At 74.0% G+C, this 56,781-nt stretch carries 53 protein-coding genes, 1 pseudogene and 1 riboswitch (2 of these 55 running past the window's edge); of the genes and pseudogenes, 34 read left to right on the plus strand and 20 right to left on the minus strand.

From position 1 onward, the window contains the following. The 7 genes from ACWIYF_RS09720 to ACWIYF_RS09750 form a co-directional block, all read left to right on the plus strand. Positions 1 to 557, plus strand: partial view of an APC family permease gene (locus tag ACWIYF_RS09720; protein ID WP_448627917.1) — the final stretch only. 1,489 nt of this gene lie to the left of the window's left edge; the window shows 557 of its 2,046 coding nt (coding positions 1,490-2,046); its start codon lies beyond the left edge, outside the window; it ends in the stop codon at positions 555 to 557. Positions 558 to 660: 103 nt separating this feature from the next. Continuing rightward, on the plus strand, positions 661 to 1,914 hold the full coding sequence (locus tag ACWIYF_RS09725) for a class I SAM-dependent RNA methyltransferase (protein ID WP_448627918.1): 1,254 nt from the start codon (positions 661 to 663) through the stop codon (positions 1,912 to 1,914). A gap of 69 nt (positions 1,915 to 1,983) precedes the next feature. Beyond that, complete coding sequence (locus ACWIYF_RS09730; protein WP_448627919.1) at positions 1,984 to 2,685, plus strand: SGNH/GDSL hydrolase family protein; 702 nt, start codon at positions 1,984 to 1,986, stop codon at positions 2,683 to 2,685. Between the two features lie 23 nt (positions 2,686 to 2,708). Beyond that, positions 2,709 to 2,939, plus strand: a complete 231-nt coding sequence (locus tag ACWIYF_RS09735; RefSeq protein ID WP_448627920.1) for a DUF4177 domain-containing protein — start codon at positions 2,709 to 2,711, stop codon at positions 2,937 to 2,939. Between the two features lie 40 nt (positions 2,940 to 2,979). Then, positions 2,980 to 3,348 (plus strand): hypothetical protein, encoded by a 369-nt coding sequence (locus ACWIYF_RS09740; RefSeq protein WP_448627921.1) that lies wholly within the window; start codon positions 2,980 to 2,982, stop codon positions 3,346 to 3,348. 121 nt (positions 3,349 to 3,469) lie between these two features. Beyond that, entirely contained in the window at positions 3,470 to 5,398 is a 1,929-nt protein-coding gene (gene dxs, locus ACWIYF_RS09745) for a 1-deoxy-D-xylulose-5-phosphate synthase (RefSeq protein ID WP_448627922.1), read from the plus strand. Beyond that, positions 5,395 to 5,697 (plus strand): thiamine-binding protein, encoded by a 303-nt coding sequence (locus tag ACWIYF_RS09750; protein WP_448627923.1) that lies wholly within the window; start codon positions 5,395 to 5,397, stop codon positions 5,695 to 5,697. The genes dxs and ACWIYF_RS09750 overlap by 4 nt, the downstream gene beginning before the upstream one ends. On the opposite strand, the gene ACWIYF_RS09755 is transcribed toward ACWIYF_RS09750, so the two are convergent. Further along, positions 5,678 to 6,151: a pyridoxamine 5'-phosphate oxidase family protein gene (locus ACWIYF_RS09755; RefSeq protein ID WP_448627924.1), complete on the minus strand. Its 474-nt coding sequence runs from the start codon at positions 6,149 to 6,151 to the stop codon at positions 5,678 to 5,680. The genes ACWIYF_RS09750 and ACWIYF_RS09755 overlap by 20 nt on opposite strands. A 63-nt stretch (positions 6,152 to 6,214) precedes the next feature. Between ACWIYF_RS09755 and ACWIYF_RS09760 the strand changes: the two genes are divergently transcribed. From ACWIYF_RS09760 to ACWIYF_RS09775, 4 genes are all read left to right on the plus strand, one after another. Next, on the plus strand, positions 6,215 to 6,544 hold the full coding sequence (locus ACWIYF_RS09760; protein ID WP_448627925.1) for an ArsR/SmtB family transcription factor: 330 nt from the start codon (positions 6,215 to 6,217) through the stop codon (positions 6,542 to 6,544). After that, entirely contained in the window at positions 6,531 to 7,082 is a 552-nt protein-coding gene (locus ACWIYF_RS09765; protein ID WP_448627926.1) for an SRPBCC domain-containing protein, read from the plus strand. Before ACWIYF_RS09760 ends, ACWIYF_RS09765 begins: the two co-directional genes overlap by 14 nt. 681 nt (positions 7,083 to 7,763) lie before the next feature. Then, on the plus strand, positions 7,764 to 11,969 hold the full coding sequence (locus tag ACWIYF_RS09770; RefSeq protein WP_448627927.1) for a fibronectin type III domain-containing protein: 4,206 nt from the start codon (positions 7,764 to 7,766) through the stop codon (positions 11,967 to 11,969). Positions 11,970 to 12,224: 255 nt separating this feature from the next. After that, positions 12,225 to 12,431 (plus strand): hypothetical protein, encoded by a 207-nt coding sequence (locus tag ACWIYF_RS09775; protein WP_448627928.1) that lies wholly within the window; start codon positions 12,225 to 12,227, stop codon positions 12,429 to 12,431. 384 nt (positions 12,432 to 12,815) lie between these two features. Here the strand turns inward: ACWIYF_RS09775 and ACWIYF_RS09780 are convergent, their stop codons facing one another. From ACWIYF_RS09780 to ACWIYF_RS09795, 4 genes are all read right to left on the minus strand, one after another. After that, positions 12,816 to 14,180: a sensor histidine kinase gene (locus tag ACWIYF_RS09780; RefSeq protein ID WP_448627929.1), complete on the minus strand. Its 1,365-nt coding sequence runs from the start codon at positions 14,178 to 14,180 to the stop codon at positions 12,816 to 12,818. Between the two features lie 178 nt (positions 14,181 to 14,358). Next, entirely contained in the window at positions 14,359 to 14,769 is a 411-nt protein-coding gene (locus ACWIYF_RS09785; protein WP_448627930.1) for a response regulator, read from the minus strand. A 189-nt stretch (positions 14,770 to 14,958) separates the two neighbouring features. Continuing rightward, positions 14,959 to 16,119 carry an HRDC domain-containing protein gene (locus ACWIYF_RS09790; protein ID WP_448627931.1) on the minus strand — a complete coding sequence of 387 codons (1,161 nt, stop codon included), beginning with the start codon at positions 16,117 to 16,119 and terminating at the stop codon, positions 14,959 to 14,961. A 212-nt stretch (positions 16,120 to 16,331) separates the two neighbouring features. After that, positions 16,332 to 16,955: a DUF3000 domain-containing protein gene (locus ACWIYF_RS09795; RefSeq protein ID WP_448627932.1), complete on the minus strand. Its 624-nt coding sequence runs from the start codon at positions 16,953 to 16,955 to the stop codon at positions 16,332 to 16,334. Between the two features lie 98 nt (positions 16,956 to 17,053). On the opposite strand from ACWIYF_RS09795, the gene hemE reads away from it, so the two are divergent. Both hemE and hemG read left to right on the plus strand, forming a co-directional pair. Continuing rightward, entirely contained in the window at positions 17,054 to 18,133 is a 1,080-nt protein-coding gene (gene hemE / locus ACWIYF_RS09800) for a uroporphyrinogen decarboxylase (RefSeq protein WP_448627933.1), read from the plus strand. Beyond that, positions 18,130 to 19,491, plus strand: a complete 1,362-nt coding sequence (gene hemG / locus ACWIYF_RS09805) for a protoporphyrinogen oxidase (protein WP_448627934.1) — start codon at positions 18,130 to 18,132, stop codon at positions 19,489 to 19,491. The genes hemE and hemG overlap by 4 nt, the downstream gene beginning before the upstream one ends. Before the next feature lie 66 nt (positions 19,492 to 19,557). Here hemG and ACWIYF_RS09810 read toward each other — a convergent pair whose 3' ends face one another. Continuing rightward, a complete protein-coding gene (locus ACWIYF_RS09810; protein WP_448627935.1) occupies positions 19,558 to 22,350 on the minus strand; it encodes an ATP-binding protein in 2,793 nt (930 codons plus the stop codon). A gap of 151 nt (positions 22,351 to 22,501) precedes the next feature. Between ACWIYF_RS09810 and ACWIYF_RS09815 the strand changes: the two genes are divergently transcribed. The 3 genes from ACWIYF_RS09815 to hemQ all read left to right on the plus strand — a co-directional run bounded on the left by ACWIYF_RS09815 (position 22,502) and on the right by hemQ (position 24,335). Next, on the plus strand, positions 22,502 to 23,011 hold the full coding sequence (locus ACWIYF_RS09815; RefSeq protein ID WP_448627936.1) for a hypothetical protein: 510 nt from the start codon (positions 22,502 to 22,504) through the stop codon (positions 23,009 to 23,011). Continuing rightward, positions 23,008 to 23,541, plus strand: a complete 534-nt coding sequence (locus tag ACWIYF_RS09820) for a YceI family protein (RefSeq protein ID WP_448627937.1) — start codon at positions 23,008 to 23,010, stop codon at positions 23,539 to 23,541. The genes ACWIYF_RS09815 and ACWIYF_RS09820 overlap by 4 nt, the downstream gene beginning before the upstream one ends. A gap of 62 nt (positions 23,542 to 23,603) precedes the next feature. Next, positions 23,604 to 24,335, plus strand: coding sequence for a hydrogen peroxide-dependent heme synthase (gene hemQ / locus ACWIYF_RS09825; protein ID WP_448627938.1), 732 nt, complete (start codon positions 23,604 to 23,606; stop codon positions 24,333 to 24,335). A 44-nt stretch (positions 24,336 to 24,379) separates the two neighbouring features. Here the strand turns inward: hemQ and msrB are convergent. Continuing rightward, positions 24,380 to 24,798 (minus strand): annotated as a pseudogene (gene msrB / locus ACWIYF_RS09830) (peptide-methionine (R)-S-oxide reductase MsrB). 69 nt (positions 24,799 to 24,867) lie between these two features. On the opposite strand from msrB, the gene ACWIYF_RS09835 reads away from it, so the two are divergent. Further along, complete coding sequence (locus ACWIYF_RS09835; RefSeq protein ID WP_448627939.1) at positions 24,868 to 25,326, plus strand: hypothetical protein; 459 nt, start codon at positions 24,868 to 24,870, stop codon at positions 25,324 to 25,326. A gap of 65 nt (positions 25,327 to 25,391) precedes the next feature. On the opposite strand, the gene ACWIYF_RS09840 is transcribed toward ACWIYF_RS09835, so the two are convergent. The 3 genes from ACWIYF_RS09840 to ACWIYF_RS09850 form a co-directional block, all read right to left on the minus strand. Then, entirely contained in the window at positions 25,392 to 25,595 is a 204-nt protein-coding gene (locus tag ACWIYF_RS09840; RefSeq protein ID WP_448627940.1) for a cold-shock protein, read from the minus strand. 150 nt (positions 25,596 to 25,745) lie between these two features. Further along, positions 25,746 to 26,024 (minus strand): YciI family protein, encoded by a 279-nt coding sequence (locus ACWIYF_RS09845; RefSeq protein ID WP_448627941.1) that lies wholly within the window; start codon positions 26,022 to 26,024, stop codon positions 25,746 to 25,748. Positions 26,025 to 26,077: 53 nt separating this feature from the next. Further along, a complete protein-coding gene (locus tag ACWIYF_RS09850; protein ID WP_448627942.1) occupies positions 26,078 to 26,494 on the minus strand; it encodes a hypothetical protein in 417 nt (138 codons plus the stop codon). A 221-nt stretch (positions 26,495 to 26,715) separates the two neighbouring features. Between ACWIYF_RS09850 and ACWIYF_RS09855 the strand changes: the two genes are divergently transcribed. Both ACWIYF_RS09855 and ACWIYF_RS09860 read left to right on the plus strand, forming a co-directional pair. Continuing rightward, positions 26,716 to 26,913, plus strand: coding sequence for a hypothetical protein (locus tag ACWIYF_RS09855; RefSeq protein WP_448627943.1), 198 nt, complete (start codon positions 26,716 to 26,718; stop codon positions 26,911 to 26,913). A gap of 52 nt (positions 26,914 to 26,965) precedes the next feature. After that, positions 26,966 to 27,262 (plus strand): hypothetical protein, encoded by a 297-nt coding sequence (locus ACWIYF_RS09860; protein WP_448627944.1) that lies wholly within the window; start codon positions 26,966 to 26,968, stop codon positions 27,260 to 27,262. Positions 27,263 to 27,287: 25 nt separating this feature from the next. Here the strand turns inward: ACWIYF_RS09860 and ACWIYF_RS09865 are convergent, their stop codons facing one another. Beyond that, positions 27,288 to 27,704 carry a VOC family protein gene (locus ACWIYF_RS09865; protein WP_448627945.1) on the minus strand — a complete coding sequence of 139 codons (417 nt, stop codon included), beginning with the start codon at positions 27,702 to 27,704 and terminating at the stop codon, positions 27,288 to 27,290. A 194-nt stretch (positions 27,705 to 27,898) separates the two neighbouring features. On the opposite strand from ACWIYF_RS09865, the gene ACWIYF_RS09870 reads away from it, so the two are divergent. The 14 genes from ACWIYF_RS09870 to ACWIYF_RS09935 all read left to right on the plus strand — a co-directional run bounded on the left by ACWIYF_RS09870 (position 27,899) and on the right by ACWIYF_RS09935 (position 45,098). Next, a complete protein-coding gene (locus ACWIYF_RS09870) occupies positions 27,899 to 28,066 on the plus strand; it encodes a hypothetical protein (protein WP_448627946.1) in 168 nt (55 codons plus the stop codon). A gap of 41 nt (positions 28,067 to 28,107) precedes the next feature. Beyond that, complete coding sequence (locus ACWIYF_RS09875) at positions 28,108 to 28,734, plus strand: LysE family translocator (RefSeq protein ID WP_448627947.1); 627 nt, start codon at positions 28,108 to 28,110, stop codon at positions 28,732 to 28,734. An 87-nt stretch (positions 28,735 to 28,821) separates the two neighbouring features. Next, positions 28,822 to 29,832: an SDR family oxidoreductase gene (locus tag ACWIYF_RS09880; protein WP_448627948.1), complete on the plus strand. Its 1,011-nt coding sequence runs from the start codon at positions 28,822 to 28,824 to the stop codon at positions 29,830 to 29,832. Positions 29,833 to 29,835: 3 nt separating this feature from the next. Beyond that, positions 29,836 to 32,097: a glycogen debranching N-terminal domain-containing protein gene (locus ACWIYF_RS09885; RefSeq protein WP_448627949.1), complete on the plus strand. Its 2,262-nt coding sequence runs from the start codon at positions 29,836 to 29,838 to the stop codon at positions 32,095 to 32,097. 76 nt (positions 32,098 to 32,173) lie between these two features. After that, on the plus strand, positions 32,174 to 32,860 hold the full coding sequence (locus tag ACWIYF_RS09890; protein WP_448627950.1) for a helix-turn-helix transcriptional regulator: 687 nt from the start codon (positions 32,174 to 32,176) through the stop codon (positions 32,858 to 32,860). 202 nt (positions 32,861 to 33,062) lie between these two features. Further along, complete coding sequence (locus ACWIYF_RS09895; protein ID WP_448627951.1) at positions 33,063 to 34,823, plus strand: ABC transporter family substrate-binding protein; 1,761 nt, start codon at positions 33,063 to 33,065, stop codon at positions 34,821 to 34,823. A gap of 228 nt (positions 34,824 to 35,051) precedes the next feature. Then, positions 35,052 to 35,813 (plus strand): class I SAM-dependent methyltransferase, encoded by a 762-nt coding sequence (locus ACWIYF_RS09900; RefSeq protein WP_448627952.1) that lies wholly within the window; start codon positions 35,052 to 35,054, stop codon positions 35,811 to 35,813. Beyond that, a complete protein-coding gene (locus tag ACWIYF_RS09905; protein WP_448627953.1) occupies positions 35,810 to 36,733 on the plus strand; it encodes a hypothetical protein in 924 nt (307 codons plus the stop codon). Before ACWIYF_RS09900 ends, ACWIYF_RS09905 begins: the two co-directional genes overlap by 4 nt. Before the next feature lie 13 nt (positions 36,734 to 36,746). Further along, on the plus strand, positions 36,747 to 39,116 hold the full coding sequence (locus tag ACWIYF_RS09910; RefSeq protein ID WP_448627954.1) for a CDP-alcohol phosphatidyltransferase family protein: 2,370 nt from the start codon (positions 36,747 to 36,749) through the stop codon (positions 39,114 to 39,116). A 13-nt stretch (positions 39,117 to 39,129) separates the two neighbouring features. After that, on the plus strand, positions 39,130 to 40,311 hold the full coding sequence (locus tag ACWIYF_RS09915) for a glycosyltransferase family 4 protein (protein ID WP_448627955.1): 1,182 nt from the start codon (positions 39,130 to 39,132) through the stop codon (positions 40,309 to 40,311). 26 nt (positions 40,312 to 40,337) lie between these two features. After that, entirely contained in the window at positions 40,338 to 41,339 is a 1,002-nt protein-coding gene (locus ACWIYF_RS09920; RefSeq protein WP_448627956.1) for a lysylphosphatidylglycerol synthase transmembrane domain-containing protein, read from the plus strand. A gap of 653 nt (positions 41,340 to 41,992) precedes the next feature. Then, entirely contained in the window at positions 41,993 to 43,240 is a 1,248-nt protein-coding gene (locus tag ACWIYF_RS09925) for an acyl-CoA dehydrogenase family protein (RefSeq protein WP_448627957.1), read from the plus strand. 89 nt (positions 43,241 to 43,329) lie between these two features. Then, positions 43,330 to 44,046 carry an SDR family NAD(P)-dependent oxidoreductase gene (locus ACWIYF_RS09930; protein ID WP_448627958.1) on the plus strand — a complete coding sequence of 239 codons (717 nt, stop codon included), beginning with the start codon at positions 43,330 to 43,332 and terminating at the stop codon, positions 44,044 to 44,046. Between the two features lie 56 nt (positions 44,047 to 44,102). Then, positions 44,103 to 45,098 carry an AraC-like ligand-binding domain-containing protein gene (locus ACWIYF_RS09935; protein WP_448627959.1) on the plus strand — a complete coding sequence of 332 codons (996 nt, stop codon included), beginning with the start codon at positions 44,103 to 44,105 and terminating at the stop codon, positions 45,096 to 45,098. Between the two features lie 249 nt (positions 45,099 to 45,347). Here the strand turns inward: ACWIYF_RS09935 and ACWIYF_RS09940 are convergent, their stop codons facing one another. From ACWIYF_RS09940 to ACWIYF_RS09975, 8 genes are all read right to left on the minus strand, one after another. Beyond that, positions 45,348 to 46,415 carry a DNA polymerase domain-containing protein gene (locus tag ACWIYF_RS09940; RefSeq protein ID WP_448627960.1) on the minus strand — a complete coding sequence of 356 codons (1,068 nt, stop codon included), beginning with the start codon at positions 46,413 to 46,415 and terminating at the stop codon, positions 45,348 to 45,350. Positions 46,416 to 46,463: 48 nt separating this feature from the next. Then, on the minus strand, positions 46,464 to 48,026 hold the full coding sequence (locus ACWIYF_RS09945; RefSeq protein ID WP_448627961.1) for an alpha/beta hydrolase: 1,563 nt from the start codon (positions 48,024 to 48,026) through the stop codon (positions 46,464 to 46,466). 62 nt (positions 48,027 to 48,088) lie between these two features. Further along, positions 48,089 to 49,195 (minus strand): ATP-dependent DNA ligase, encoded by a 1,107-nt coding sequence (locus tag ACWIYF_RS09950; protein WP_448627962.1) that lies wholly within the window; start codon positions 49,193 to 49,195, stop codon positions 48,089 to 48,091. A gap of 9 nt (positions 49,196 to 49,204) precedes the next feature. Continuing rightward, the gene (locus ACWIYF_RS09955; RefSeq protein WP_448627963.1) at positions 49,205 to 49,546 is read right to left on the minus strand and encodes a methyltransferase family protein; all 342 of its coding nucleotides are present in this window, start codon (positions 49,544 to 49,546) and stop codon (positions 49,205 to 49,207) included. Between the two features lie 467 nt (positions 49,547 to 50,013). After that, positions 50,014 to 51,033, minus strand: a complete 1,020-nt coding sequence (locus ACWIYF_RS09960; protein ID WP_448627964.1) for an alpha/beta fold hydrolase — start codon at positions 51,031 to 51,033, stop codon at positions 50,014 to 50,016. Positions 51,034 to 51,066: 33 nt separating this feature from the next. Further along, positions 51,067 to 51,801 carry a dihydrofolate reductase family protein gene (locus tag ACWIYF_RS09965; RefSeq protein WP_448627965.1) on the minus strand — a complete coding sequence of 245 codons (735 nt, stop codon included), beginning with the start codon at positions 51,799 to 51,801 and terminating at the stop codon, positions 51,067 to 51,069. A gap of 1 nt (position 51,802) precedes the next feature. Continuing rightward, positions 51,803 to 53,557, minus strand: a complete 1,755-nt coding sequence (gene treZ, locus ACWIYF_RS09970) for a malto-oligosyltrehalose trehalohydrolase (protein WP_448627966.1) — start codon at positions 53,555 to 53,557, stop codon at positions 51,803 to 51,805. A 166-nt stretch (positions 53,558 to 53,723) separates the two neighbouring features. Beyond that, on the minus strand, positions 53,724 to 54,296 hold the full coding sequence (locus tag ACWIYF_RS09975; protein WP_448627967.1) for a LysM peptidoglycan-binding domain-containing protein: 573 nt from the start codon (positions 54,294 to 54,296) through the stop codon (positions 53,724 to 53,726). Continuing rightward, a riboswitch (cyclic di-AMP (ydaO/yuaA leader) is annotated at positions 54,297 to 54,457 on the minus strand. A gap of 325 nt (positions 54,458 to 54,782) precedes the next feature. Here ACWIYF_RS09975 and ACWIYF_RS09980 point away from each other — a divergent pair. After that, positions 54,783 to 55,181, plus strand: coding sequence for an ABC transporter permease (locus ACWIYF_RS09980; protein ID WP_448627968.1), 399 nt, complete (start codon positions 54,783 to 54,785; stop codon positions 55,179 to 55,181). Here the strand turns inward: ACWIYF_RS09980 and treY are convergent. Continuing rightward, a protein-coding gene (gene treY, locus ACWIYF_RS09985) for a malto-oligosyltrehalose synthase (RefSeq protein ID WP_448627969.1) crosses the window boundary here: on the minus strand, positions 55,178 to 56,781 show its 3' portion. It continues 727 nt past the right edge of the window; only the last 1,604 of its 2,331 coding nucleotides appear in the window; its start codon lies off the right edge, out of view; the stop codon is at positions 55,178 to 55,180. The two genes, ACWIYF_RS09980 and treY, sit on opposite strands and share 4 nt — an antisense overlap.

Below are 56,781 nucleotides of genomic sequence, written 5' to 3' on the forward strand. Positions count from 1 at the left end.
ACGTCTCCGAGCAGCTCGTGCCCGACAGCGACGCGCGGCTGCTGCCCAGCAAGGTGCACGCCATCGTGCTGGTGTCCAAGGTGCACAAGCCGACGCTGCGTGCGCTGGCCTTTGCCCGGGCCACCCGCCCCGACGCGCTCACCGCCCTGACCGTGAACGTCGACGACAACGAGACGCGTGCGCTGCAGGCCGAGTGGGAGCGCTACGACATCCCGGTGCCCCTCACCGTGCTCGAGTCGCCCTACCGGGAGATCACCCGTCCGGTGCTCGACTACGTGCGGGCGATCCGCCGCGACAGCCCCCGCGAGCTGGTCGTCGTCTTCGTGCCGCAGTACGTGGTCGGGCACTGGTGGGAGAACGTGCTGCACAACCAGAGCGCGCTGCGGCTGCGCGCCCGGCTGCAGTTCATGCCCGGCGTCATGATCACCACGGTGCCGTGGCAGCTGGAGAGCTCGGTCGGCCGGGAGGCCAGCGGCTCCCGAGGGGAGGGCCCGATGCCCGGTGACCTGCGCCGCGGGATCGCCGAGGACGAGGTCCCGGCCACCCCGTATGGATGAGGACCCTGCTGGAGAAGGACCCCCTGCCCCCCACGGCTCGCAGGCTCGCCGCGGGGCCCTGCAGGGGGCCGATCCGGGGCGCGGCCATGGGTGGACCGGTCGCGTGCTCGAGGTCGAGGTGGGGCCGGTCGCGCACGGCGGGCACTGCGTGGCCCGGTCCGAGGGCCGGGTGGTGTTCGTCCGGCACGCGCTGCCGGGGGAGCGGGTCGTCGTCCGCGTGACCGAGGACCGGCATCCCGGCTACTGCCGCGCCGACGCGATCGAGGTCCTGCGGGCGCACCCGTCGCGCGTCGAGCGCCCCTGCCCGTACAGCGGCCCGGGGAAGTGCGGCGGGTGCGACTGGCAGCACGTGGCGCCGGAGGAGCAGCGCCGGCTCAAGGCCGACGTCGTCCGGGAGCAGCTGGCCCGCCTCGCCCGCCTCGAGGACGTCGACGTCGTGGTCGACGAGCTGCCCGGCGGGCCGCTGCGCTGGCGCTCGCGCACGCGGTTCGCCGTCGACCGCACCGGCACGCCCGGCCTGCGGCGGCACCGCTCGCACGACGTCGTCCCGCTCGGGGACTGCCCGATCACCGTCGAGCCCGCGGCGCGCGCCGTCCTCGACCGGCGCTGGCCGGGCGCCGGGGCGGTGGACGTGTCGATCGACGCGGCCGGCGTCGTCACCACCACCCGGCTGGACCGCCGGGGCAAGCCGCAGTCCACCCGCGTCCTGCGGCCGGGGTCGGACGTGCCCGAGCAGCCGTCCGGACGGGCGGAGCGGCACGCCGGCGGCCGCGACTGGGAGGTCGAGGGCACCGGCTTCTGGCAGGTCCACCCCGCCGCTGCCGACGCGCTGGTCGACGCGGTGGCCGGCTTCGCCCGGGTGCGGGAGGGCGAGACGGTCCTCGACCTCTACGCCGGCGCCGGGCTGTTCGGCGGCGCGCTCGCCCCGGCCGTGGGGCTCGGCGGCCGCGTGGTGTGCGTCGAGGCCGACCCCGGCGCCTGCGCGGCCGCCGACGCCAACCTCGCCGGCCTGCCGCAGGCCGAGATCTGGCAGGGCGAGGTGGACGCCGAGGGGCTGCGCGAGCTGCTCGTCGAGCTGGGCGGGGCGCCGGACGTCGTCGTCCTGGACCCGCCGCGGGCCGGCGCCGGGCCGGCGGTGAGCCGGCTGCTCGCCGGCACGGGGGCGCGCGCGGTCGTGTACGTGGCGTGCGACCCGGCGTCGCTGGCCCGGGACGTCGCCGCGTTCGCGGACGCGGGCTACCGCCTGGCGGCGGTCCGCGGGTTCGACGCCTTCCCGATGACCGCGCACGTGGAGTGCGTCGCTCTCCTGGAACCAGCGTTGCCGGAACCCACCAGTGGGGCGGGTGATCACTCGTGAGGAGGACCTCGAGCCCCATCGGGTGAGAACGGGGGTGCTGCGCGGGAATCGCCCCTTACCTTCCCGGTCGTGCCAGGTCAGCGCCGTACCGCCGGGACGCTCGTCGTCCTCCTGGCGCTCGCCGGGGTGCTGGCCGTCCTGCTGCCGCGGCTGGCCGGCGCGGGCCTCCCCGGCCCGGTGGCGCTCGACCTGCCGCCGGTCGCCGACGACGTCCCGACGGTGGTCTTCCTCGGCGACTCGTGGACGGTGGGGCGCGGGGCGACCGACCTGCAGGGCTACGCCGTCCGCACCGCCGCGGAGCTCGGCTGGCACGCGCGGGTGCTCGGCGTCGGCGGCAGCGGGTACAGCGTGCCGGGGCCGCACGGGAACGTCTTCGCCGAGCGGCTCGGGGCGGCGGTCGACCCCGCGCCCGCCGTGATCGTCGTCCAGGGCAGCCTCAACGAGCGGCACAGCACCCCGGAGGCGCTCACCGCGGCGGCCACGGCCACCCTCACCGCGCTCCGGGACTCGGCCGACCCGGCGACCCGGATCGTCGTGGTGGGCGCGGCCGACAACCCCGGGACGCCCGACGCCACGATCGACTGGATCAACCGCGCCATCGGGGCGGCCGCGGCGGAGGCCGGCCTGACCTTCGTCGACCCCGCGGCCGAGGGCTGGCTCGACCGGGACGACCCCTGGCTCTGGGCCGACACGATCCACCCGAGCGACCTGGGCCACCTGCTGTTCGCCGAGCGGCTGGCCCCGCAGGTCCGGGGGCCGAGGGGGGCCTGAGGCCCACCGGCTACCGTGCGGGGGTGACCACCTGGGAATACGCCTCGGTCATCACCGCCAACGATGCCGAGAGCCAGCGCGCGGGGGTGAGCGTGAAGCTCCCCGGCGGAGCGCTGGAGCGGCAGCAGGGCGACACCAGCTCGGTGCTCAACCGGCTCGGCGAGCAGGGCTGGGAGCTCGTGAGCTACCACTCCAGCGGCGCCGGCACGTGGGGCTTCGAGCAGTTCTGGCTCAAGCGGCCCACGTCGTCCTGAGCGCGCCCGCCCGTCGGTGGGCGGGTGCATGGTGAGCTCCGTGGACGCGACGGTGCCCCCCGGCTGGCCCGAGGAGGTCCGGCCGCCCGGCGCTCCCGACTGGGAGCGGACGGCGGTCGCCTGGCTGTTCGACCTGGTGCCGCCGGACTACCGCGCTCACGAGGTGCTGCGCCGCTACCCGGTGCTGCTCGCCCGCTTCGCCGGCGACCACGTCGCCGCGGGGCTCGAGGCGGCCCGCAAGGGCTGGCGGACGGTGCGCGTGGAGCTCGCCGACCAGCTGCCCGCCGACGCCATGGAGGCGGCCATGACCGCCTACGAGCGCGAGGGCACCCGGCTGGCCGCCGCCGCCCGGGGGATCGAGGTGGTCGCGAGCGCGCTGCGGGGGGAGCGCTGGGTCCCGCGGCTGTGAGCGGGCCGCCGGGGGGACCGCGCTCACCCTGAGGGCCCCGGCGGGCGCGGCTACAGTGGGTCGGCGGCCGTCTTCTGCGAGCCGTGCTCAGCCGCCGACGGAGAGAGGACACCGCCGAGCCGTGCCGCTCCTGCGATCGCTCCGGGGTCCCGCCGACCTCCGGGCGCTGCCCGCCGACCAGCTCCCCCTCCTCGCGGCCGAGATCCGCGACGCGCTGGTGACCAGCGTGGCCAAGACCGGCGGCCACCTCGGCCCCAACCTGGGCGCGGTCGAGCTGACCATCGCCCTGCACCGCGTGTTCGACTCCCCGCGCGAGCCGATCGTCTTCGACACCGGCCACCAGGCCTACGTGCACAAGATGCTCACCGGCCGGGTCGACGCCTTCGACCGGCTGCGCCAGCGCGACGGGCTGTCGGGCTACCCCAGCCGCGCCGAGAGCGAGCACGACTGGGTGGAGAACAGCCACGCCTCGACGGCGCTGTCCTACGCCGACGGCCTGGCCAAGGCCTTCGCCATCCGCGGCGACCAGCGGCCGGTCGTGGCGGTCGTCGGCGACGGCGCGCTGACCGGCGGCATGTCCTGGGAGGCGCTGAACAACATCGCCGCCGCCCAGGAGCGCCCGGTCGTCATCGTCGTCAACGACAACGGTCGCTCCTACTCGCCGACGATCGGCGGCGTCGCCGACGCGCTGGCCACCCTGCGGCTGCGCCCCGGCTACGAGCAGGCGCTGCTCGCCGTCCGCCAGGCGCTGCACAAGGCCCCGGTGGTCGGCCCGGCGCTCTACGACGCGCTGCACGCGATCAAGAAGGGCCTCAAGGACGTCCTGTCGCCGCAGGGCATGTTCGAGGACCTCGGGATGAAGTACGTCGGTCCGGTCGACGGGCACGACATCGAGGCCATGGAGTCGGCGCTGCGCCGGGCCCGCTCCTTCGGCGGGCCGGTGATCGTGCACGCCGTCACCACGAAGGGCTTCGGCTACCCGCCGGCCGAGACCGACCAGATCGACGCCTGGCACGCCACCGGCGTCTTCGACCCCGACAGCGGCACCAGCGCCCGCAAGGCGGGGCTCGCCTGGACCGACGCCTTCGCCGACGAGCTGGTCCGCATCGGTGCCGAGCGGCCGGACGTCGTCGCGATCACCGCGGCGATGCTGCACCCGACCGGGCTCGCGCCGTTCGCCGAGCGGTTCCCCGAGCGCGCCTTCGACGTCGGCATCGCCGAGCAGCACGCGCTGACCTCGGCCGCGGGGCTGGCGATGGGCGGGCTGCACCCGGTCGTCGCCGTGTACTCGACGTTCCTGAACCGGGCGTTCGACCAGTTGCTCATGGACGTCGCGCTGCACCGGCAGCCGGTCACCGTCGTCCTCGACCGGGCCGGGGTCACCGGGGACGACGGCGCCTCGCACAACGGCATGTGGGACATGTCGATCCTCTCCGTCGTCCCGGGGCTGCGGTTGGCCGCGCCGCGCGACGAGGCGACCCTGCGCGAGGAGCTGCGCGAGGCGGTCGAGGTGACCGACGGCCCCACCGTCGTCCGCTTCCCGAAGGGCTCGCTGCCGCCGGACATCCCGGCGCTGGAGCGGCGCGGTCCGGTCGACGTCCTCCGCCGGGGCGCGCGCAACGACGTCCTGCTGGTCGCCGTCGGCTCGATGGCGCCGGTCTGCCTGGCCGCCGCCGAGCGGGCCGCCGACCACGGCATCGAGGTCACCGTCGTCGACCCGCGCTGGGTGCTGCCGGTGTCGCCGAAGCTGGTCGACCAGGCCGCCGGCTACCGGCTCGTGGTCACCGTCGAGGACGGCGGCCGCGCCGGCGGGGTCGGGACGACGCTGAGCCAGGCGCTGCAGGACCGGCAGATCGACGTCCCGGTGCGGGCCCTCGGCCTGCCGCAGCGGTTCTTCACGCACGGCAGCCGGGGCCAGGTGCTCGCCGACGCCGGGCTCACCGAGCAGGACGTCGCCCGGCGCATCGCCGAGTGGACGGCGGTGCTCACCGAGCGGGCCGAGGGCGCGCCGCGCGCCGTCCAGGGCGAGCCGGTGGAGGGTCAGCAGTGAGCGACACGTCGGGGGAGTGGGTGATCGCGGAGATCCAGGTGGCGCCCTCGCCGCCGGGGACACGGGACAACCCGCACGCCCACGTGGAGGCCGCGATCGAGGTGATCGCGGGCTCCGGGCTGCGCTACGAGGTCGGGGCGCTCGGCACGACGCTCGAGGGCGAGGCCGACGCGGTGTGGGACACCCTGCGCGCCGCCCACGAGGCGATGCTGCTGGCCGGCGCCAACGGCGGGCTGTCGCACGTCAAGATCGCGTCCGTCCAGCGCACGATGAGCCAGCTCACGCAGAAGTTCCGCTGAACCGCGCCCGCTCGATCGCCAGGTGCCGCTCGCGCCAGCGTTCGGCGATGACCTCCTCGGGCGTCCCGTCGTCGTAGGCGGGCGAGATCAGCTCCTCCGCGCGCTCCACGTCGATCACTACCACGGCCTGAGCCGGGGGAGCGGTCGGTGGGCGGTCGTACCAGGCGACGATCTCCTCGAACACCGGCCCGCTCGTGTGCACCGTGCCCCGGCCGGAGAACCGCCACCCCCTGCGCCGGATCGGGTCGACCACGTTCACCTCGACCGCCGGGTTGACCGCCAGGTTGGCCACCGTGCCGGGGGAGTGGATGTGCAGGAACACGAGCCGGCCGTCGTCCCACACCCGCGTCGTCCCCTTCGGTGACAGCGCGGGCGTCCCGTCCGGCCGCACCGTGGCCACGAAGCCGAGGCTCTGCTCGGTGACCACCCGCTTCATCTGCTCGGTCAGCCGCATGCCGCCGAGCCTGGCACTCGGTCGCCATTGACATGTGACCTTTTGGTCACCTATCCTCTGCGCGTGGCGGACGACGACCGCGTGTTCAAGGCGCTGGCCGATCCGACGCGCCGGTTCCTGCTCGACCTGCTGTTCGCCCGCGACGGGCGGACGCTGACCGAGCTCGAGTCGCAGCTGGACATGACGCGCTACGGCGTCATGAAGCACCTGCGGGTCCTCGAGGAGGCCGACCTCGTGGTGACCCGGCGGCAGGGGCGGGAGAAGCTCCACTTCCTCAACCCGGTGCCGATCCGCGAGATCCACGACCGGTGGATCGACAAGTACACGGAGCGCCACGTCGGGGCGCTCATCGACCTCAAGCGCGAGTTGGAGAGCGACCATGACGAGTACTGAGACGGTGCCGGCCGAGCGGGCCACGACGACCCGGGTGCACCGCGTCTTCATCAAGGCGACGCCCGAGCGGATCTGGCAGGCGATCACCGACCCGGAGTGGAACGGCCGGTACGGCTACGGGGCCGCGGCCGAGTACGACCTCCGCCCCGGCGGGGCGTACCGCTCGTACCCGTCGGAGGCGATGAAGCGGGCGTCGGCCGAGCTGGGCTACCCGCAGCCGCCGGAGGTGATCGTGGACGGCGAGGTGATCCTTGCCGAGCCGCCGCACAAGCTGGTGCAGACGTGGCGGATGCTCATGGACCCGACGACGGCCGCCGAGGGCTTCAGCCGGCTGACCTACGACATCGCCGGGCCCGGTCCGGATGGCGTCTGCCGGCTCACCGTCACCCACGAGCTGGGCGGCATGCCGGCGCTGGCCGCGATGGTCGCCGGCACCGAGGAGCTCGGCGCCCCCGGCGGCGGCGGGTGGGACTGGGTGCTCAGCGACCTCAAGACCCTGCTGGAGACCGGCGCGGCCTTCTCCCAGCCCGCCGCCTGACCCGCGCCGGTCCCGGGGCTCGGTACGGAAGGCCCCCGGGACGCCTCGCCCATCGGGTGGCCGCTCATGCAGTCCACGCCGCGGGCGATCGCGACGTCGTAGGCGCCGAAAGGCGCTACGATGGTCAGCCGCTGGTCGCACTCACGTTGCGGCGCAGCACCTCGCGGATGCAGCGCACGACCAGGTCGTCGGCGAGAGGCGTAGAGCCCTCTGCTGAAGTGCCATGTCCCGCTCCCTGCGCGGGGTCGTCTTCGTCGACGGCGGTACCGGCCCAGGAGCACCGCAGATCACTGGCTACCCACGGGTGAACCCGAGGCCCAGCTCGGCCCGGAATGTCCGGGACCTCTGCGCAGACCCGACACCCTTCTGTCAAGATCCACCGCCCCGACCCCCCCAATGGGGGGACGCCGAATCGGTGGTTTGGGGGTCGATATCCCCCTCTGCACCACGGATCGTCGCTCTGGGCGATGGCATCGCGTCGTCGCCGGACCCGAGAGCACATGCCGGTGCGGGCGCTCCGGCAAGGGGGGAATCCACGTGCAGAGTCCATTCAACCCCGGGCGAGGCGCAGCCGCGTCACCGGTGAAGACACCCGGTGGCCGGCACCTCACACCAGCCACGGGCAGCAGCGCCTGGCGGCGCCTTCTCGCCGGCGCGCTGGCCCTGATCACAGCCGTGGGCGTGAGCGTGCTGTTCGCGCCGTCGGCCTCCGCGGCCCTCTCCTCGTTCGGACCGATCGACCCCGTCTCGAAGTTCCCGACCTACTACACGGACGCCAACGGGCTGAGCCTGCAGATGTGCCAGGACGGGCCGCCGCTCTGCTTGTCCGGTCCGGAGCTGATCCAGGACGTCAACGCTGCCGGCGGCGATGCCGAGGCGTTCTACTGGGCGGCCGACGCCGACGTGGGTCCGATCACCGTGCACAATGCCCTGGAGGCGGCGTACGCGGGAGCCGGTCCTGACCAGGAAGCGGTGTTCATGCGCACCCAGATCGCCGCGCAGGACGGCGGCCTGACGCCGGGTGTCACCTACAAGGTCACCGACCCGTACGGCCCCCTGACCTGCACCGCGGACGCCAACGGCGAGATGCGCAACAACTCCTGCCGGACTGAGACTGACGTGGTCGGGGGGGAGTTCCAGCGCCCGCTGAGTGGCCGGATCGGCCCCTTCCTGACCTGGGACACGATGGGCACGACCGGTGCCGGCGCTCCGCCCGCCGGTTACATCGGTGACGGCGACACGACCCTCCACAAGGTGAAGGGCTCTCCGACCGGCTTCAACAAGGTCCGCATCGAAGGACCGGGCATCAACAGTGGCACCACGGATGCCTGCCCGGACGTCCCCGGTCCGATCGCGGACTGCGCCGAGACGGACCTCTTCAACGTCTGGGGCAAGGTCCAGGACACGTCCGCGCTGGCGTCGATCGTGCAGACCCCGGCGGGCAACTCGACGAACGTGACGACGGCGACGAACGTCACCGCCACCTACCGCACGGACGTGCAGGGCGTCTCCGGTTCGACGTTCACCCTGAAGGACCCGGCGGGCGCGACGATCCCCGCGACCGTTACCTACGACGCCGCTACCCACGTGGCGACGCTCGACCCGACGGCGAACCTGGCGGCCAGCACGAAGTACACGGCCGCGCTCACGGGGATCCGGGACGCAGCGGGCCCGGTGGCCGACGTCTCCTGGAGCTTCACCACGGCCGCTGCGTTCAACGGCGCGGGCTTGAAGTCGTTCGGTCCGATCGACCCGACCACGCTGTTCCCGGCGTACTACACGGACGCCAAGGCGCTGAGCCTGCAGTTGTGCCAGGACGGTCCGGATCTCTGCCTGGCCGGCCCTGAGTCGATCGAGGCCGTCAACGCGTCCGGTGCCGACGCCGAGGCGTTCTACTACGCCGCGGACGCCGACGTGGGTGCGGTCACCGTGCACAACGCTCTCGAGGCGGCGTACGCGGGAGCCGGTCCTGGCCAGGAAGCGGTGTTCATGCGCACCCAGATCGCCGCGCAGGACGGCGGCCTGACGCCCGGTGCCGAGTACAAGGTCACCGACCCGTACGGCCCCCTGAGCTGCACCGCCGACGCCAACGGCGAGATGCGCAACAACTCCTGCCGGACCGAGACGACCGTGGTCGGCGGCGACTTCCAGCGCGCGCTGCCGGGCCGGATCGCCCCCTTCCTGACCTGGGACACCTACGGCAGCGCGACGGGCGCCCCCCCGGTGGGCTACATCGGTGACAACGTCACCCCTCACAAGGTGACGGGTTCGCCGACCGGCTTCAACAAGGTCCGCATTGAGGGTCCGGGCATCAACAGTGGCACCACGGATGCCTGCCCGGACGTCCCCGGTGACATCGCGAACTGCGCCGAGACGGATCTCTTCGTCGTCCAGGGCAAGGTGGCGCAGGACACGACGGCACCGACGGTGACCGCGAAGACCCCGGCGGACACCGCCACGAACGTGGCAGTGGCCACCGACGTCACCGCGACCTTCAGTGAGGGCGTGGACGGCGTGTCCGCTACGACGTTCACCCTGAAGGACGCCGCGGGGGCGACGATCCCCGGGACCGTGACGCGGACCGGGACCAGCAACCAGTGGGTCCTCAAGCCGAACGCCAACCTGGCGTTCAGCACCTCCTACACGGCCACGCTGACCGGTGGCGCGCAGGCGATCCGGGACGCGGCGAACAACCCGCTGACCACCGTCACCTGGAACTTCACGACGGTCGCGGCTCCGGACACCACGGCTCCGACCGTGACCGGCCAGGCGCCGTCTGCGAACGCGACGGGGGTCGGGTCGACGTCGAACGTGACCGCGACCTTCAGCGAGGACGTGCAGGGCGTGGACGGGACCACCTACACGCTGCGGGCGGCCGGCAGCACGACCGACGTTCCGGCGACGGTGAGCTACAACGCCGCCACCAAGGTGGCCATGCTGGACCCGACCGCCGACCTGGCGTTCAGCACCTCCTACACGGCCACGCTGACCGGTGGCGCGCAGGCGATCCGGGACGCGGCGAACAACCCGCTGACCACCGTCACCTGGAGCTTCACCACGGCCCCACCGCCCGCGACGGCCCCGGCCGCCCCGGCGGCGCCGACGGCGACGGCGGGCAACGCGTCGGCGACGGTGAACTGGACGGCTCCGGCCAACGGCGGCGCGGCGATCACCGGGTACACGGTGCGGACGTACAACGCGGCGACCGGCGCTCTGGTCGGTACTCCGCTGACCGTCGGCAACGTGACCACGGCGAACGTGACCGGGCTGACCAACGGCACCGGCTACCAGTTCACGGTGGCGGCGATCAACTCCGTGGGCACCAGCGCGGAGTCGGTCAAGAGCACCGCGGTCACCCCGGCCGCTCCGGCCACGGCTCCGGCCGCCCCGGCGGCGCCGACGGCGACGGCGGGCAACGCGTCGGCGACGGTGAACTGGACGGCTCCGGCCAACGGCGGCGCGGCGATCACCGGGTACACGGTGCGGACGTACAACGCGGCGACCGGCGCTCTGGTCGGTACTCCGCTGACCGTCGGCAACGTGACCACGGCGAACGTGACCGGGCTGACCAACGGCACCGGCTACCAGTTCACGGTGGCGGCGATCAACTCCGTGGGCACCAGCGCGGAGTCGGTCAAGAGCACCGCGGTCACCCCGGCCGCTCCGGCCACGGCTCCGGCCGCCCCGGCGGCGCCGACGGCGACGGCGGGCAACGCGTCGGCGACGGTGGCGTGGGCGGCTCCCGCCAACAACGGTTCGCCGATCACCGGCTACACCGTGCGTGCCTACGCCGGCGCCGCGACCACCGCGGCGATCACCGCACCGGCTGCCGCGACGGCGACGAGCCTGAATCTGACCGGGCTGACCAACGGCACGTCGTACACCTTCACGGTGACGGCGACCAACAGCGTGGGCACCAGCCCGGAGTCGCCGAAGAGCAACGCGGTGACGCCGGCGGCAGCGACGACGTCCACGGCCCCGGCCACCCCGGCGGCGCCGACGGCGACGGCGGGCAACACCACGGCGACGGTGAACTGGACGGCTCCGGCGAACGGCGGCTCGGCGATCACCGGCTACACGCTGCGGGTGTTCACCGGCACGACTCAGGTCGGCGCCGACCGCGTCCTGGGCAACGTCACCACGACCACGGTGACGGGGCTGACCAACGGCACCGCGTACACCTTCCGGGTGGCGGCGACCAACGCGATCGGGACCAGCGCGTTCTCCGCCGCGAGCACCGCGGTGACCCCGACCGCGCCGCCGCCGACGTCCACGGCCCCGGCCACCCCGGCGGCGCCGACGGCGACGGCGGGCAACACCGCGGCGACGGTGAGCTGGACGGCTCCGGCGAACGGCGGCTCGGCGATCACCGGCTACACACTGCGGGTGTTCACCGGCACGACCCAGGTCGGCGCCGACCGCGTCCTGGGCAACGTCACCACGACCACGGTGACGGGGCTGACCAACGGCACCGCGTACACCTTCCGGGTGGCGGCGACCAACGCGATCGGGACCAGCGCGTTCTCCGCCGCGAGCACCGCGGTGACCCCGACCGCCGACACCACGGCGCCCACGGTCACCGCCCGGACGCCGCTGGCCAACGCCACGGGGGTCAGCCGCACGGCCAATGTCACCGTGACGTTCAGCGAGGCGGTCCAGGGGGTCAGCACGACCACGTTCCTCCTGAGGACCCCGACCGGCACCAACGTCGCTGCCACCGTGACCAGGAACGGGACCACCAACGAGTGGATCCTTGACCCCTCGGTGACGCTCACGGCGAACACCCGGTACACCGTGGCCCTGGCGGGCGGACCCAATGCCATCCGGGACCTCGCGAACAACCCGTTGACCACGGTGGGGTACGTCTTCACCACCGGCGCCGTCTGATGGCCGGCCCTGACCCCAGGGGAGTGACGATGTGACCTGACAGATCACGTCCGACGAGAACCTCCGGGGCGTGGAGTGCTACTGCCGAAGGCAGCCACTCCGCGCCCCGGAGGTTTTCGCACGGGGACCGGTCGTCTTGCCTGCGCCCTCACGGCAAGGCGCCGGACGGGCTGCCGAGCCCGAGGCCGCGCTGCGCCGCGGAGGAGCCGAGCACCGATACGTGCCCACGCTGATGACCACCCCCGCTTCGGCTGGGTGCTCGGCTACACCATCGCCGCTGAGATCGGCGACATCACTCGGTTCTCCACGGAGCTGTTCGGCTGCACCGGCCTGTGCCCCTCGATCGAGGGAGCACTCACGCAGATCGCCGGCAGCAGATCGCGGCGGGACAGCTCGCCCAGTACCCAGGCGTCGACCTTGTCGGTCTCGCAGGCGAGCGCAAGCGAAGCCCCTTGGCCTTGACCGCGTCGGCGTTCTCGACGGTCCAGCCGCTGCGCTCCAGCCGAGCTGGTGGTGGACGAACCGCGCACCGTTCATCGACTCGATCACGGCTGTGATCGGTTGCCCGAGCGGCTCCGGCCGGTAGGCCGGCGAGGCCAGGCCGCCGACGTCTGGGGCCGCCGTCGTCACCGCGAGCGACGTGCCTTGTCTGCGCAACATGAGGACCGGGCCTCCTTCCGTCACGCATTCCGGCTCTCACCGCAAGCGTCATCCGGGGCGAGGCCCCCGTCTCCATGGCATTCAGATGAGCCGGGACGGGGACCATCGACAGGCCCCCCGTCGGCGGCGCCGGCCTCGACAGCCGCTGCACCGCACACCCGCCGAGGCGGTCCGGCCGGACCGGACTCAGGAGTCGTCGACGGAGTCTCCGACCGGGAGGACGGCCTCGAGTGCCGCGCCGCCCTCCTCCCGGTTCGTGAGGCTGAACGTGCCGCCCGCCTCGGTGATCCGCTCGCGCACCAGCCGCAGCCCGAAGTGCCCGTTGGACTCGGCCCGCTCCACGATCTCGGGGGCCTCCTCGTCGGGTTCGCCGGGCAGGCCCACGCCGTCGTCCTCGACCGTGAGCCGCACAGCCGGGGACCCGTCGAGCTCCGCCTCCCGCAGCCGGATCAGCACCGTGTTCGCCTCGGCGTGCTTGGCGACGTTGGTCAGCGCCTCCTTGGCGGTGCGGTAGACGATGGCCGCCGAGGCCGACGACATGGCGGGCAGGGGCTCGGCATCGACCTGCACGATGAGGTCCTTCTCCTCGCCCAGCTCGCTGGCGAGGCCCTTGATCGCATCGGGCAGGCCCGGGCCGCTGAGGTCCGGCGGGTAGATGTCGACCATGAGGCGGCGCAGCGAGGCGACGGCCCTGCGGGTGGCGGTCACCATGCGGTCCACCGTGGCCTGCTGCCGTTCGGGCAGGCCCGGCTTCAGGGCGGACAGCCCGTAGCTCACCCCCGCGAGGTCCTGCACCGGGCCGTCGTGCAGGTCGGCGGCGATCATCCGCCGCTCGCGGTCGGAAGCGGCCAGGTTCCGCTGGACGAGCTCGGTCCGCTCGGCCTGCTGCCGGCTGAGCCGGCGGGCCATGGACGCGGCGATGGGGAACTGCAGGACCTGGAGCACGACGAGGGTCCCGAGGGCCAGCGGCAGGGTTCGCTGCCGCAGGAGCGCCGCGTCCTGCTCGATCATCGCCGTGCTGAAGTAGGCCTCGAAGGCCAGGTCCCGCCCGCCCGCCGAGATGGGGGCGTAGACCTCGAGCTGCGGCTCGGCGTGCAGGTCAACATCGTCGACCTCGGAGTCGTCGTCGATGTCCGAGGTGACGTCGCCGTCGATGGCGGCCAGCAGCTCGGGCGTGGGCTGAACCTTCGTGCCGATCCGGTCCCTGTCGGGGGAGTAGAGCATCACGCCTTCTTCGTTCCAGACGAAGACCTCGGTGATGCTGCCGTCGCGCATCCGGATCCTCAAGATCTGGTCGAGGTCGTTCTGGTCCTCGGTCTCGCCGTTGAGCACGTTGCCCAGGAGCGGTTCCACGAGGAGCTCGGCCATGCGGCTCGTGGTCAGCTCCGCCTCGCGGCGCGCGCTGTCGCGCGCGAGCTTCTCGGTGATGAGGATCGTGATGGCCGCGACGGCGAAGAGCACGACCAGCGCGACGGCGACGAAGGCGACGAGCTCCCGGCGCAGGGCACCACCGCGGCGGAGGGTCGGCAGACCCAGTCGCCTTGGTGGCATGCGTTTCCTCACACGGCTCCGCCCCCGCCGCAGCCTGCGGCCTCGCGCAGTATCTGTGCCACTGCCTCGCGGCGCCGCCCCTCCCGGGGAGATCACCCGATCAGGGCGCCGCCGTCCGGTCGCGTCGTCACCGGGGGCAGCCTACCGGTAGTGGCGGGTGACGGGTCCGGCGCGGGCGTCAGTCCTGCGGCAGGTAGGCGCGGGCCGGCGGGCTCCAGGCGCTGCCGCCCTGGGCCACCATGCGGATCGCCTCGGACAGCTCGCCCGGGTCACCGTCCTTGAGCAGGAAACCGGCCGCGCCGAGGGCATGGGCCTGCCGCACGTGGTCGACGGTGAGGCTGCCGGTCAACACCACGATCCGTGATCCGGGCTTCTCGGTGAGCAGCGCGCGGGCGGCCTCCAGGCCGTCCATCTTCGGCATGACGATGTCCATGACGACGACGTCGGGCTGGGTCTGCCGCGCCTTGTCGAGCACCCCGGTGCCGTCACAGCACTCGGCGACGACCGTGACCTCTGGCGTGCCGTTGAGCAGATCGACCAGGGCATCCCGGACCAGGTCGTTGTCCTCGACAACCATGACCTTGATCACTCGTCCTCGCTCTCGTGCCCCGTGTGCCGGTGCAGCGAACGGCCCGCCCTTGGACCACGCAGCACCTTGAGAGTGCGCTCCCACCATGCTCCGCCGGACCGCCCGGACAGGCCATGGGCGCCCCCCCAAAAGGGGGCGGATCAAGCTACCGCGCGGTACCCGCGGGTACCAACCCGGCGATCCCGGGCCTCACGCGGAGGTGGCCGCCTCGGTCAGCAGGTCGCGGGTCAGCTCGACCTGCCATTCGCGGGCGCCGCCGCTGCGCAGCGCCTCGGCCACCGCCTCGGGGCAGCGCGGCTCGGGCGGGGCCCACATCAGCCGCCGGACCAGGTCGGGGGAGAGCAGGTTCTCGACCGGCACGTGCCAGTGCTCCGACAGCTTCGCCAGCCCCGCACGGGCCTGTTGCAGCCGGGCCGCCGCGGCCGGGTCGCGGTCGGCCCAGCGGTTGACCGGCGGCGGCCCGTCACCGGGGCGGCTCTGCACGGGCAGCTCCGACTCCGGCAGCGCCCGGCCGCGGGCCAGGGCGCCGAACCAGGTGCCGACCAGCCGGCGGTTGGCGCGCCCCCGGAAGACCGGCAGCTCCAGCAGCGCGGACTCGGTCCTGGGGTCGGCCTGGACGGCGGAGACCATCGCCGAGTCGGGCAGGACCCGGCCGGGGGCGATGTCGCGCCGCCGGGCGAGGTCGTCGCGGGCCTGCCACAGCGCCCGCAGCATCCCCAGCTGCCGGCGGTTGCGCAGCCCGTGGACGCCGGAGGTCCGCCGCCACGGGTCGGGCTTGGGCGCGGGCGGCCCGGCGGCGAGGATCGCCTCGAACTCCTGCCGCGCCCACTCGGTCTTGCCCTGCTCCTCGAGGATCGCGGCGAGCGCGTCGCGCAGGTCGACCAGCACCTCGACGTCCAGCGCGGCGTAGATCAGCCACTCCTCCGGCAGGGGGCGCGTGCTCCAGTCGGCCGCGGAGTGCCCCTTCTGCAGCGAGTACCCGAGCAGGGACTCGACGACGGCGCCGAGCCCGACCCGGGGCAGGCCGGCCAGCCGGGCCGCGAGCTCGGTGTCGAAGATCTGCTTCGGGACCAGGCCGATCTCGGCCAGGCAGGGCAGGTCCTGGTTGGCCGCGTGCAGCACCCACTCGGCGTCGGCGATCGCGGCCTGGACGACGGAGAGGTCCGGCAGCGGCACGGGGTCGATCAGGCCGGTGCCGGAGCCGGTGCGGCGCAGCTGCACGAGGTACGCCCGCTGGCCGTAGCGGTAGCCGGACGCGCGCTCGGCGTCGACGGCGACCGGCCCGGACCCCGCCGCCAGTGCCTCGGCGTACTCCACCAGCTGCGTGGACGTCTCGATGACCGGCGGCAACCCCTCGCGGGGGGCGAGCAGGGGGGTCGCGGGAGGCGCGTCCTCCTCCGGCGCCGGAGTGGGCTCGGTGCTCAGAGCTCGTCCACCTTCTCGCGGATCTCGCGGTCGACCAGGGCCGGCGGAGCGGCCCGCACCCGTGCGGCCGCACCGCAACGGACAGGGGAAGAGGGCTCACCGGCTCAGCGGAGGGACTCCGCTGGCTGGTACCGATGTTAGAGAGTCTCGCTCCCGTCGCGGCCGGAGGGATCCAGCAGCCGCACTCCCGGGGGTGGCAGCCCGGCCGCGGTGCCCAGCACCTCCAGGAAGGCGGACAGGTGCCGGTCGAGCGCGCTGTTGTCCTCCGCCGTCCAGGAGGCGCGGATCTCGACCTCCACGGAGTGCTCCGGTCCGGCCAGGTCGCCGAAGCGGGTGGACGCCGTCCGGGTGACCGTTCCGCCCACCGCGTGGTGCCCCGCGCCGGCCTCGCGCAGGGCGTCGGTCAGCCAGCTCCAGGCCACCTCGGAGAACATCGTGTCGTCGACCATGGTCTCGTCGGTGACCGCCGAGACGTACCCGACGCAGCGCGTCGTGCCGTCCCACGCCTGGTGGCCGTCCGGGTCGAACAGCACGATGAACCGGCCGCTGGCGACCTCGACCTCGTCGTCGCCGTCCGGCTCGTAGACCTGAGCGCCGAGCGCGTGCGCCCACGGCGCCAGCCGCTGCGGCGCGGGGATGTGCTCGACCACGATCTCGGGGCGCGGGCGCACGGTCGCCATGGCGTCGAGGGCGGCCCGGAACGCCGCGGGCGGCTCCCCGCCGGCCGCGTCCCCGCTGCCGGCCACGCTGTGCGGCTCCACGCACGCAGGGTAGGGCGCGAACGGCGTCCGTGCGCCCGCCACGCCGCATGCGGCCAGCCCGCTTCCGTCCGTAATTGCCTGGTGGCGGACGGTGTGGCATGCGCCGTCTGGGAGACTCGGCGGTCGTGAACGCCGTGCCCGACAGCGCCGCCGCTGCCGACTCCGACCTCGTCCGCGCCGCCCGGGGGCTGCCGGTGGACCGCACCCCCGTGTGGTTCATGCGCCAGGCCGGGCGGTCGCTGCCCGAGTACCGCGCGCTGCGCGCCGGGACGGCGATGCTCGAGTCCTGCCAGGACCCGGACCTGGTCACCGAGATCACCCTGCAGCCGGTGCGCCGGCACGGGGTGGACGCCGCGATCCTGTTCTCCGACATCGTGCTGCCGCTGGTCGTGGCCGGGGTCGACATCGAGATCAAGCCGGGCGTCGGCCCGGTGGTGGCCGAGCCGGTCCGGTCGGTGTCCGACGTCGACGCGCTGCCGGCGCTGGAGCCGGAGCGGCTGGGCTTCCTCGAGACCGCCGTCCGCCGGCTGGTCGCCGAGCTCGGCCCCACGCCGCTGATCGGCTTCGCCGGCGCGCCGTTCACCCTGGCCACCTACCTGATCGAGGGCGGGCCGTCCAAGGAGCACGCCCGCACCAAGGCCTTCATGTACGCCGAGCCGGAGGCGTGGTCGCGGCTGCTGGACCGGCTGGCCGTCTCCGCGGCCACCTTCCTGCGCGCCCAGGTCGACGCCGGCGCCGCGGCGGTGCAGCTGTTCGACAGCTGGGCCGGCGTGCTGTCGGCCGCGGACTACGCCGAGCGGGTGCTGCCGCACTCCCGCGCGGTGTTCGACGGCCTCGGCGACCGCGACGTCCCGCGGATCCACTTCGGCGTGGGCACCGGGGAGCTGCTCGCGCTGATCGGCGACGCCGGAGCGGACGTCGTCGGCGTCGACTGGCGGGTGCCGCTGGACGAGGCGGCCCGCCGCGTCGGCCCCGGCCGGTCCCTGCAGGGCAACCTCGACCCCGCCGTGCTGCTCGCCGATCGGGCGACGGTCGACCGCGAGGTGCGCCGGGTCGTCGAGCAGGGCCGCGCCGCCCGCGGGCACATCTTCAACCTGGGCCACGGCGTCCTGCCCGAGACCGACCCCGGCGTGCTCACCCACGTCGTCGAGCTGGTGCACGAGCTCACCACGCGATGAGACTCGCCATCGTCGGGGCCGGCATCACCGGCCTGGCCGCCGCGTTCGAGTGGCGTCGCCGTCGTCCGGACGACGAGATCGTCGTCCTGGAGGCCGGCGACCGGATCGGCGGGAAGCTGCACCGGGTCGAGCTGGCCGGGCACTGGTACGACACCGGCCCGGAGGCGGTGCTCGCCCGCGTCCCCGAGGCTGTCGAGCTGGTCGAGGCGCTCGGCCTGGGCGACCGGCTGGTGGCGCCGACCACCACGCAGGCCTCCGTCGTCCTGCCCGACGGGCGGCACCCGCTGCCGGCCGGCACCGTCCTCGGTGTCCCGGCCTCGACCGAGGGGCTGGCCGGCTTCCTCTCCCCGGGCGGCGTCGCGCGGGTGGCCGCCGAGGCCGGGCTGCCGCCGGTGCGGCTGGACGGCGACGTGGCCGTGGGCGGGCTGCTGCGCGAGCGGCTCGGCGACGAGGTCGTCGACCGCCTGGTCGAGCCGCTGCTCGGCGGCGTCTACGCCGGGCGGGCCGACGAGCTCTCGCTGGTCGCGACGATGCCGGCCCTGGCGGCGCAACTGGCGGAGACCGGGTCGGTGCTCGCCGCGGCGGCCGCGGCCCGCGACGCCGGCGCCCGCAGCCGCGGGGACGACGACGGGCCGGTGTTCGCCACCGTCCGCGACGGCATCGGCGCGCTGCCGGCCGCCCTGGTCGCGGCGGCCCGCGCGACGGTGCGGCTGGGCACGCCGGCGCACGCGCTCCGGAGGTCGACGACCGGCTGGGAGCTCGCGGTCGGCCCCGCCGCTCGGCCTGCGACCCTGACCGCCGACGCCGTCCTCGTCACCGCGCCCGCCCCTAAGGCCGCCCGGCTGCTGGCCGGCGCCGTACCGGACGCCGAGGAGCCGCTGCGCGGCATCCCGTACGCGTCGATGGCCGTGGTGGCGATGGCGTTCCCCGCGCAGGAGGTCGCCGCCGGGTCCGGCCTGCTCGTGCCGCCGGTCACCGGCCGGCTGGTCAAGGGGGTCACCGTCTCGTCGGCGAAGTGGCCGCACCTGGCCGGCGACGTGCTGCTCGTGCGGGCCTCGGTCGGCCGGTTCCGCGACGAGTCCGAACTCCGGCGCGGGGACGACGACCTCACCGCCGCGGTCGTCGCGGACGTCGCCGACCTGCTGCAGCTCGCGCGGCCGGAGCCGGTCGAGACGCGGCTGGTCCGCTGGGGCGGCGGCCTCCCGCAGTACCTGGTCGGCCACCAGGCGCGGGTGGACGCGGTGCGCGCCGCGGTGAGCGAGCAGCCCGGGCTGGCGATCGCCGGAGCGGCGTTCCGCGGCGTGGGCGTCCCCGCCTGCATCCGGGACGCCCTGCACGCGGTCGACGCGCTGCTCTGAGCGTGGCGCGGACACCACCGCCGGCGGGGATCCGCAGGGGCTGTCGCGCCGCGCGTTCCGATGTCGTCAGCGGCGCCCGGGAGACCACCGCGCCGGCCCGCTGACGGTCGTCGCGATCTCCGTGCGGTTGGCCAGCCCCAGCTTGCCCAGGATGTTCCGCACGTGGCTCTCCACAGTGCGCTCGGAGAGCACCAGCCGACCGGCGATCTGCCGGTTGGTCAGGGCCTCGGCGACGAGCTCGGCGATCTCCCGCTCCCGTTCGGTGAGCGGGTCCGCCGCGCGCGCCGCCCGGCCTGCTCGCTCTCCCAGCTCGGCGGCCCGCCGCTCGGGCCCGGGCATGCCGAGCAGCCGGGCCTCGGCCTGCGCCGTCCGCGCCAGCTCCCGGGCCCGCGGCAGGTCGGCGGACCGGCCCCGCTCCAGCAGCGCACCCGCCAGCCCGACCCGGTCGTTGACGGCGGCCGGGCGAGCACCGGTGCGGGTGTCCACTGCCAGCGACTCCTCGAAGTGCGCCACTGCCTCGTCCCACTCGCCCCGTACCGCGGCCAGCCGGCCCAGCAGCACCTCCAGCGACCCGCAGCAGTAGACCCCGGCGCCTCTCGCGGCCATCGGGGCGAGTTCGGCGATGATGCCGGCCACGGCCCCCGCTGCGTCGACGTCGCCGAACTCCTCGACCAGCGGCACCAGGGTCTCGGCGACCCCCGTCGACCGGACGAAGTCGCGCTCGGTCATGCGCCCCCGCAGCTGCGCGTAGCGGGCCGCGGCCTCGTCGTGCAGACCGCCCACCAGCGCGGTCACCGCCCGGCTGGCCTGCACGATCGGCACGTCGTCGGCCAGCGCCAGCAGCCGCACCGGATTGGCGTCCAGCTCCATCGGCACACCCGTGACCAGGGCGTGCTGGTACACGAACGCCCCGGACATGCCGGCGGCCGAGATGTCCTGCGCCAGGTCATCCTCCCCGACGACCCTCGCCTCCTCGTTGAGGGCGAGGGCTTCGTCGAAGCGGCCGAACAGCGCGGCGACGGATGCCCGCAGCCGCAGGTCGTGCCATCGCACCAGCGGCAGGCGGGTGCGTCGCGCGAGCGCCGTGATCCGGGCCAGCTCGTCGTCCACGGTCGTGGTGTCGCCTGCCTCGAGCGCCGCGTCGATGCGCCACTTCGCGCCCCACAGCTCGACCAGCGGCTGGCCCGTCGTCGCGGCGTGCTCGATCGCGAGCAGCCCCAGGCGCATCCGCTCCTCTCGCGGCAGGGCGTCCGGGCTGGCCTTCATCCGTGCCCGGACGGCGTCCAGCACCGCTTCCGGGTCACCGCTCTCCTCGGCGAGCCCCAGCGCCCCGGCCGAGGACTCCGCCGCGGCGCCCAGCCTTCCGGCATCCGTCAGCACCGACGCCTCCTGGGCGAGCAGCCGGGCGCGGAGTGCCGGGGGCAGCGACGGGTCGGCCAGCGCGCGCTCGCACATGCGCAGGACGGCGGGGGGAAAGCCGGGCGCCGCGATGTCGTGGACGGTCAGCGCGGCGGGCGCAAGCAGTTCCGGCCGCCCGCACGCGGCCGCGAGATCGGAGGCGGCGACGGCGTGCTCCAGCGCCTCGCCGAACCGGCCGGCGCGGAACTCCGCGGTGGCCAGCTCCAGCAGGAGCTCGGCCCGGTCCCAGGCCTCGGTGCCGGCGCGGTCGGCGGCGTCCAGCGCCGTCACGAGGAACCGCGCGGCCTCCTCGAAGGCCAGCGAGCGGGTCGCGGCGACTGCCGCCCGGCGCGCCCACGACGCCGCCCGGCGCAGCGTCGCCGGCTCGGCGGCCGCTCGCAGCCAGTGCCCGGCGACGACACCGGCGCCGGTGTCGTCGTCCCCGGCGAACTGCTCCAGCGCCTCGGCCGCCCGGCGGTGCAGCTCCTCGCGGGTGCTGGGGGAGAGGTCGCCGTGGATGGCGTCGCGCACGATCGCGTGCGCGAAGCGCCGCCGGCCCGGGACGTCCGGCACAGCGGTGAGGACGCCGGCCCGCACCGCGACGTCCAGCGCGGCGCGCACCTCGTCCGGAGGGCGGCCGGTCACGGCGGCCAGCCGGCCCGCGTCGACCTCCTCGCCGAGCACGGCCGCGGTGTCGAGCAGGTCGAGCACCGTGGGCGGCAGGGCGGTCAGCGTCGTCCGGACGAGGTGCCGCAGCTCGGCGCCGCCGTCCCCGTTGCCCGTCACCGGTGCCCGCGCGACTGCCCGCAGGTAGAGCGGGTTGCCACCGCTGCGGCGGTGCGCCGCCCCGACCACGTCCGCGGGGGCTCCCGGGAGGTATGCGCGGACGTCGTCCTCGGTGAGCGGGGCCAGGGGGAGCGCTCGGGTGGCCGGCCAGCGCAGCAGGTCGGGCAGCGCGCCGTCCAGCCGGTCGCCGGCCGGTCCGGCCGGGTCCCGGTAGGTGCCGACGACGAGCAGCCGCGAGCCGTGCAGCTCGCCGGCGAGGTGGCGCAGCAGCCGCAGCGACGTCTCGTCGGCCCAGTGCAGGTCCTCCAGGACGACGACGAGGCCGTCCGGCTCGGCCGCGTCCAGCAGCGCCTCGGTCGTCGTGGCCACGAGCGCGAAGCGGGCGACGTCCAGGTCGGCGGCCTCGTCCACGCCCGACAGCGCCCCGGCCATCACGGCCCGGACACCGGGCAGCGTGCGCGTCACGCGCCGCCATGGCCACAGCGGCGGAGCGCCTGGGTCGTCCACGCACCGGCCCCACGCGACGGCGGGCGCGGCGGCCACCGCCTCCTCCACGGTCCGGGTCTTGCCGATGCCCGCGGGGCCCGAGAGCAGCAGCAGCCCGCCCCGGCCGTCCGCGGCCGCGGCGATGCGCCCCGTGAGCTCCGCGAGCTCGGCGGTGCGTCCGACGAACACGGCGCGCAGTATCCCGGCGGTCGGGTGCTCTGCGTACCCGGTTTCAGTGGCGGGGTCGCGTGCTTCCACGGATGGCACGGGCGGCCCGCCGCCGGATCGTTCTCCGCGCCGGGACCGGAACCGCCGGTCCCCGTACCGGAGGGAGCACCCCGTGTTCGTCACCGTCTCCGCCACCCCGCCCGCCGGCGCCGACCCGATCGGCTCGGTCGAGGTCGCGCACCTCGAGGGCGGGGGGAGCACCACCATCGCGTTCTGGGCCGCCGAGGACGCCGCCCCGGCCGGCGAGCGGGTCTACCGCGTCGTCGACGGTCTCGACGGCGTCGCCGCCGGCCGGACGCCGCTGTTCGCGCAGATCACCTGGATCAACGGCACCGGCGACCCGGCGATGGCACAGGCCGCCGAGCGCGGCGGCCGCGAGCGGATCGTCCCGGCGGTCCGCGACGTCGAGGGCCTCGTGGGCGTCCTGGTGCTCCGGTCGGCCGACGACCGCATCGTCGTCCTCGGCACCGCCACCTCGCTGGAGACGCACACCGAGGTGCAGGAGCGGATCATGCACACCCCGCTGCTGCCCGGCGAGGACCCGGCGCTGCTCCCTGGCTACGACCGCCTCGAGCTGGGTCGCGTCGTGCGCGCCGACATCCCGCAGGCGGTGCGGTCGTGACCGCGCAGCTGCAGGGTCCGCGGGTCATGGCCGGGACCTGGACCGTCTCCGACAGCCGCACCCGGGTGACCTTCACCGTCTCCGCCTCCTTCGGCCGGCCGGCCCACGGGTCGGTGGCCTGCCAAGGGGGTCAGGTCCGGATCGACGCGGCCGGCACACCGGTCCGGGTCCGCGCGGAGTGCGACCTGGAGAGCCTGGACACCGGCATCGCCCGACGGGACGCCGACCTGCGCAAGCCGCGATTCCTCGACATCGACCGGAACCCGGCCATGACCTGGTCGGCCGACCGGTTCACCCGCACCGACGACGGGCGCTGGGAGGCGCACGGCGAGCTGCACGTGCGGGGCACCTCGGCGCCGCTGACCCTGGTCGGCGGCCCCGAGGCGGCCGCCCCGGACGGCGCGTGGCTCCGGGTGCGCGCCACCGGCACGCTCGACCGGCGGGCGGTCGGCATCCGGGCGCCGGCCTTCCTGATCGGCACCACCGTGCGGATCGACGTCGAGGCCTGGCTCACGCCGGCGCTGCCGTGATCCCCGTCCCGCCGGCGACAGCACCGTCGAGGGCGGTCGCCGGCGCGAGGGAGAATGCAGGCATGAGCGAGCAGCAGACGGACGGACTGACCGAGGCACGCAGCATCGGCAAGCGGGCGAACGAGCTCAACGCCACCATCCGCTACACGATGTGGTCGGTCTTCCGGGTGGCGCGCCCGTTCGGGGAGGAGCCGCGCTCGGCCGCCGCCGAGGAGGCGCAGGCCCTGCTCGACGAGCTGGCCGGCAAGGACGTCGTCGTCCGCGGGACCTACGACGTGTCGGGGCTGCGGGCCGACGCGGATCTGCTGGTCTGGTGGCACGCGTCGTCGGCGGAGGCCCTGCAGGAGGCATACGGCCGGCTGCGCCGCACCGCGCTGGGCCGCCGGCTGGAGCCGGTGTGGTCGCAGATGGCGCTGCACCGGCCGGCGGAGTTCAACAAGAGCCACATCCCGGCGTTCCTCGCCGAGGAGGAGCCGCGCCGCTACGTCTCCGTGTACCCGTTCGTGCGCTCCTACGAGTGGTATCTGCTGCCCGACGAGGAGCGCCGCTTCATGCTCGCCGAGCACGGGAAGATGGCCCGCGACTACCCCGACGTCCGGGCCAACACGGTCGCCGCGTTCGCGCTCGGCGACTACGAGTGGATGCTCGCCTTCGAGGCCGACGAGCTGCACCGCATCGTCGACCTCATGCGCGAGCTGCGCGCCGCGACCGCGCGGCGGCACGTCCGCGAGGAGGTGCCGTTCTACACCGGCGTCCGCAAGCCGGTCGCGGAACTGGTCGCCGACCTGCCGTAGGACGCAGTTCGGGAGCGCAGGTTTCCTGCGCTCCCGAGCTCCGCTCACCCGGCGGGCTCGAGCCTGATGCTCAGCGAGTTGATGCAGTAGCGGTCGCCGGTCGGCGTCTGCGGTGCGTCGTCGAAGACGTGGCCGAGGTGGCTGTGGCAGGTGCCGCACAGCACCTCGGTCGGACCATCCCGTGGCTGCGGTCCTCGCGGAGGATCACGTTGTCGCCCGCCGACGGCTCCCAGAACGACGGCCAGCCGCAGTGCGAGTCGAACTTGGTCTCCGACCGGAACAGCTCGGCGCCGCAGGCCCGGCAGCTGTAGACGCCGACGGTCTTGGTGTCGACGTACTCGCCGGTCCACGGCCGCTCGGTGCCGGCCTGCCGGAGGACGGCGTACTCCTCCGGCGAGAGCTGCGCCCGCCACTCCTCGTCGGACTTGCTGACCCTGGGCTGCTGCTCTGCGGATGCGGTCATGACCTCACCGTACGGCGGCCGCGCCACCTACCGGGAGGTGCCCGGGACCGGCACCGGGAGACTGGTCCGGTGAGCGCGCAGCAACCCCTGGACGACGTCTGGTTCACCCGCGACCTGCCGGTGCTGCGCGCGATCGCGCGGCTCGTCGACGCGCCGGCGCACGGCGGCGCCCCCTACCTGGGCCAGGTGGTGCCGGCCAGCGGCCTGGCGAAGGCCGACGTCGTCGCCGCGGCGCGCGCCCTGGTATCGGCGGGCTACGTCGAGGCGCTGACGAACTACGCCGGCGAGATCGTCCGCTTCACCGGCATCTCGGCCGAGGCGCGGCGGCTGGCGGGGCTCTGGCCGACGCCGCAGGGGGAGTGGGACCGGCTGCTGGAGCAGCTCGCCGCCCGGGCCGAGAACGCACCGACCGACGTCGAGCGGCAGCGGTGGCGGGCCCTGGCCGACGCCGCCGGGGCGCTCGGCCCGGACGACGGGGCGCTGCTCATGGCCGCGCTCATCGGCGGGTACGTGCCCCGGCGCCGCTGAGCCCGCACACGACAGCGCCCCCGCCCGGCGAGCCGGACGGGGGCGCTGTACGTGATCGGAGAAGATCAGAGAGGCTGGACGTTCGCCGCCTGCGGGCCCTTCTGGCCCTGCTCGATGTCGAACGAGATGCGCTGGCCCTCGTCGAGCGAGCGGTACCCGCTGGTCTGGATGGACGAGTAGTGGACGAAGACGTCCGGTCCACCACCGTCAGGGGTGGCGAAGCCGAACCCCTTCTCCGCGTTGAACCACTTCACTGTTCCTTCGGGCATTCCCTGCTCCTAGCTGAGGTACTGCATCGGGGTCCTGCCATTGCGCAGAGCCTTCCCGACGGACACGACCCTAGCCGTACCGAGCGGCGAATGCGGCCACCGGACTCCGGGAAATCCGCAGAACACCGCCGAGACACCTCCGGGGCACGCTCAGGCGTCGGGTCCCAGCACCTCGTTCCACGGCCGGATCGACCACTCGGCCACGACGCCGTTGACCACGAACGGGTCGCCCGCGATGAACTCCTCCGCGGCCTCGCGGGTGGTGAAGACGCCGATGGCGTCGCCGTTGCCCGGCTCGCTCAGCGGGCCGGCCAGGAGGAGCACGCCCCGCTCGTGGAACTCGTCCAGCCGCGCCCGGTGGCCCGGGTAGTTGGCCTGCGCCAGCGGCAGGAAGTCGTCCACGGCGCGGTAGCTCATCAGGTACTTCATGGCGCCATCCTGGCCGAACCGGGCCGGCCGGCGGCCGGTTCGCCGCGGGGGGCCTACAGGAGCCGGCCGTCCCGGTCGAGGATCTCGGAGGGGACGTAGAGGGGCAGCGTGCCGTCGCCGGCCCGGGCGGCGTAGTCGGGTCCGGCGAAGGACGCCGGTGACGCGGGCAGCGCCCGGGGCGCCCGGGGCTCCGGGCGCCACGCCTGGACGCTGATCGGCTCCTGCGCCGCCTCCGCGGCCAGGCGGACGCGCTCCTGCTGCCAGGCCAGCATCGAGCGGCGCCAGCGCCGGCCGAGCAGGTCGAGGGTGACCAGGACGGCGACGCCGATGGCCACCGTCAGGATCCCGTGGGCGACGGCGGAGGCGATGTCGAGGGCGGTCAGCCGGGGCCAGCCGATCTCCTCGAGGCGCGCGACGACGAGCTCGGCGAGGACGTAGAGCAGCCCGTACACCACGAACGAGATCCGCACGTCGCCCACCTCCTCACCTGTGCTCGTCCACGGCATCAACGGCGGGAACGGTGCCCGGCACGAGCGCAACCGGCAGGGAAGGGCGTCGCGGTCACCCGTGCGGGTGAGCCGCCGGTCTTGCGGTGATCGTGCGGTTTCCTCGCGGGGTCCCTGCGGGTGGTCCCGCAGAGTCGTCGGTGACCGGGACGGACCCGGCCAGCCGACTTCCAGGAGCACCCGTCATGGAGACCACCGCCACCCTCGCCCCCGTCGCCCGCCCGCGCTTCGCCGCGGCGAACTTCCTGCCCGCCGGGCCGGGTGGCCGTGCGGTGGTCGCCCAGGCGGTGTCGGTGGCCTTCGCCGTCCGCACCGACCCGGCCGCGGCCGTGGCCGCGCACGCGCTGGATGCCGACGTCGTCGCCGCTCTCCTGGCCCGCTGATCAGCCGCACCTCGTGGTCACGGGTGGTCCCGCACCCGCCGATAGGGAGGCCGTGACGACTTCCGGAGACACGCAGGCGCTCCCTCGCATCCCGGTCCCCGGCACGGGCGCCGGTTCCGCCCACCACCCCACCGTGGCGCTCACCCTCGCCGCGGCACCCGAGCCGCAGCCCTCCCGTGCCGAGGTCCCGGCTGAGTCCGCGGACGCCGCCACCACCGAGCCCGCCGCCGAGGCGCCGGCCGAGTCGCACGAGCGCATCTACGAAGAGGCCATGGCGACGATCGCCGCGCTGGCCAGCGGCTGGTCCACCTCGGTCCAGCGGACCGGCCGCCACCGCGCTGCCGCCTGACGATCCGCGCGCCGCAGCGCGCCCGTCAGCCGGCCTGACCGGAGATGTTCACGAGCCAGCTGACGCCGAACCGGTCGACGCACATGCCGAACCGGTCGCCCCACGGCGCCTTCTCCAGCGGCATGGTGACCGTGCCGCCCTCGGCGAGCCGGTCGAACCAGCCGGACAGCAGCGCGTCGTCGTCCCCGCTCAGCGACATGCTGAAGCCGCTCGCCGGCCGGTACTCCATGGAACTCGGGGTGTCCGAGCCCATGAACGTGACGCCGTGGTCGCCCTCGAGCTGGGCGTGCATCACCAGGTCGTCCTCCGCCGGGTCCTGCGACGCCTGGAACTCCTTGAAGGTCGAGATCTGCAGGGTGCCGCCGAAGACCGAGCGGTAGAACTCCATCGCCGCGCGGGCGTTGTCGCGGAAGTTCAGGTACGGGTTCAGCTGGACGGACATCGCGGGCTCCTCGAGCGATCGGTGGGTCGGTCGGTCGCCGCGGGGGAAGCGGGCGGAGGCCATCATCGCCGTCCCGTCGGCTGCAGGTGAAGACGGCGGAGTGCGACGCAACTCATCTCTCGGCCGGGGAAGCTGCGCACACCGGTCGGGGTTGAGCGAGGGTCGCTCGACGATCAGGAAGAAGAAGCACCGCCATGTCCGACCGCGCCACCTGCTACCGGCACAGCCGCTCCGTCTGGGTGGCCAGCTGCCCCGTCTGCACCGACTGGCACCTCGCCCGGCTCGCCGCCCGGCGCGCCGAGCGGTCTGCCGAACAGAACCCCGCCGACACGCAGGCGAACCGGGTCGACGCCATCGCCTGACCCGCCGTATCACCGGCCCCGCCGGCGGCCTCCGAACCGGCGTGGGGCAGCTGTGGGGCTTCGCGCTGCTGGCGCTGGTCATGTCGATCACGCCGGGCCCGGACGACGTCCTCGTGGTCGGCAGCGCGGTGCGCGGCGGCCCCCGCCTGGCCGCGGCGACGGCGGCCGGCATCGCCGTGGGCTCCCTCGCCTGGGGCGCGGCCACCGGGTTCGGCCTGGCCGGCGTCATGTCCCGGTCGCCGGCGGTGTACGACGGCATCCGTTTCGCGGGCGCGGCGTACCTCGTCGTCCTGGGCGCGTTGCCGCTGCTCGCGCCGCTGTCGCGGAGGGCGCGGCCGCCCGTCGCCGAGGTGCGCGCAACCGGGCGCGGCGGGCTCGGCCCCGCCTTCGCCACCGGGCTGCTCAGCGACCTGCTCAATCCCAAGATCGGGATGTTCTACCTCGCCGGCGTGCCCCAGTTCGTGCCCCCGGGGCAGGACGTCCTGGCGTGGACGCTGCTCCTGTCCGGCATCGACGTGGCCCTGGCCATGGCCTGGTTCGCCGTCCTCGCCTGGGCGGCCTGCGCGGCGGTGGCCGGGCTGCGCCGTCCCGCCGTCGGGGTGTGGTCCCAGCGGGTCGCGGGCGCCTCGCTCGTGGGCGTCGGCGTGGCCGCCGCGTTCAGCGGCTGACCGCCGGCCGTGAGGGGCGCTGAACCGTCGTGTACTGACAGCCGTGATTGGCAGTAGAACGCGCGTACCCGACCGGCGGGAGGTCCGATGCCTCGTCCACTCGCGCAGCAGGTCGTCGTCATCACCGGCGCCGGATCCGGGATCGGCCGCGAGACGGCGCTGGCCTTCGCTCGGCGGGGGGCGACCGTGGTCGTGGCCGCTCGCGGTGAGCAGGCGCTGAAGTCCTGTGTCGACGAGATCGGGAGGCTCGGCGGACGCGGGCTGGCGGTTCCCACCGACGTCAGCGATTTCGCGCAGGTGGAGGCCCTGGCCGGTCGCGCGGTCGCCGAGTTCGGCCGGATCGACACGTGGGTGAACGACGCCGCGGTGAGCACCTACGGCACGGTCGAGCAGATGACGGCCGAGGAGATGCGCCGGGTCGTCGAGGTCGACCTGCTCGGCCAGATGTACGGCATGAAGGCCGCGTTGCCGCACCTGCAGGCGGTCGGGGACGGCGTCCTGATCAACGTGTCGTCGGCGCTGGCGCGGCGCGGCGTCGCACTGCAGGCGGCCTACTGCGCGGCCAAGCACGGCGTCGTCGGCTTCGCCGAGGCGTTGCGGCTCGAACTGGCGCACTCCGGCAGCCGCGTGGCCGTCGTGGACGTGCTCCCCTCGTCGATCAACACACCGCTGTTCCAGCGGGCACGCAGCAAGCTCGGCGTGCTCCCGATGCCGATCCCGCCGGTGTACGAGCCGGTGGTGGTGGCGGACACGATCGTGGCCGTGGCGGAGCGGCCGGTGCGCACGGTGTTCGCCGGCGGCATGGGCAAACTGCTGGAGCTGGGGCAGCGGATCAGCCCGGCGCTGGTGGACCGCTACCTCCTCGGCCCCGGCAAGATCGTGGAGAACCAGCGGACCGACGAGCCGGACGACGGGGCGGACAACCTCGATGCGCCGCTGGACGACGACCCCGGGACCACCGGCCGGTTCGGGCAGCGGTCCCGGTCACGCAGCCTCTACACCGAGTGGTTCGGGCTGCATCCCGACCGCGTCCGGGCCGCCGTCGCCGCCGGCGCGGCGACAGGGGCGGCAGCGCTCGTCCGCTCCGCCCGGCGGTGAGCTGTGGCGGGGTCTGGCACGGGGGCGCGTGACGCGCGGGTCCGCGCCGACCTCCTGCACGTCGCCAGCGGGTGGAGCCTGCTGGTCACCGACGCACTGGGCCGGATGAGCGGCGGACGCACCTGCGGGTTCTACGCCGACAACACCCGGGTGCTGTCGCACGAGCGGATCACCGTCCGGGGCGTCGAGATCGCCCCGTTCGCGTGCGCCCGGATCGGCGGCCACGCCCTCGTCACGCACGTCGAGCTCGGCGACGGGGAGGTGCTGCCGCCGAGGGCGCTGTACCTGACCGTCGAGCGGTTCGTCGGTCCGGGCCTGCGCACGGTCCTGCGGTTCGACAGCTTCAGCGACGAGCCGGTGACCCTCCCGGTGTGCGTGGAGCTCGACGCCGACTTCGCCGATTTCGACGAGGCCGAGTTCGACCGGCGCCGGCAGTCGGCTCCGGTGCTGCGGACCTGGGACGCCGCGACCGGGCGGCTGCGGCTGGACTACGAGCACCCCGAGCTGGACCGGGCGGTGGCCGTCGGGGTGGAGGTGGCCGCGGCGGCGGATCAGGTGACGTGGACGGGGGGAGCGCTGCGCTGGGAGCTCACGCTGCCCCCGCGCGGCCGGGCGACGGCAACGCTCGTCGTCGAGCCGCTGTTCGGCGGCCGGCGTTCCGCCGCGCCGCCGCCGTCGTTCTCGGCCGCCGACCACCCGGCCGCTCGGGCCCAGGACGGCGTCCGCGCCGAGGCGACCGAGCTGATCACGTCCAACCCCGACGTGGCGATCGCCTGGCGCACCGCTGTCGACGACCTGGCAGCGCTCGCGCTCGGCGAGCCGGCCGGCCCCGCCGCACCGACCGCCGGCCTGCCGCTGTACCAGCAGGTCTTCGGCCGCGACGTGCTCACGGCCTCCTGGCAGGCGCTGCTGGGCGCCCGTGTGCCGATGCGCGACAGCCTGCGGCTGAACGCCGCCTGGGTCGGCCGGCGCATCGACGACTGGCGCGACGAGGAACCCGGCAAGATGCTGCACCAGGCGCGGCGCGGGCCGATCGCCGCACTCGGCCACGACCCCCTGTCGGCGTACTACGGCGACTGGGCCACCGTCCCGGACTTCCTCGTCTTCCTCGGCCAGTACTACGGCTGGACCGGCGACCTCGACACCGTCCGCGACCTGCTGCCGACCGCACGGCAGGCGCTGCGCTGGCTGGAGGACTACGCCGACCCTGACCGCGACGGCTTCCTGGAGTACGACACCCGGTCACCGCAGGGCGTGAAGAACCAGGGGTGGAAGGACTCCGACGACGCCATCGTCGACGAGCACGGGGTTCCGGTGCCGAACCCGGTCGCGACCAGCGAGCTGCAGGCCTACCACTACGCCGCCCTCCGGCACGCCGCCGTCGTGCTGGGCGCGTGCGGTGACCGGGCCCGTGCCGCCGAGCTGTGGCAGCGGTCCCGCCGGCTGAGGCGCCGGTTCGACGACGCCTTCTGGATGCCCGAGCGCGGGTGCTACGCCATGGCGCTGGGCCCCGACAAGCGGCAGGTCCGCAGCATCGGCTCCAACGACGCCCACCTGCTCGTCGCCGGCATCGTCCCGCCGGCCAAGGCGGGGCGGGTGGCCCGTCGCCTGATGGCGCCGGACATGTTCAGCGGCTGGGGCATCCGCACCCTGTCGGCCGACCACCCGGTGTTCAACCCGTTCAGCTACCACCGCGGCAGCGTGTGGCCGGTCGAGCAGGGCACCGCCGCGCTCGGCCTCGCCCGGTACGGCAGGTGGGCCGAGCTGCACGCCCTCGCCGAGGGCCTGTTCGCCGCGACCGCGTGCTTCGCCGAGCACCGCCTGCCCGAGACGCTCGCCGGACTACCCCGCGATCCCGCGCACCCGTTCCCGGGGTTCTACCCCCGGTCGTGCTCTCCGCAGGCGTGGTCGGCGAGCGCTGTGATCGCCATGGTGCAGGCGCTGCTCGTGCTGCGGCCCGTCGCTCCGGCCCGCTGCGTGCTGGTCGATCCACACCTGCCCGCCTGGTTGCCCGATCTCACCCTCACCGGGCTGCGGATCGGCGGTAGCACCGCGACGCTGCAGGTGCGCCGTCGCCGCGACGGCACCGCCGCCGTCCACGTCACCGATGCCAGCGGACCGCTCACCGTGCTGCGCCAGCCGACCCGGCAGGCCCGCCCGTCACCGATGCACCGCGTGGCTTCCGCCGCGCACCTCTCGCTCACCCGCGGCGCCGGCCGCCCGATCCGCACCGGAGGCAGAAGATGGACGAGCTCCTCGCCGTGATCACCGGCCGGCCGGGCGGCGAGCCCGTCGGGCGGCTCAGCGGCGACAGCGCTGGGCGGACCGTCGCCCGCCGCACGTGACCGCGCCCCGCACCGCCCGGGCGCTGAACCGGCTCGCCACGCTCGTCAACCCGGTTCGCCGCCGTCTCTACGACCACGTCACCGCGCAACCCGACCCGGTCGGGCGGGACGCCGCCGCGGCCGCGGTCGGCATCAGCCGTCGGTTGGCCGCCTTCCATCTGGACAAGCTCGCCGACGAGGGACTGCTCACCACCTCCTACCGGCGGCTCACCGGACGCAGCGGCCCCGGCGCGGGGCGGCCGGCGAAGCTGTACGCGCGCGCCGAGCACGAGCTCAGCGTGACCATCCCCCCGCGCGACTACGAACTGGCGGCACGGCTGTTCGCGGCCGCGCTCACCGACCTCGGCCACGAGGGGCTCCGGGCGGCAACGGAAGCCGCACGGCGGCTGGGCCGTCAGCTCGCCGCGGCCTCCGGTCCGAACTCGCCGGGGAACGGCCTCGATCGGGTGCGTGCGGCGCTCACCGGCATCGGCTACCAGCCCTACGACGCCGTCGACAGCGACGACGGGCACGTGGTGCGACTGCGCAACTGCCCGTTCCACCGCATCGCCGACGAGGACCGGCAGCTCACCTGCACCACCAACCTCGCGATGCTGAGCGGCATGCTGGACGAGATCGCGCCACACACGACGGCGCGGCTCGAACCGACGCCGGGACAGTGCTGCGTGACGCTGCGCGGGTAGAACGCCGGCGGACCCGGACGACCTCGCGCGCGGGGACCGTGACTGTTGCGTGCGCGACATGCCGGCGTTCTGACTCAAGCTCCGCAGCTGACGTGCCGAAGGTGCTCCCGGTGCGTCGGCGGCCGGAGGGCCCCGTGCCGACGCGGCCCCTCGGACCGGCACCGACCCGCCGTCCCTGAAGCACAGGAGCGCCTGACCCACGATGCACGTTCTTCCGAAGCACCATCAGCGCACCGCCGACCTCGCGTCGCGCCGTCGCGGGACGGCGGCGCGCGCCACGGCGCTCGCGGTCGCCGCCGCAGCGGGGATCACGGTGCTGTCCGGCTGTGCCGGCGCCGCGCAGGCGCCCGCGGCCGGCGGCTCCGCCACGTACGGCGTCGCCGACGCCTGGCCGGAGAACCTCTTCCCCTACATCGCCGCCGGGAACACGACGACGGTGCAGGACCTGCTCGGCCGCGTGCTGCCGTCGGTGTACATCGTCCAGCCCGACTACACCGTCGAGTACGACCGCGAACTGCTCGCGGACGAGCCGCAGAACACCCTGGTGGACGAGCTGCAGACCACGGTCTACCGGCTGAACCCTGACGCGGTCTGGAGCGACGGCACCCCGATCACCGCCGACGACTTCGCCTACACCTGGCACGTCAGCACCAGCACCGACCAGGGCGGCTGCGCCGGCAACATGAGCACGACCGGCGTGGAGAACATCAGCAGCGTCACCGGCTCGGACAACGGCAGGACGGTCACCGTCACCTACGCCACGCCGTTCTCGGACTGGCAGAGCCTCTTCTCCGGCGCCCAGCCGCTGCTGCCCGCCCACCTGATGGCGGACGACGACCCGGTGAAGCAGTGCGCCACGTTCGACGCCGGGTGGGCCACCGCCGACGGCCTGCCCGAGGACATCTCCGGCGGCCCGTGGCAGCTGAAGCGCGGCAGCATCGACGCCTCCGGCCAGACCGCCGTCCTCACGCCGAACCCGGAGTACTGGGGCGCCGCGCCGGGGCTGAGCCGGCTGATCGTCCGCGTCGTCGGCGCCGACCCGGACGTGCAGGCCCTGGGGCTGGAGAACGGCGAGCTGGACGTCATCCGCCCGCAGCCGCAGCTCGACCTGATCGAGCGGATCGACGCCCAGGCGCCCGACGTCACCAGCGAGAGCACCTTCGGGCTGTCGTTCGAGCACCTGGACTTCAACACGCAGGACCCGCAGCTGGCCGACGTGAACGTCCGCCGGGCCTTCGCCATGGCGCTCGACCGGCAGGAGATCGTCGACCAGACCGTGGGCCAGATCGCCCCGGACGCGAAGGTGCTCGACAACCACCTGTACGTCAACAACCAGCCGGAGTACCGCGACAACGCGCCGGCGGAGTACAGGACCCAGGACATCGCCGGGGCCAAGGCCCTGCTGGAGCAGTCCGGCTACGAGCTCGGGGACGACGGCGTGTACGCCAAGGGCGACCAGCGGCTGTCGTTCCGCATCGACACCACCCCGGGCAACGCGCTGCGGGAGACCACCATCACGGTCATGGCGCAGCAGCTCGCGCAGGCCGGCATCGAGGTGACCTTCAACCCGAACCCCGACCTGTTCAGCGGTCCCGACGTGCCCACGTCGGTGGTGGCCGGCGGGTTCCAGATCGCGCTGTTCGCCTCGACCGGCTCCCCGTTCGCGACCAGCCTGCTCCCGTCCTACCAGTCGCCGGCGCGCGGCTTCGGCCAGAACGTCTCCCGGGCGGGCACGGCCGAGATCGATGCGCTGCTGGACGAGGTGGCCGCGGACCAGGACCGCACCGAGCAGGCGGCCGACGCCAACGCGGTGGACGCGTTGCTGTGGGAGCAGATGGCGACCGTCCCGCTCTACCAGAAGCCGACCCTGCTGGCGTACGACAGCGCGCTGCGCGACGTCCGGAACAACGCCAGCCAGAGCGGGCCCTTGTGGAACGCGGAGGCCTGGACGCTCGAGCAGTGATCCCTGGGCGGTAGGGGGACGCAGAGCCCGCCTGGTCGACGTGACCAGGCGGGCTCTGTCGTGCCGTCGACCGGCGCGCAGGCGCCGTGACCGGCGATCGGCGAGACTGAACCACCTCGCCGCGCGAGCCGTGGCCACCTGCACAGGCAGTTACGGAGGCGCGATGCACGCAGTTCCGCCCGCGGCCCTGGCCCGGATCCACGTCGGGGCCGGTAGCAGGACCCAGGGGTGAGACAGGATGAACGCGCTCCGTTCCAGTCGGCGCTGCAGCGGGCGAGGCAGGCCGCCTACCCACCCGGGGAGTTCGTGGGGCAGGAGAGCTTCATGCGCGCCGGCGAGATCCGGCGGCTGGCCCGCCGCGCCCGCATCGGCCCCGGCGTCCCGGTCCTCGACCTGTGCTGCGGGGTGGCCGGGCCGGGCCGGTTGATCGTGGCAGAGCTGGGCTGCCGCTATCTGGGCCTGGACTACTCCGCCGGCGCTGTGGAGATCGCCCGGGAACTGGCCGGCGATCTGCCGTGCCGATTCGAGCAGGCACACGTCCCGCCGCTGCCCGACGGCCGCTTCGAGGTCGTGCTCCTCCTGGAGGCGATGCTGGCCTTCCCCGACAAGAGGGACCTCGTGGGCGAGGTGGGCCGGGTGCTCGAGCCGGGCGGGCGCTTCGCCTTCACCGTCGAGGAGGGCCGGCCGCTCTCGCGCGAGGAGCGGGACCGGATGCCCGACGCGGACACCGTCTGGCCCATCGACCTGGCGGAGTTGACGGCCCTGCTGGACGAGGCCGGGTTGACCGTGACCTCGCAGGAGCAGTGCACCGCCGCGCATCGCGCGGTGGCGGCGGCGATGCTGCAGTCGTTCCGAGAGGACGCGGCCGGGATCGCCGGCCAGGTCGGGGCTCAGGCCCTGACCGATCTGATCACCGCCCATCAGCTGTGGACCGACTGGCTGGGCAGCGGGCGGGTGCGCAAGTTCGCGCTGGTGGCCGAGAAGCGATGAGCTACACCCGCTACCTGGCCGCGAAGAAGACCGTGGACGACCGGGCCCTGAACCGCCATGTGCTGGCCGAACTCCGCCGCCTGATGCCGGCGGGCGCGCCCCGGATCCTGGAGGTCGGGGCCGGCCTGGGGACGATGGTGGCCCGCCTGCTGGAGTGGCAGGTGATCAGCGGCGGGGAGTACACCCTGCTCGACGTCGATCGGCAGCTGTTGGGCGATTCGCGCGCGTGGCTCGGCGAGTGGGCGGCCGCCCGGGGTGTGCCCACCGAACCGCTGCCGGACGGGGTGCGGCTGGGCGATCTGCGGGTCCGCCTGGTCGAGGCCGAGCTCGGCGCCTACCTGCAGGCCGGGCACGGGGAACCGGCCGAGGTGCTGATCGCCAACGCGTTCCTGGACCTCGTGGACGTGCCGGCCGTCCTGCCCGGGCTCTTCCGGCTCCTGGTGCCCGGTGGCGTCTACTGGTTCACGATCAACTTCGACGGCGAGAGCGTCTTCCAGCCCGACCACCCCCGCGACGACGACATCCTGGGGGCCTATCACCGCAGCATGGACGAGCGTGTCCGGCACGGCGGGCCCGCCGGGGAGAGCCGGGCGGGGCGCCATCTCTTCGGCCACCTGCGCGCCGCCGGAGCGCCACCGCTGACGTCGGGGGCGTCGGACTGGGTGGTGCACGCGCGCCCGGACGGCACCTATCCGGACGGTGAGGCCCACTTCCTGGAGTGCATCCTGCAGACGATCGAGGACGAGCTGGCACACCGCGCGGGATCCGACGGCCTGGCCGACTGGATGGCGGTCCGCCGCCGCCAGCTGGCCCGCGGTGAGCTGCTCTACATCGCTCATCAGCTCGATTTCGCCGGCCGGTGGCCCGGGGTGGCTGAACCGCCGCGACCGCAGATCCGTGCTCCTCGTCAAGAGGTCTGACGGGAGAGGCTTTGTGCGCACGGTCCGACTCGCCGCGATCCTCGGCGCACTGATCACCCCCGCTCTGCTCGGCGCTCTTGTCCTGACCACTGGTCTCGGCGTGGCCGGCTGGGTCGTCGGACTGGCCGCCGGCTGGACGGCGACGGCGCTCCTGGTCGTCGGCCGGGTCCGGAGCGGAGCACCGGGCCCCAGGCACGGTGCTCGACGTCGACCCGCGCCGGTCGCCGGAGGGGCGATCCTCCCGGCCGACTGGGTCACCCTGGCCCGGGCGGTGCTGAGCGCCGGGGTCGCGGGACTGGTCGCCGACTCGTTCGACCGGCCGCCGGCGGTCGCCGCGCTGGTGACCCTCGCCTCCGTCGCACTCGTCCTCGACAGCGTCGACGGGCGGGTGGCGCGACGCACCGGAACCGTCACGGCGTTCGGTGCGCGCTTCGACTGCGAGGTCGACGCCTTCCTCATCCTGCTGCTGAGCGTGGCCGTGTCCCGGGACTACGGCGGCTGGGTGCTGGCCATCGGCGTCGCCCGCTACGCGCTGCTGGTCGCCGGGTGGGCGATCCCCTGGCTCGCCGCGCCGCTGCCGCCGCGGTACTGGGGCAAGGTCGTCGCGGCCGTGCAGGGCGTCGTCCTCACCGCCGCGGTCTCCGGGCTGCTGCCGCGCCTGGTCGGCATGATCGCGGTGGGCGCGGCGCTGGTGCTGCTGGCCGAGTCGTTCGGCAGGAGCATCGTCTGGCTCTACCGCACCGGCGCCGGCCCGCGCACCCGCCGGGCGCTGCGGTTCGCCACCGCGCTGGTCGCGGTCGGCGTCGTCTGGGCCGTTCTCGTCGCTCCACCCCGGCTCGACCAGCTGACGCCGGCCGCCTTCGCCCGCATCCCGGTGGAGGGCCTGGCGCTGGTCGCGATCGGCCTGCTGCTGCCGCCCCGGCCGAGACGGGTTCTGGCGGCGGCGGCCGGAGTGGCGCTGAGCCTGCTCACCGTCCTCAAGCTCCTCGACCTGGGCTTCTACGAGAACCTGGGTCGCCCGTTCAATCCGCTGCTCGACTGGGGCTTCCTCCTGCCGGCGGTCGGCGTCCTGCGCGACTCGATCGGGTCCGCGGCCACCAACGTCGTCCTCGTCCTGGCCGGGCTCGCCGTCGTGCTGCTGGTCGCGGTGATCGTCGCCTCGACGATCCGGGTCAGCAGCCTGACCGGCCGGCACCGGCGGCGCTCGTTCGGTGGGGTCGCCGTCCTGGGCACCGTGTGGGCGGTGTGCGCCGCGCTGTCGCTGCAACTCGTCCCCGGCACTCCGATCGCCTCGGCGAGCAGCGCCCGGCTGGCCGTCGCGCACCAGCGTGCCATCGAGGGCGCTGTGCAGGACGAGCAGCGCTTCGAGGCGGCCAGCTCCTCCGCCGACCCGTACGCCGACATGCCCGCCTCGGACCTGCTCACCGGTCTGCGCGGCAAGGACGTCGTCGTCGCCTTCGTCGAGAGCTATGGCAGGTCGGCCGTGGCGGGCAGCACGTACTCACCCGGCGTCGACGCGGTCCTGCGGAGCAGCAGCACCAGCCTGACCCGGTCCGGGTACTCGGCGCGCAGCGCCTTCCTGGACTCGCCGACCTTCGGCGGCGGCAGCTGGCTGGCCCACGCGACCCTGCAGTCCGGACTGTGGATCAACAGCAACCCGCTCTACGACGAGCTGATGACCGGCGACCGGTTCACCCTCAGCGCCGCCTTTGCCAAGGCCGGCTGGCGGACCGTCGCCGTCACCCCGGCCAACGAGCAGCCGTGGCCGGAGGGCAGGACCTTCTACCACTACGACCAGATCTACGACGCGGGCAATCTCGGCTACCGGGGGCCGAAGTTCGGCTGGGCCGAGATGCCTGACCAGTACACGCTGGCCGCGTTCCAGCGGTTCGAGCTCGCCTCCGCCCACCGCCCCCTCATGGCGGAGATCCATCTCGTGTCCTCGCACCACCCGTGGACCCCGCTGCCGAGCCTGGTGCCCTGGGACCAGCTCGGCGACGGCTCGGTCTTCGACCCGATGCCCGCCCAGGGCGTGCCTGCGGACGTGGCCTGGCGCGACATGGACACCGTCCGCCGGCTCTACGGGCAGTCCATCGAGTACTCCCTGGAGGCGTTGCTCTCCTGGTTCACCAACCTCCACGACGACGACGTCGTCCTCGTCCTGCTCGGCGACCATCAACCGGTCGCGACGGTGAGCGGCCAGGACGCCGGCCACCAGGTGCCCATCTCCTTCGTGGCCTCCGACCCCGCCGTGCTCGACGGCATCGCCTCCTGGCACTGGCAGCCAGGGCTGCTGCCGAGCCCGGCCGCCCCGGTGTGGCCCATGGACGCCTTCCGCGACCGGTTCCTGGGCGCATTCAGCAGCTCCGCGCCCCCGCGCTGAGCACGTGGCGTCGATGCCTGCGTACGACAGGAGCTCCCGCGCGGTCGTCCCCCTGGTGGAGGAGGAACCGCCCGCTCACGCCGCACCGGGGGCACGTCGCCGCGGCGACCCGCGGTCCACGGGCCACGGCGTCCACGTCGTCGTCCCGGCCGGGATCGACGATCCCGCCCGGGTCAGCGGCGGCAACCGCTACGACAGGAAGGTCTGCGACGGCCTCCGGGACGCCGGGTGGACCGTGGCCGAGATCGCCGTCCCGGGCTCCTGGCCGCGACCCGATGCCGCATCACTGGGCGCCCTGGGGCGGGCGCTCGACGTCCTGCCGGCCGGCGCACTGGTCCTCGTCGACGGGCTGATCGCCTCCGCGGCCCGCGCCCTGCTCGTGCCGCGGTCGAACCGGCTGCGCCTCGTGGTCCTGGTGCACATGATCTTCGGCGGCGACGCCGTCGCCGCGCGCGACGAGCGGGCCGTTCTCGCCGCCGCGCGGGCCGTCGTCACCACCAGCGCCTGGACGCGTCGCCAGTTGCTCGACCGGTACTCGCTCCCACCTGCCCGCGTGCACGTCGCCCGCCCGGGCACCGAGGCGGCGCCGGCGAGCCCCCGGCCCACCGACGGCGGACGGCTGTTGTGCGTCGGGGCGCTCGCGCCGCACAAGGGCCAGGACCTGCTGCTGGAGGCGTTGGCCGGAACGGCTCGCCTGCGCTGGCGCTGCACGCTCGTCGGCCCGCTGGACCGCGATCCGCTCTTCGTCTCGTCCCTGCGGCGACGAGCCGCGTCCGCGGGGATCACCGATCGTCTGCGGCTCCCCGGTCCCCGCACCGGAGCCGCCCTGCAGCACGAGTTTCGCAGCGCGGACGTGCTCGTCGTGCCCTCGCGGACGGAGACCTACGGCATGGCGGTCACCGAGGCGCTGGCCGCCGGCCTGCCGGTGATCGCGAGCGGGGTCGGTGGACTCCCCGAGGCCCTGGGACGGACGGTGTACGGCGTGCCCGGTCTCCTGGTGCCGCCCGAGGACAGTTCCGCCCTCGCCGTGGCGCTCGCCCGCTGGCTCACCGACGCCGATCTGCGCCGGCGTCTCCGGCGGGCGGCCCTGCGCCGGCGGGAGACCCTGCCGGGCTGGCAGGCGACCGGCCTCCGCATCCGGGCCGTGCTGTCCGCCGTCCATGCTGAACTGGATCGGCCGCCTGGTCCGTGTTGACCAGTGGGGGCGGACGGAGGGCGGGGTTGAGGCGACGTGCGTGGACGGCGGCACGCCTGCTCTGTGCTGCCCTGATCCTGGTCGCCCTCGTCCGGCAGGTCGGTGCCGGCCCGTTCCTGGACGGCCTTCGCGGGCTCGGCCCGGGCACGCTGCTCGCCGCGACCGCGATCGGCGCCGTGATCACCATCTGCTCGGCGTGGCGCTGGCGGGTCGTGGCCGGGGCGCTGGGGGTGGGTCTCGCGCTGCCCGCCGCCACGGCCGCGTACTACCGCTCGCAGTTCCTCAACAGCGTGCTGCCCGGAGGCGTGGTCGGTGACGTCCAGCGGGGGGTGCAGCACGGCGTCGGCGCCGGCGACCTCGGCCGCGGCCTGCGGGCCGTCGTCTGGGAGCGTGCAGCCGGACAGGCGGTCCAGGTGGCGCTGGCCGTCGTCGTCCTCCTGGCCGTCCCCTCGCCGGTGCAGGCGGTGATCCCGCTGGTCGCTGCAGCGAGCGCCGCCGCCGTGGTCGCCGTCCTGATCGCCGGTCGCGGGGTGATGCGGCGCGCCCCCGCCGGCCCGGGGCGCGTCCTCGGCAGGACCGTCGCCGAGATCCGCCAGGCGCTGTTGCAGCCGACCACGTGGCCCGCCGTCCTGCTCACCTCGCTGCTCGTCGTCGGTGGGCTGCTGGGCATGTTCCTGATCGCCGCGCGAGCCGCCGGGGTGCACGGCCCGCCGCAGCAGTTGGTCCCGCTGGCGCTGATCGTCCTGCTGGCCGCCGCGGTTCCCCTCAACATCGGGGGATGGGGGCCGCGCGAGAGCGTCGCGGCCTGGGCCTTCGCGTCCGCGGGCTGGGGCGCCGGTCCGGGAACCGCCGTCGCCACCGCCTTCGGCGTGATGACCCTGGTGGCGACGCTCCCCGGCGCCGTCGTCCTGCTCGTCGGCTGGCCGCACCCCCGGTGGCGGAGAGCCCGGTCGGCGGAGGAGACGCCGGGCCCGGCGACCGGAGAGGTGCTCAGCGCAGCCCGGCAGGACGGTGTGACGCAGGGCTGACGGCGGACGGGCGACGTCCCGCTGAGCGGTGGAGGTGGACCGCACCGTAGTGGTTCGATGGCCGGATCAGCCGTCCTCGCCGGCCGGCTTGCGCGCGCGGCTGGGCGGACCCGCATCGGCTCGCCCGGCATCTTCGGGAAGCGAACCACCACAGCGCTGTTCAGAGGGCTGAAACCGCAGGTCGCGAATGAGCGGGGCCGGTGGGTTATCGGGCGAGTTCCGCCGTCCTCAGGAGCGACGACAGGTGGGGGAGCACCACTTCGGCAGCCGGCCACGAGCCTTGGGCTCCAGAGGCTCGCCGCACCACGCGCAGGTGGTGATCGCTCGGCGCCGGTCCGCCGCGGCCGGTACTGCGGTCACGGCCAGCGAGCCAATCAGCCCGAGGAGCTTGATCACGAGCGGGTGAGGCCAGCGGTTCCGTTTCAGTGGAAGCCAGGACTGCCCATACGGCCCGGTACCTGTCGTACCCACCAACGGTGAGCGTGCACCCACGTCCACGTCGCCATGCGCGAATCTCCACGTCACAGCCCCAGCCGTCGGCACACCATGCCGCAACGGCGAACGTCGGCACCGGCGACTTCTTCGCCGACCACGACCGTCGTCGTCCCCAGGGATCGAGCGCCTCGCGGGGAACGGGAAAGGCCTGATGCAGGATGCCGCTCGCTTCCGCTCCCACCGCGCGTCAGGGCGAGTTGCGCACGAAGGCGCGGCGCTTCGCCGAGGACGTGCTGCGCGACGTCAAGGCGAGTGCGGAACAGCTGCCCACTCCTGCTGAGCGGTTCGCTGCGACGAAGCCGGCGTACGAGCAGCTGGTCTCCGGCGGCTTCCTCCGAGCGTGCATCCGGGAGACCGCCGGCGGCGACAGCTCGTGCCTCACCGACGTCGCCCTCCTCACCGAGGAACTGTTCTGCGGCAGTCCCGGCGTTGCTCTCACGCTGGTCGGGACCGTGCTCGGCCTGCAGCCGGTGGTCGTCGGGGGAACCCGAGAGCAGCAGTCGCGCCTGCTGGCACCGTTCCTCACCGGGCACGGAGCACCGCTCGCGGGGTTCTGCTCCTCCGAGCCTGGCGGCAGCGCGAACGCCGGGTCGCCAGCTCCTGGGGAGGGTGTGCGCACCGCCGCCCGCGTCGACGGCGACGACTGGATCATCAACGGGCGCAAGAGATGGGTCTCGTCGGCCACCGGTTGGGACGGCAGCGGTGCGGATCTGTTGTGCGTCGTCGTGCGGACCGACCCTGCGGTTGCGCCAGTAGAAGGGGTGTCGGTCCTCGCCGTCGAGGGACCAGTCGACGGTCTGGTCCTCGAGGGCGTCATCGACTCACCCGGGTTCCGCGCGCACTTCCTGCCTGACTTCTCCTTCCGGGCCGTGCGGACCTCCCGCCGGAACCTGATCGGCCGGGAGGGGGCAGGCCTCCGGCTGGTGTCCGAGTCCTTCGCCGATGCGTCCGCACTCGTCGGTGTCATGGGGGTGGCCCTGATGCGGGCGGCCTTCGACCACGTCCTGCAGTTCGCGAAGTCGGAGCGGCGTGGCGGCGCGGTGCCGATCATCGACCATCAAGCGGTCGGGTACGAGCTGGTGAACGCCAAGGTGCGGATGGAGGCCTGTCGGTCCCTCACCTGGCGTGCCTGCCGGGCCATCGACGCGGGGAGCGTCGCGGCAGCCGAGCTCGCGAACTGCGCGAAGGTCTTCGGTTCCGAGACCGCCGTCAGCGTCATCACCGACCTCACACGAGTCGTCGGCGTCGAGAGCTACGACCTTTCCAACCCGCTCAACGGGTTGCTGCAGGACGCCCTCGCCCTCCCTGTCTTCGGCGGGGGAAACCTCGGCGTGCGCCGACGTGCGCTGCACGCCGTGATCCAGAGCGCGGAGTACGACCCGCTCACCTCGTCCGACGTCCCCTGAACCTCGGGCGCTCCACACGGCGGCCCGGAGGCCGGCCACACCAACTCCTCGAGATGGGAACCGCGATGACATCCACCAAGACAGCGATCGTGACGGGAGCCTCGAGCGGCCTGGGCTTCGCCGTCGCCGAGGCGTACCTGAAGCTCGGCTACAACGTTGTCGGTAACGCCCGCACCCTGGCCAGGCTGGAGGACGCCGCGGCCGCGCTCGGCAACCCCGCCAACTTCCTCCTCGTCGAAGGCGACATCAGCAGGCCGGAGACGGCCGCCACGTTGTTCGCGCGGGCTGTCGAGCAGTTCGGCAGGGTCGACATCCTGATCGCCAACGCGGGCATCTTCATGGCGAAGCCGGTCGTCGACTTCTCCGTGGACGACGTCGAGGCCATGCTCGACACCAACGTCAAGGGCTTCGTCTACCCAGCCCAGGAGGCCGCCCGCCACATGACGGCGAACGGGTCCGGCCACATCCTCGCTGTCACCGCGTGCATCGCGCTGCAGCCGAACGTGAAGCTGCCCTGCTTCATGACCGCCGTCACCAAGGGTGGGCTGGACCACGCGGTCAGGGCTCTGGCGTTGGAGCTCGCCGGGTCGGGGGTCCACGTGAACGCGGTCGCTCCGGGCGTCATCGACACCCCGCTCCTGCCGCGCGGTGAGGAGAACTGGGCGTTCTTCCGGACGCTCGCCCCGAACGGGAAGACCGGTGTGCCACAGGACGTCGTCGACGCCGTCCTGTACCTCACCGGCTCGGAGTATGTGACCGGTGCCGTGCTGACCGTCGATGGAGGCTCCACCGCCGGCGTCTGGTGACGGACTACCGCGTGCGCGGGATAGTACGTCGGCATCGAGCGCGGTTGGGGTGAGCGATGGAACTGACCTGGTCGACCGAGGGCCTGGCGCCCAAGGACCAGTTCGCCTACTGGGCTGACGTCGTCTGCGAGGCGTGTGCTCCGCTGGCGCCGGTGCGCACCCGGCAGCACCTCAGCCGGAGCCGTTGGGGTGAGGGCCTGACCGGCTGGGTCCGGGCCGAACGGCTGGCGGACTCAACCCCGACCGAGGTCGTCTCGTGCACCCAGCGGCTGACCCACGGGCCAGCCGAGGTCCGGCGCGGCCGCGACGAGCAGATCTTCGTGAACCTGCAGCTGGACGGAACGGGTCGCGGCGAGCAGGACGGACGCAGGTGCGTCGTGCCGCCGGGGTCGTTCGCGGTGTTCGACACGACGCGGCCCTACGTGCTCGAGTTCGACGAGTCGCCCGACGGCTCCCCGTGGCGGGTCCTGTCCTTCAAGATCCCCCGGGAGCAGATGCTGCCGTTCATCCCGCAGCCGGCCCTGCGGACTGCACGCACCGTCGATGCCCGATCCGGGGCCGGCGCGGTCGCCGCCGACATGATGACGAGCCTTTGGCGCTCGCGGGCGCAGCTGAGCCCCGCGTCACGTCTCGCCCTCGACCACGCCTGCACTGAGGTCATCGCCAATGCGCTCGGGGCGTTCGAGAAGGACGGTGACGACCGCAGCTCTGTCGACGACGCGTTGCGGGCGTCCATCGCCCGCTTCGTGCACGAACGGCTGCCGCACGGGCAGGTGCTCGCCGTGGAAGCGGCCCGGCACGTCGGCATCTCCGTCCGCAAGCTCCACCAGTTGTACAACGGACGCGAGACCACGTTCGGCGCCACCGTCCGCGATCTACGCCTCCAGCGGGCGGCCCGTCAGCTGGAGATGCGGGGTCCGCACGTCACCGTGACGGACGTGGCGAATCGCTGGGGCTTCTGCGATGCCTCGCACCTCAACCGGGCGTTCAGGGCCAGGTACGGGATGAGCCCGACGGCCTACCGCGAGTCTTCCAGCGCCACTGTCACCTGACCAGCAGCGCGCCGGGCGTCCGGCGGGCCACCGGAACAACATTGGGCGCCACCGGCCGGGCGCCGGCGTTGACCGGACGTCGCGAGATGCAGGCCCTGTCGACCAGCAGCGGTTACGAACCGCTCGCGGCGTCCGGGATGAGCTGAGTGCCGTCGGAAAGACGCCAGCAGGCGTCCTCGAGCCGGATCGCCGTTCGCGGAAGATGATCGGGCGAGTCAGCGCTGTGCTATCCCTCCGAGCGGCCCTGGATCACTCGTCTTCGCTGGTAGAACGCTTGGCGCGGCTGGGCTGGACGCGCATCGGCTCGCCCGGCATCTTCGGGTAGTCCGGGGGATAGGGCAGGTCGCCCAGGCCCTGGTCCGCGGCCTGCCGCTCGGCGAGCTCGAGCAGCGGCTCGATGGAGAAGGAGTGCTCGGCCAGGCCGGCGTGCTTGTCACCGACCTCGGCGAAGCGCTTGGGCATGGTGAGGACGTCGAAGTCGGTCGGGTGGACGTCGGGCAGCTCGTCCCAGTCGACCGGGGCGGACACCGGCGCGTGGGGCTTGGGCCGGATGGAGTACGCCGAGGCGATCGTGCGGTCCCGGGCCATCTGGTTGTAGTCGATGAAGATCTTCGCGCCGCGCTCCTCCTTCCACCACGACATCGTCACGCGGTCGGGCAGCCGGCGCTCCAGCTCGCGGCCGAACGCGATCACCGCGCGGCGCACCTCCGGGAAGGTCCACCGGGGCTGGATCGGCACGTAGATGTGCACGCCGCGCCCGCCGGAGGTCTTCGGCCAGCCCTGCATGCCGAACTCGCCGAGCAGTTCGCGCACGTGCGGCGCGACCCACACCGCGTCGGAGAAGTCCGTGCCGGGCTGCGGGTCGAGGTCGATGCGGATCTGGTCGGGCTGCTCGACGTCGGTCTTCGACACCGGCCACGGGTGGAAGGTCAGCGTGCCCAGGTTGGCGCACCAGGCGACCACCGCCACGGAGTCGGGCGCGACCTCGTCCGCCGTCCGCCCGCTCGGGAAGGTGATGTGCGCCGTCGGCACCCACTCGGGCGCGTTCTTGGGCACCCGCTTCTGGTAGAAGGCGTCACCGGTGTTGTCGACCCGCGTCGAGATCCGGGCGCCCTCGAACACCCCGCCGGGCCAGCGCTCCAGCGTCGTCGGGCGGTCCCGGAGCGCGAACAGGATGCCGGGCCCCACCGACACGAAGTACTCGACGACGTCGATCTTGCGGATCCCGCGCTCGGCGAAGTACGGCTTCTCCGGGTTGGAGACACGCACCTCGTGTCCGTCGATCTGCAGGACGGCGGCGTCCTTGCTCGCGGCCATGGCGCTGCTCCTCTCGCTCAGCAGCGCGGGGAAGGCGCTGGCGCCGTGCTAGGCGGCCGGGCAGGTCAGCCCGTCCTGTGGCGCGGTCAGGTCGATCAGGTACCGGTTCACCGCGTCGGTGACGCACGGGGTCTTGGGATAGCTCGTGTGCCCCTGACCCTGCCACGTCAGCAGGACGCCGGACTCGAGATCGTCCGCCATGTCCACCGCACCGGGCAACGGCGTCACCGGATCGCCGGAATTGCCGACGACGAGGATCGGCGCCGAGCCCTCCGCGTCCCGCTCGGGCAGCGGCGTGCGATCGGCGTCCCAGGCCGAGCAGGTGTACAGGCTGACCGCCGACCCCGCCCCGAACAGCGGGTACTTCTCGTTCCACTCCGCGGCCAGCCGGCGCACCTGGCTCTCCGGCACGTCCTCGTCGGTGCTGGTGTCCGCGCAGTTGATCGTGATGTTCGCGTCGAACAGGTTCGAGTAGCTGCCGTCGTCCATCCGGCCGGAGTAGCTGTCGGCCAGGGAGAACACGCCCGCCGAGTCGCCCTTCTGGGCCGCGGCCAGCGCCTGGGCCAGCTGCGGCCAGGACTCCTGGTCGTAGAGCGCGGCCTGGATCGCGGTCATGACCACGCCCGCGGTCGCCGTCCGGGTCTCGCCCTCGGCCGTGCTCGGGATCGGTGTCGCGCCGGCCTGGGTGAGCAGGTCGGAGACGGCCTTGCGCGGGTCCGGGCCGATCGGGCAGCCGGCGATCAGGCCCGTGCAGTTCTGCGCGAACGCGTCGAAGCCGGCCTCGAAGCCGGCCGCGCTGGCCTCGGCGTCCTCCACCGGGTCGGCCTCCGGGTCGACCGCCGCGTCGAGCACCAGCGCCCGCACCTTGTCGGGGAACAGCTCGGCGTAGGTGGACCCCAGCGTGGTGCCGTACGAGTAGCCGAGGTAGGTCAGCTGCTCGTCGCCCAGGGCCTCGCGGATGCGGTCCATGTCCCGCGCGGTGTCGACCGTGTTGAAGCTGCCCAGCGCGTCGCCGTACTTGTCCTCGCAGGCCGACGCCACCTCGTCGGCGAGGGCGAACGCGTCGTCGAGCTGCTTCTCGGTGACCGGCCGCGGCTCCGCGGCCACGAGCCGGTCCTTCAGCTCGGCGGGGATGCACTCCACCGGCGTGGACAGGCCCACCCCCCGCGGGTCGAAGCCGACCAGGTCGAACCGGCGCAGCACGTCCTCGGGCAGGGACAGGGCCAGCCCGATCGCGGCGTCCGCGCCCGAGCCGCCGGGCCCGCCCGGGTTGACCACCAGGGAGCCGATCCGGTCGGTCTGCCCGGCCAGCTTCACCCGCACCAGGAACAGCGGGAGCGTGGCCCCCTGCGGCTCGTCGTAGCTGATCGGCACCTCGGTGCGGCCGCACTCGAAGCCGAGGTTGCGGTCCGCGCCCGGCTGCCCGGCGATCAGCGGCACGATCTGCTCGCTGCAGTCGCTCCACTCGATCGGCGGCACCTCCGCCGCGGCCGCCGAGCCGCTCTCCTCGGCCGTCTCCGAGGCCGCCATCGTGCTGGTGAACGAGGTGCAACCGGTCAGCAGGAGCAGCAGCCCCGCGACCGCGGCGAGCAGGGGAGGACGACGACGCATGATCACGAGCGTATGGGCCTCCCGCCGCCCGTGCAGCGGGCCGCCGGCCGGGGGAGGCCGGTTCAGCCGTCCAGGACCTCGGCGAGGTCGTACTTCACCGGGATGTCGAGCTGGTCGTACGTGCAGCTCAGCGGGTCCCTGTCGGTCCGCCAGCGGAGGAACTGGCCGGTGTGACGAAGCCGACGCCCCTCGAGCTGGTCGTACTTGATCTCCACCACCAGTTCCGGGCGCAGCGGCACCCAGGAGAGGTCCTTCTTGGCGTTCCACCGGCTGATCGCCCCGGGCATGCGCCGCTCGGGACCGTCCTCCTCCCCCTCCCCGTTCGCGGCGGCTGCCGCCGCGGCCGCCTGGAACTCGGCCCAGTCCCGCCACGGGTGGTTCTCCAGCGCGTTCTCCCGGTACGGCGCCAGCTCCTCGACCAGCTCCGCCCGGCGGGCCATCGGGAACGACGCCGCGACCCCGATGTGCTGCAGGTCGCCGGCGTCGTTGTACAGCCCGAGCAGCAGCGAGCCGACGATCGGCCCGCTCTTGTGCCACCGGAACCCGGCGACCACGCAGTCGGCTGTGCGCACGTGCTTGACCTTGGTCATCAGCCGCTGATCAGGCCCGTAGGGCAGGTCGGCCGGCTTGGCGACCACGCCGTCCAGCCCGGCGCCCTCGAACTCCTGGAACCACCGCTGCGCCGTCCCGGCGTCCTGGGTGATCGAGGTGACGTGCACCGACCCGGTCGTCGTCACCACCTCGCGCAGCCGCGCCTGCCGCTCGCCGAACGGCGTCTCCAGGAAGGTCTCGTCGCCGAGGGCGAGCAGGTCGAAGGCGACGAACGTGCCGGGGGTGTTCTCGGCCAGCAGGTTGACCCGCGAGGCGGCGGGATGGATGCGCTGCAGCAGGGCCTCGAAGTCGAGCCGGTCGCCGGTCTGGATGACGATCTCGCCGTCGACCACGCAGCGCTCGGGCAGCGCGGCCTTGACCGCCTCGACCACCTCGGGGAAGTAGCGGGTGAGCGGCCGCTCGTTGCGGCTGCCGAGCTCCACCTCGTCGCCGTCGCGGAAGACGATGCAGCGGAAGCCGTCCCACTTGGGCTCGTAGTAGAGCCCGTCGCCGGTCGGCAGCTTGGTCGAGGCCTTGGCCAGCATCGGCTTCACCGGCGGGAGCAGCGGCAGGTCCATGACCTGCAGTCAAGCAGCAGGGGACGAGGTCCGGCGAGCACGGCGCGTCCCCGGCACCACGGCGGGCACCCGTTCGGCGTAGTCGCCGTAGGTCGCGCCCAGCGTGCCGCGCAGGTCGCGCTCCTCCAACCGGACCCCGACGGCGACGTAGCCGGTCGCCGCGGCGGCGAACACCAGGTGCCCGACCGTCATCCTCGGCGTCGCCCAGAACGTGATGAGCAGGCCGAGCATCAGCGGGTGGCGCACCCAGGCGTACAGCCAGCGCTCCGTGAAGCCGGGGCCGGCGTAGGGGCCGCGGCGGGCGTCCCACCAGGCCTGCCGCAGCCCGAGGAAGTCCCAGTGGTCGATCATGAACGTGGCGGCGATCGCGATCGCCCAGCCCAGGCCGTAGAGAGTCCAGACCAGGGCCGCCCCGCGGCATCGACGTGACGGTCCAGATCTCCGCCGGCAGCGGGCGCCACTGCCAGGACAGCAGTCCGAGGACGAGCCCGGCGGCCAGGACGTAGGTGCTGCGTTCCGCGGCGGCCGGCAGCAGCCGGGTGAGCCGGCGCTTGAACCACGGCCGGGCCATCACCGAGTGCTGCACCGCGAAGGCGAGCAGGAGGGCGGCGTCGACGAGCAGCGCCTGCCACCACGGCCCGCGCTGCGGACCGTCGACCGTGGTCGGTACGGCGTCGAGGTCGGCGAGGAACCCGAACGCCCATCAGGTGGCCAGGACGAAGGAGGCGTAGCTCAGCACGGCGTACGCGGGGAGCAGGGAGCGGCGCATGCACCCGAGCGTGGGCCGCCCGAGCGCTCGGGTCAGCCGTGGAAATACCTCACTCCGCGCCGCCGCCGGCCACCCAGGCGGCCAGCTGCGCCCGCGAGCGGAAGCCCAGCCGCGTCCGGATCCGCTCGACGTGCGACTCCGCCGAGCGCTCGGAGATGACCAGCCGGGCGGCGATCTCCCGGTTGGTCAGCCCCTCCGCGACCAGCGCGGCGACCTCGCGCTGGCGGGGGGTGAGGGTCGGCGTCGCGGGCCGCCGGGTCGGCGGCAGGCCGAGGAAGCCGCGGATCGTGCGGCTGAGCGCGTCGGCGTCACCGACGAAGGGGAGATGGCTGCGGCCGGGCAGGATCCGCAGCGTGGCCCCGGGGATGCCCTCGGCGAGGGCCCGGCCCTGCTCCACGGGCGCGGCGCGGTCGCGGTCACGGTGGACCACCAGCGTCCGTGCGCGGACCCGGGGGAGGACGTCGGTGAGCTCCACCTCGTAGCAGGTGGCGAGCATGTCGCGGGCCCGCGCCGCCGACGCGGCAGCTCGCTGGTAGCGGGCGAAGGCCCGGCGGGTCGGGCGATCGGCGTCCGGGGCGAAGATGTCGGTGAGGACGTCGGAGCCGAGGCCCCACTGCGCGCCCACCAGCCCCAGCACGCGTTCCCGGACGGCCGGGGGAGCGATCTGCACCTCCCGGACCCAGCCGCCGTAGAGCACCAGCCGGCGCACCCGGGTGGGGTGCTCGGCTGCCCAGCGGGCCGCCACCGCCGCGCCGAGCGAGACGCCGACCAGGTCGAGGGGGTCGGGTCCCGCCTCTGCGGCGACCGCCGAGAGGGTCTGGTCCTCCAGGTCCAGGGACGGCGGGCGATCCGTCGGGCCGGAGAGCCCGCACCCGGCCTTGTCGTAGCGGACCAGCGTCCGGCCGTGCGCCAGCGCCTGGTAGAAGGCGCGTTCCGGCGGCAGCGCCCAGCTCAGCTCGAGGTGGGTCAGCCAGCCGGACACGTGGACCAGGGCGGGGCCGGAACCCACGCGGGCGTAGGCGATCGGGCTGCCGTCCGGGAGCCGCACCCGCGCGATGCGCTGGTCCACCCCCCGGATTCTGCCTCCGCGAGGCCGGAGCGATCAGTCCCGTCGGACCCCGTACCGGGTGAAGAGCATGCCGTCCTCCTCGAGCACCTGGGTGAGGCGGAGCCGGACGACGTCGTGCAGGGGCTCGTCCCCGACCAGCCGCACCTCGCCGCCCACCAGGGCGGGGGAGATCGACAGGTCGAGCTCGTCGACCACCCCCGCGGCCAGCGCACTGCGCAGCAGCTGGGGACCGCCCTCGCAGGTGATCTCCGCGAGGCCGCGCTCGACCAGCCGGTCGACGGCCGTCGGCAGGTCGACGTCGTCCTCCCCGCAGACCAGCACCTGCATGCCGGCGGCGGCCAGCGCGGCGCGGCGGTCGGCGTCCGCGGCCTCGCAGGTGAGGACCAGGGTGGGGGAGGAGCCGCCGGCCAGCGGGCTCTGCGGGCTCAGGGACGCCCGGCGGGTGACCACCGCGATCGGCGCGGTGCCCTTCCGGCCGAGCCCGAGCCGCAGCCGCCCCACCGCGGAGTCGTCGGACATCGGGCCGTAGCCCTCGGCGATCGCGGTGCCGGCGCCGACCAGGACGACGTCGGCCAGCGCGCGCAGCATCCGGAACACCCGCAGGTCGCCCGGCGACTGCAGGCCCCGGCTGCGCCCGGAGACGGTGGTCGCGCCGTCGAGCGAGGCGATGAAGTTGACCCGCAGGAACCGCCCCGCCGGGGCCTGGTAGGCCGCCGCCAGGCTCGCGTCGTCGTCGAGGTCCCGGACGTCGGGGAACAGGGCCCGCATGTCAGCGGGTGGTCAGGACGGCGGCGGTCTCCGCGGGCAGGGTCACCGTCTCCCGGTCCAGCCGGGGCTGCTCGCCGGTGCTGAACAGCACGCCGGTGGCCGGGCGGTCGAGGTCCAGCTCGCGGGGTGCGTCGGCGAAGTTGGCGACGACGCGCAGCGACCCGCGGGTGACGGCGATCCAGCGGTCGTCGTCGTCCCAGCTGACCGCCATCGCGGCGAGGTCGGGGTCGACGAGCTCCGGGTGGGCTTTTCTCAGAGCCAGTAGCGCACGATGCGTCTCCAGCACCCGCGCGTGCGGCTCCTTGGCCGGCTCGGCCCAGTCGAGCTTGGAGCGGGTGAACGTCTCGGGGTCCTGCGGGTCGGGGACGACGGCGGCGTCCCAGCCGTGCTCGGCGAACTCCCCGATGCGGCCCTCGGCCGTCGCCTTGCCCAGCTCGGGCTCCGGATGGCTGGTGAAGAACTGCCAGGGCGTCGTCGCCCCCCACTCCTCGCCCATGAAGAGCATCGGCGTGAACGGGCTGGTCAGCACGATCGTGGCGCCGACGGCGAGCAGGTCGGGGGAGAGGGAGGCCGAGATCCGGTCGCCGACCGCCCGGTTGCCGATCTGGTCGTGGTCCTGCAGGTAGCCGAGGAACTTCCAGCCGGGCAGCAGGGCGGTGTCGACCGGGCGGCCGTGGTGCCGCCGCCGGAAGCTCGACCACGCGCCGTCGTGGAAGAAGGCGCCGGTCAGCGTCTTGGCCAGGCCGGACAGGCCCGCCTCGGCGAAGTCGGCGTAGTAGCCCTGCCCCTCGCCGGTCAGCGACGCGTGCAGCGCGTGGTGGAAGTCGTCGCTCCACTGCGCGGTCAGCCCCAGCCCGCCGGCCACCCGCGGGGTGACCATCCGCGGGTCGTTGAGGTCGCTCTCGGCGATCAGCGTCAGCGGCCGGCCGACGGCGACCGACAGCTTGTCGACCTCCTGCGCCATCTCCTCGAGCACGTGCGTGGCCCGCTCGTCGACCAGCGCGTGGACGGCGTCGAGCCGCAGTCCGTCGACGTGCATGTCGCGCAGCCACATGAGCGCGTTGTCGATGACGTAGCGGCGGACCTCGTCGGAGTCCGGGCCGGACAGGTTGATCGAGCTGCCCCACGTGTTGGCGCCGCCCGAGGCGTTGATGGGGAAGAACTCCGGCAGGTAGTTCCCCGACGGGCCCAGGTGGTTGTAGACGACGTCCTGGATCACGCCGAGGCCGCGCTGGTGGCAGGCGTCGACGAACCGCTGGTAGGCCGCCGGGCCGCCGTAGGTCTCCTGCACGGCGTACCAGAGCACGCCGTCGTAGCCCCAGTTGTGCGGACCGTTGAACGCGTTGACCGGCAGCAGTTCGATGAAGTCGACGCCGAGGTCGACCAGGTGGCCGAGCTTGTCGATCGCGGCGTCCAGGGTGCCCTCGGGGGTGAACGTGCCGACGTGCAGCTCGTAGACCACGCCGCCGGCCAGCGGCCGCCCCGTCCACGCGGTGTCGCCCCACGAGTGGGCGGCCGGGTCGAAGCGGCGGGACAGGCCGTGCACGCTGTCGGGCTGGCGACGCGAGCGCGGGTCCGGGCGGGGGCTGTCGTTGTCGTCCAGCAGGAAACCGTAGTCCGCCTCCGGGGAGGCCTCGACCTCCGCGCGCCACCAGCCGTCGTCGTCCCGGCTCATGTCGTGGACGGCGCCGTCGACCTGGAGCCGCACGCGTTCCGGCAGCGGTGCCCAGACGGCGAACTCGACGGGGTCGGGCATGGAGGAGCCTTCCTTCCGGCAGGGGGAGCGCAGCCACTATGCCCGGGCGCCGTCGGCTCAACCGTCGAAGGACCCGGATGGCGACGCTGCCCGAGCCCGCCCCCGACGTGCGGGAGCCGGGCCGGGGAACGCCACCCCGGCCCGGCTCCGTCGCCCGGTCCTCCCGTCAGACGTGCAGGCGCTGGCCCACGTAGATCATGTTCGGGTTGCCGACGGTGCTCCGGTTCTGCGCCCAGAGCGCGCGCCAGCTGATCCCGTGCGCCCGGGCGATCTTCGCGAGGGTGTCACCGCTCTTCACCACGTAGCTGCCACCCGACGCGTGGGACGACCCCGACGACGCCTGCGGGGCCGGCGCAGGTGCGGCGGCCGCCGGTGTGGAGCCGCCCCGCAGGTGCCGCCCGCAGACCGGCCACGCGCCGATGCCCTGCCCCGCGAGGGTCCGTTCGGCGACGGCGATCTGCTGCGCCGGTGTGGCCAGGTCGGCCCGGGCGGCGTAGGCGCCACCGCCGTAGGCCAGCCAGGTGGAGCGGCTGAACTGCAGCCCGCCGTAGTAGCCGTTGCCGGTGTTGATGTGCCAGTTCCCCCCGGACTCGCACTGCGCGACGCCGCTCCAGTCGTGCTCTGCGGCGGACGCCGGCGCGGCGAGGGCGACGCCCCCGACCGCGGTGCCCAGGGCGAGCGCAGCGCCGCACAGCAGGCGGCGGACATGGCGGTACCCGGGCAGGACGTGCTGGGACATGGATCCTCCGATCCCCGCCGGCGAGGTGAGCTGTCGGGTTCGGGCGATCGGTGTGCCCGGCCGCCGGGAGGCGGCTTCACCCCGAGACGCAGCGCGTGCGTCAGATGTGGTTCCCCCGCCCCCGTCCGTGGGCTGATCCGAGGGACAGGCGGCCGGTGGACGGGGTTGGGCGGGCCGGCGCCTGGAGCCCGGCCGAGGGAGGCCCGGGCACGCGCCGAACCGTATGGAGGGCCCTCCCGTGCGGCTCTCCGGACCATGCAGTTCCCGGGCGTGGCGTCGGTGTTTCGCCGACGCGCCGTCGCCGGTCCTGCGCACCGCACTCGCGCCGCGACGCACCGTTGCGGTGCGGGTGCTTCCCGCCTCCGGGTGACCGGTCCGCGCGTCGCGGTGGAACGGGCCCCGCGAGCGGCTGCCGCCCGCTACCGTCCCGCCGACTCGGTACCACCGAGTACGGCCTTCTTCGGCCCGCCGACGCTCGAGCTGTGGATGCCCTCGCAGCAGGCCGACGAGGTGATCGCCACCGTCCAGAACGACCTCGGCCTGGCGCTGCCCGGCGTGGAGGTGCAGGCGTTCCGTCAGGACGCCGGCGTGCGCCGCAGCTTCGGGGCCACGTCCGCGCGGATCTTCTCCGCGGTGATGCTGGAGAGCGTCTGCGCCACCTTCGTCGCCGGCCTGGTGGCCGTCGGCGCCTCCGTCGTCCTCGTGCGCCAGCTCCCGCTGGAGCAGTGGCTCGGCAACGGCATCCCGCTCGCCGACACCCCCGGGTTCCCGGTGGCGGCGGCGATCGAGGGCCTGGTCGCCGCCACCGCGGTCGGCGCGCTCGCCGGCCTGCTGCCCGCGATCATCGCCGTCCGCGCGAAGGTGATCGACGCGATCCGCTTCTAGTCCCGTACGAGGAGCGCAACCGGCAGGCGGGCGAGGACGTCGGCCAGCGGGGCGCCGGCGGCGTCGGAGACCGCCCGCGCCCCGGTGAACAGGTCCCGCCAGGCCCCGTTCGGCAGTTGCAGCGCCGTGTCGCCCCAGCCGCCGAGCGCCGCGAGCCCGACCGGCAGCCGGGTCGCCACGGACACCGCCCCGCCCCGGTCGAACGCGACGACGTGCCCCGAGGCGGACCCGGCGGCCTCGACCGGCCCGTAGCCGTCGAACCACTCCGGATGGTCGCGGCGGGCCCGCAGCGTGCGGGAGACCACCTGCAGCTTGGCCGCGCCGGTGTCGTCCACCTCGGGGACCTCGCCGCCGTCGAGGGCCGCCAGCAGCCGCCGGCGCAGGTCGTAGTCGACCGGCCGCCGGTTGTCCGGGTCCACGAGCGAGAGGTCCCACAGCTCGGTGCCCTGGTAGACGTCCGGGACGCCGGGCATGGTCAGCTGCAGCAGCTTCTGGGACAGCGAGTTCGACCGGCCGAAGCCGGTGATCCGCTCGACGAACTTGTGGATCCGCGCCGCCGTCGCCTCGTCGTCGTAGGCGGCGTCGACGAGCGCGTGCAGCTGCTCCTCGAACTCCTGCACCGGGTTCGTCCACGTGGTCGACGTCCCGGCCTCGCGGGCGGCCTTCTCCACATAGCCGTGCGCCCGCTCGCGCGAGAGCGGCCACGCGCCGACCAGGTTCTGCCACACCAGGTGCGCCAGCGGCCGGTCGCCCAGCGGGTGCCGCGACAGCAGGTACCGGACCAGGCTGGCCCACTCGGTCGGGAGCTCGGCGAGCACGGCCAGCCGGGCGCGGACGTCCTCGCTGCGCTTGGTGTCGTGCGTCGACAGCGTCGTCATCGACGCCGGCTTGCGCTCCAGCCGGCGCCGCTGCGCCTCGTGGAACTCCTCGACGGTGCTGCCGAACCGTGCCGGGTCGCCGCCGACCTCGTTGAGCGCCACGAACCGCGCCCACCGGTAGTAGGCGGAGTCCTCCACGCCCTTGGCCATGACCGGGCCGCTGGTCTGCTCGAACCGGGTGGCGGCCTCGGTGCCGGCCTGCGCGAGCACCGGGTGCAGCGCGTCGACGGCGGCGACCAGGTCGGGACGGCGGTCGCGGACCGCGGCCACCGCCACGTCGAGGTGCTCACGGCCGTCGGGCAGGTAGCTGCGGTAGACGCCGAACGTGGCGAGCAGCTCGGCCAGCGCCTCCCGGACCTGCTCGGCGTCCACGCCCGGCAGCTCGCCGATCACCCGCACCAGGCGCGCGACCTCCGAGCCGAGCATGCCGTCGGTGACCTCGCGCTTGCAGTCGTGCACCAGCTGCGCGTAGTCGACGGTCCGGCCCGCGAGCTCGGTGTCCAGCGCGGTCAGCGCCGCCTCGCCGGCCGGGTCGACCAGGACGTCGTCCACCTCGGCGAGCGCGTCGTAGCCGGTCGTCCCCGCGGTGGCCCAGCTCTCCGGCAGCTCCTCGCCGGGCTCGAGGATCTTCTCGACGACCGTCCACCGGTCGTCGGAGAGCCGGGCAAGTCGTTCCAGGTAGCCCTTGGGGTCGGCCAGGCCGTCCGGGTGGTCGATCCGCA

It is taken from the genome of Geodermatophilus sp. URMC 64 (genome assembly GCF_053502555.1).

Coding starts and splice junctions, on each gene's coding strand:
- ACWIYF_RS09755 (WP_448627924.1), bottom strand. CDS start 6,151: ATGCGGCTGACCGAGCAGATGAAGCGGGTGGTCACCGAGCAGAGCCTC.
- ACWIYF_RS09765 (WP_448627926.1), top strand. CDS start 6,531: ATGACGAGTACTGAGACGGTGCCGGCCGAGCGGGCCACGACGACCCGG.
- ACWIYF_RS09780 (WP_448627929.1), bottom strand. CDS start 14,180: ATGCCACCAAGGCGACTGGGTCTGCCGACCCTCCGCCGCGGTGGTGCC.
- hemE (WP_448627933.1), top strand. CDS start 17,054: ATGCGCCGTCTGGGAGACTCGGCGGTCGTGAACGCCGTGCCCGACAGC.
- hemG (WP_448627934.1), top strand. CDS start 18,130: ATGAGACTCGCCATCGTCGGGGCCGGCATCACCGGCCTGGCCGCCGCG.
- hemQ (WP_448627938.1), top strand. CDS start 23,604: ATGAGCGAGCAGCAGACGGACGGACTGACCGAGGCACGCAGCATCGGC.
- ACWIYF_RS09840 (WP_448627940.1), bottom strand. CDS start 25,595: ATGCCCGAAGGAACAGTGAAGTGGTTCAACGCGGAGAAGGGGTTCGGC.
- ACWIYF_RS09845 (WP_448627941.1), bottom strand. CDS start 26,024: ATGAAGTACCTGATGAGCTACCGCGCCGTGGACGACTTCCTGCCGCTG.
- ACWIYF_RS09855 (WP_448627943.1), top strand. CDS start 26,716: ATGGAGACCACCGCCACCCTCGCCCCCGTCGCCCGCCCGCGCTTCGCC.
- ACWIYF_RS09865 (WP_448627945.1), bottom strand. CDS start 27,704: ATGTCCGTCCAGCTGAACCCGTACCTGAACTTCCGCGACAACGCCCGC.
- ACWIYF_RS09870 (WP_448627946.1), top strand. CDS start 27,899: ATGTCCGACCGCGCCACCTGCTACCGGCACAGCCGCTCCGTCTGGGTG.
- ACWIYF_RS09880 (WP_448627948.1), top strand. CDS start 28,822: ATGCCTCGTCCACTCGCGCAGCAGGTCGTCGTCATCACCGGCGCCGGA.
- ACWIYF_RS09895 (WP_448627951.1), top strand. CDS start 33,063: ATGCACGTTCTTCCGAAGCACCATCAGCGCACCGCCGACCTCGCGTCG.
- ACWIYF_RS09905 (WP_448627953.1), top strand. CDS start 35,810: ATGAGCTACACCCGCTACCTGGCCGCGAAGAAGACCGTGGACGACCGG.
- ACWIYF_RS09915 (WP_448627955.1), top strand. CDS start 39,130: ATGCCTGCGTACGACAGGAGCTCCCGCGCGGTCGTCCCCCTGGTGGAG.
- ACWIYF_RS09925 (WP_448627957.1), top strand. CDS start 41,993: ATGCCGCTCGCTTCCGCTCCCACCGCGCGTCAGGGCGAGTTGCGCACG.
- ACWIYF_RS09935 (WP_448627959.1), top strand. CDS start 44,103: ATGGAACTGACCTGGTCGACCGAGGGCCTGGCGCCCAAGGACCAGTTC.
- ACWIYF_RS09940 (WP_448627960.1), bottom strand. CDS start 46,415: ATGGCCGCGAGCAAGGACGCCGCCGTCCTGCAGATCGACGGACACGAG.
- ACWIYF_RS09945 (WP_448627961.1), bottom strand. CDS start 48,026: ATGCGTCGTCGTCCTCCCCTGCTCGCCGCGGTCGCGGGGCTGCTGCTC.
- ACWIYF_RS09950 (WP_448627962.1), bottom strand. CDS start 49,195: ATGGACCTGCCGCTGCTCCCGCCGGTGAAGCCGATGCTGGCCAAGGCC.
- ACWIYF_RS09955 (WP_448627963.1), bottom strand. CDS start 49,546: ATGATCGACCACTGGGACTTCCTCGGGCTGCGGCAGGCCTGGTGGGAC.
- ACWIYF_RS09965 (WP_448627965.1), bottom strand. CDS start 51,801: ATGCGGGCCCTGTTCCCCGACGTCCGGGACCTCGACGACGACGCGAGC.
- treZ (WP_448627966.1), bottom strand. CDS start 53,557: ATGCCCGACCCCGTCGAGTTCGCCGTCTGGGCACCGCTGCCGGAACGC.
- ACWIYF_RS09975 (WP_448627967.1), bottom strand. CDS start 54,296: ATGTCCCAGCACGTCCTGCCCGGGTACCGCCATGTCCGCCGCCTGCTG.
- ACWIYF_RS09980 (WP_448627968.1), top strand. CDS start 54,783: ATGCCCTCGCAGCAGGCCGACGAGGTGATCGCCACCGTCCAGAACGAC.